This is a genomic window from Mucilaginibacter sp. PPCGB 2223, from assembly GCF_001705515.1.
Taxonomy (GTDB): Bacteria; Bacteroidota; Bacteroidia; order Sphingobacteriales; family Sphingobacteriaceae; genus Mucilaginibacter.
This window is the reverse complement of record NZ_MDJS01000002.1, coordinates 692,059-749,729: the sequence shown is the minus strand read 5'-3', so window position 1 is coordinate 749,729 and position 57,671 is coordinate 692,059. Positions and strand designations below refer to the sequence as shown.

The window sequence follows — 57,671 nt, the reverse complement described above, 5'->3', positions numbered from 1 at the left end:
TCGGCATTATCGCGCCCGGTATAGGTTTTTGATGCGTACAGGTTGGTATGATGGATGGCACTGCCGTTACCAAAATAATCGTAGGTCATCAGGTTGATATAATCCAGATAAACTGATGCTTTATTCATCTCGGTATGGCGTAAAAAATTGGAGAAGCCGCCGGTGGCTGTGGTGAGCAGCATGGGCTTGTGCAGTTGCAAGCCGAGCCCTGTCAGTTGCTTTCTTAACTCGGCGAACATGAGGGTGTAGTTCTGCTTATCTTCCTTACGGTTGATGTTGCCGTTGCCGGTTTGATCGGGGTATTCCCAGTCAATATCGATGCCATCGAGATTGAACCGTTTGACAATTGCGATGGCACTGGCCGCAAACGCCTGGCGCGAGGTATCGCTCAATACCGCATCGGAAAAACCGCCACTCCATGTCCAGCCACCTATCGATATCAATATTTTGAGCCTGGGATTTGCTTTTCTCAGTAAGGTAAGGTTGCGCAGATTAACAGTATCCGTACGCTCACGCGATAAGATGGCCCGGTTAGCGATCACGTTGACAAAGGCGTAATTCAAGTGAGTGATCTTGCTGGCATCCACCATCCCGGGTTTGATGAGGCCGCGATAACCGCCTACGTAGCCGATGATGACCTTTTGTTGCCCAAAAGCTACAAGGCCCGGCAAGGCCATCAGCATAAAGAAAATATAAGTGCGTATCGCTTTCATCAAACTTTCAATCTTAATCGTACACGCTGCATTAATCCTACCAATATGATCACACAGAACGCCATCGCGAACGAGCGGATAATACCTCCCGCGCCTTCGTCAAAAAGGTCGGGATAGTCAAAATCAGTCAGTTTCATGATAAAGAATATCAAATAAGGCAGCAGGTAACAGGTCAATGTACTGGTACCTGCCGGCCGCAATATTTTAAACCAGTTTTGCTTGCCGCGGATATCGACCAGGTAAACCAACAGTGAATAGATGATCAGGCTGATGCCGGTGCAAATAAATACCCATGGCGGTGTGGAACGTATCTTGGATATACCATCGGCATACGGGCGGATGAGCAGGCCGATAGCGATCAGGCCTATGGCGATAATGAGCTGCACCATGAGGAATTTATTAAACACTGCATGGTATTTGCGATATAAAGCGCCGGTTACAGCTCCAGCCATTACCAGCGCTACCGATGAGCAATCGTTCAATATCCAAAGGCGGATGTCCTCATCGTCGATAACGGTATGGAACACCATATTGGCCGCGGCGAATACAATGAGCGTTATCCATAATATTTTGGTGCTCCCCTTGCTGTAGAAGTAGATTAACGCGCATACCAGGTACGACCAGCCGATAATGCCCAATATACCCCACCATTGCGGACGCATGTGCGGATGCTTAACCGAGCCTTTGTAAATAACGGCCAGCACCGCAAGGGTAATATAACCTATCGCAATGAGCGCATATTTGAGCTTTTTGTTGACCTTTCCCGGATAATCGAGCCAGATGAGAAAGAAGCACAGGGTAGCGATGATACCCCAGGCCGCTACCGGGAAAGCTGCCGTGCGCGAATAGGTTTCCATGTTCACCTGGTAAAAACCCATTACGATCAGAGCAAAAGCCCGGTACAGGATATACTTAACCGTACCTGATGAAGTCTCCCATTTCAGCTTGCGGTTTTCGAGCGCGAAAGGGAGCGAAAGCCCTACAATGAACAGAAACGCCGGGAAAATGGTATCCGCAAAGCCCATGGCGTCGGCGTGGCCGTCGGCATGATCGATCCATCGCGGTACGTTTGTAACGCCGCTCAGGTCGTTCACGAAAATCATGAAGAACATGGTAATGGAGCGAAATACATCAATTGATAATAAACGACGGGGTGCTTCCATTGCCATGTCTTTTTTAGCGTTTCGTGCTGCGCAGTAAGGCTTCCAAGTAATAATAATCGGCGTAGTTGATCGGTACGTCGATCTCGCTTTTGGCCGGGCGGTGGCCGGTGCTGTGCAGCAGGATAAAGCCGGCATCCTGGTTTGGCGGCGTGAGGTAGGCACTACTGCTCAGGCTGCTTAATATTTTATCTGCTTTTTCGCGGTAGTCGCTATTTTTTACATAACCCGATAACTCATACAGTGCCGAAGCGGTGATGGCTGCGGCCGAGGCATCGCGCGATATGTTGGGGATCTGCGGGTCGTTGTAATCCCAGAAAGGTACCAGGTCTTTCGGCATAGTCGGGTTGCTGAAGATAAATTTAGCGATATGCTGTGCTTGTTCCAGATATTTTCTATCGTGTGTTTCGCGGTAGCACATGGTGTAGCCGTACAGGCCCCAGGCCTGCCCACGCGCCCAGGCCGACTCATCGCTGTAGCCCTGGTGGGTTTGTTTTTTGATCACGGCGCCGGTTTCGGGGTCGTAATCAACTACGTGGTATGAGCTGTAATCGGCACGGAAATGGTTTTTCAGGGTATGATCGGCATGCGAAACAGCGATCTTGTAAAATGAGGAATCGCCGGTGAGTTTGGTCGCCTTAAATAACAATTCGAGGTTCATCATGTTATCGATGATCACCGGGTTTTTCCATTGGTCGGCATTATGGTCCCATGAGCGGATAACACCTGTTTTGGGGTTAAAGCGCGTACTCAGCGACTTTGCAGCCTGGATCAATACTTTTTTATAGGCTTCGTTATCGGTTAAACGATAAGCATTGCCGAAGCTGCAATTGATCATAAAACCCAGGTCGTGCGTACCTTTGTTATATTGCTCCTTTTGGATCTTCGCCGTGTAGATCTCGGCCTGTTGCTTCCATTTCGGGTCGCGGGTGTAATCGTACAAAAACCATAGCTCGCCCGGGAAGAAACCACTCGTCCAGTCGCTGGATTTTACCAGTTTGAATTTACCGTTCTCAAAAGTTCGTGGCGATACCTTATTGCCGGTGGTATCGGCAGTAGGTATCTGGCTCAACATATAAGTTACTTGATTGGCCGCATTGGCGAATTGCTTTTTTACATCCACCTTTTGGGCAGATGCCGATGCGATGGTTAGCAAAGAAACAGCGGTAGTTAGCAGGTAGTTCCGGGTGCGCATAATTTTATTTTGTTGTTATCTGATTATATTATCTCGCAAAGGCGAGAGGGCGCTAAGCTTTCCTTTGCGGCTTAAGTGCCTTTGCGTGCTTTTCTATTTCGGTCCGGTTGGTTTTGTAATTTTATTCAACAATAGTTCCCAGTTATCATCGGTATTACCTCCTGATATTTGTTTGATCACCGGCACATAAGCATCATCAAAATAGGCGGCCTGCGATAAAACGTAGATAGCTGTTTTGGGAATGAAGTTTTTTACCTGGTATCCTTTTTCGCCGTTCTGGGCGCGCGCCCTGTCGAACTTGGCTTTGCTGTTGGCAAACTCGGCATGGGTAAGCTGACCGGTAACGTAAGGAATCATGAAATCGACCGAGCGTTTGATGGACGATTTGGTATACGATTCTTCGTTAAAATAGTTTTTACCTGTGGCGCGATAGATGGTCCTGATGGTGCTCAGCAAAGGCTCAAGCGTATAAATGTGGTAATGAAAAGCATCGCGTTCAACAAAATCGTAGCTTGAGCCATCAGGATACAGATCCACTCCCAATTGTGCCATCAGCTCTTTCGGGATATCCTTATCATACTTTTTGGTGTGGATGGTATAGGCTATCAGCGTGATGATCTTAATGCGGTGCGAGTTCCAGTTGTTGATGGCCGTACCCTTGCCGGGCCGTGCATGATCGCTGTTCAGTTCGCCATCGGCAATACTATCCAGCCACTTGTCGATCGTCTTACGGACATCGGGCTCAACCTGGTCGCGCACCATATCGTAACCTGCAAATAAGGCTTCGAGTTTAGTTTCGTCGATAGGGTCGCCGGTCGATTTGTTGGTTTTGGCCCAGGCCAGCAGGTACTCCTGTACTTTGGTCAGATATTTTTTATCGCCGCCAACCCGGTAAACCAATGCCAACGCGTAAATTTTATCGGCATCGCGCACCGCTTTTAAGCTGGCTACCTTGTCGGGATCGCCTTCCAGGTGTCCTTCGGATAATATTTTAACGATGGGATTGGGCGCCTCGCCGAGGGCGGCATCGGCCTCCGACTGGAACGAAGCGTAAAGTTTTTGGGCTGAAGCATCGCTTTTGATAGTTTGCTTCAGCAGATCGAATTCGGTGTTCGAAAGGCCCACATACTGAGCCTTAGCTAAACCGAACAAACCGGCGAATGCGATCAATAAAGCTATCTTTCTCATAAATGTGCAGAAGATGTGGTGGCTGTCAGTTCAAAATTGGTTTCGAGCACGATATGATCGGAAGAGTTGCCAATCATCAGTTTAAACTGGCCGGGCTCGGTTGTCCATTTCATCGCCTGATCGTAAAAAGAAAGTTTCTCTTTATCAACAGTAAAAGTCACCTCGCGGCTCTCGCCTGGTTTCAGGTAAACTTTCTGGAAGCCTTTCAGCTCCTTTATCGGGCGGGTTACGCTGGCTACCATATCGCGCAGATATAATTGCACTACTTCGGCACCGGCGTATTTGCCTGTGTTTTTAAGCGTGCAGGTAGCGGTAAGCGTCTCGCCGTTGGTGATCTTTTCCTTACTCAGTTTCAGATCGGTAAGGCTGAAAGTTGTATAGCTTAAACCATATCCAAAGGCATATCTGGGTGTGTTAGGCAGATCGATATAAGCCGATTTGTACAGAACATCCTTAGGATTGACGACCGGACGGCCGGTATTTTTCTGATTATAATACAACGGTAACTGGCCTTCGGCACGCGGGAACGACATCGGCAATTTTCCGGATGGATTGTAATCGCCAAAGATCACATCGGCCATGGCATTACCGGCTTCGCTGCCCAGCCACCAGGTATACAAAATGGAATTAACGTTATTGGCTGTCCAGTTAAATATCAGCGGCCGGCCCGCCATTACCAGCACAATCACCGGTTTACCTGTTGCTTTAACTGCTTTGATCAGCTTTTCCTGCACGCCAGGCAGGTGTATGTTGGTACGGCTCTTAGCTTCACCGCTCATATCATAGGCTTCGCCAACTGCCATGATCACTACATCGGCATTTTTGGCCACGTTCACCGCTTCAGCAAAGCCGCTTTCCTGCTCGTCGTTGATATTGCAGCCTTTGGCATAAATGAGTTTGGTTTGTTTGGATACTTTGTTTTCCAGGCCTTCGTATAGGGAAATTAGATGATCATTATCCCATTTCACCGACCAAAAGCCCATCATATCGATATTGGATTTAGCCAGTGGACCGACAACCGCTATCGAACCTATATTTTTTGAAAGCGGTAGCAAGTCCTTTTCGTTTTTCAGTAATACGATGCTTTTATCGGCTACCTCGCGGGCAGTTTTTTTATTGGCGGGGTCGTTTAACACTTTAGCCTCACGCTCAGGGTTGCTAAAGCGGTAAGGATCATCGAATAAACCCAGTTCAAATTTTTTACGCAGGATACGGCGCACGGCATCGTTCACCAGGTCGACAGATACCTTACCATCGTTCACCAGCTTTACCAGGTTATCAACATAACTGTGGCTCTCCATATCCATATCGCTGCCGGCGGTGATAGCTAAACGACCGGCTTCTGATTTATTTTTGGCGAAGCCATGCGCAACCATCTCGCCTATCGAACCCCAGTCGCTCACTACAAAGCCCTGGAAGTTCCATTTACCTTTTAAAATATCGCGCTGTAAATAAACATTGCCAGTTGCCGGAATACCGTTCAGCTCGTTAAACGAGTTCATGAAAGTAGCTGCGCCTGCATCCAGCGCGGCTTTAAACGGTGGCAGGTAAACTTCCCAAAGCTGACGGTCGCTCATATCAACCGAGTTATACTCGCGGCCGGCAACACCTGCGCCATAAGCGGCAAAGTGCTTGGCGCAAGCCATAATCGCGTCAAGGTTACCCAGACCATCGCCCTGGAAACCTTTTACACGTGCCGTGGCTATAGCCGAACCGAGATACGTATCTTCGCCGGCTCCTTCCATCACGCGGCCCCAGCGGGCATCGCGGGTAATATCAACCATAGGCGCAAACGTCCAGTGCAGGCCGGATGCTGCTGCTTCGGCAGCTGCGGTGCGGGCCGAAAGCTTAACGGCATCCATATCCCAGCTGGCAGCTTCCGCTAATGGTATCGGGAAAGTAGTACGGTAGCCGTGGATCACATCCAGGCCAAAAAGTAAGGGTATTTTTAATCGTGATTGTAAAGCCAAAGCTTGTACATCGCGTGTATCTTTAGCGCCGCGCACATTGAGCATTGAGCCAACGCGGCCGGCTTTAATATCTTCGGTTTTGGTACTGTTAGGCGAAAACGGTCCTGTTGCCAGGCGGTCGCCGGTGTATTGGTTTAACTGGCCAACTTTTTCCTCCAAAGTCATTTTCGCCATCAGGGCATCTATTTTGCTTTCTATATCGGCTGCACTATTTTTATTTTGCTGCTGCGCAAAAGCCACACAACTAATGCCGGCTAAACAAAACAGGGCCAAAAACCTTTTTTTAAACATTTTAAGATTATTTATCTGCCTTTTGCGAATGCTTTGCACATTGTAAAAAGCATAACTGTAATTAAAGGGATTGCTGTCCCCGTATTAAAAATTTAATTTCTGTGTGAATTACAGTCATGTAAAAATATTTTTAAACGATGAGCTATAATTCCACCTTAACAGCTAACTGTTAAGCTTAATTTACATCTGGGTGTTATTTATTAATCAGGGTGGTTTTAATAAAGCGTGCTACTATACAGCAGCACGCTTTATAGATTTGTTATTGTGGAGGGAAAAAGAACGGCGGAGGGTTTGTACTTCCGCTTAATACGTCAATTACTCCATTGGTTGCCAGTAAATCGCTCACGTTAACGTTAATGCTGGTGTTCAGCACAATCGGGTAATCCAATTGCGATGTAACTGTATTGGCGTTGGACACGTGCACCATCATGGTTGAATTTGGATTGGGGTTAAAAGTACCCGGCGCCAAAAACGTAGTTGGATTGGTAGTGTATACCCCGGCAGGCGCCAACGTTTGTATTTCCTGGTCTTTGGTTACCGATAAATTACGGTGTGTATAGGTTCCCAGCAAAATCAGGTATGAAAGGTAGTTCTTCACATCTGTTTTCGAATAGCTTTGCCACTTGGTGCCGACTGCCGAGCCATTTTTGTATTTGGCCCAAAGCTGGCCGGTTACCACCGTATTTTGCAGGAATATATAAGTACGGTTAGGCTTGGTGTATTCGTTGGTATCGATACCTGAATAGATGATCCCGTCGTACATACGGCGGAAGATCGTATCGCTTGGCGATGCGTTTTGATAAGCGCGCGATTTTAGATAGCCCCACGCCGTTTTGTAAACGTGCGCATCGAGCGTATCGTCGAGTGAGCGGTTATAGTCTTTTTGCAGACTTAAACCTGCCAGCGAACATCCGGACATTAACGAACCGATGCCCAGAAATGCAACTGCTATTATTGAAAATATGGTTATTCTTTTCATGGCTGTTTTAATTAATATCCCGGATTTTGTTTCAGTAATTTATTAGCGTTCAGCGCGCTCTGGCTAACCGGCCAGTAGTACCTGTTTGGCGCATCGATAAAGCCCCTCGTATCAGGTGTTGTAACCGTAACACCGCCAACCACTGAGGTAGTAGCGTTACGCTGATTTAAGATAGGGTCCATGATCTGGTGAACGCGACCGGTACGTACTAATACAAACCAGCGTTTGCCTTCGCCCAGCAATTCGTATTTCGATTCGTTGATGATTGCGTCGATCATACTTGCCTGCGTTGGCACTGCACTGGCTGCGATACCGGTTGATGAAGGTGTTGTTGCCTGGTACCTTGCGCGGATGTACACAAAGTTGAGGTACTTAAGTGCGTTGGTGAGATCGCCCAGCTCGGCATAACATTCGGCCATCGAAAGGTAAATGTCGGCCAAACGGTACATCGGCAGGTACACGTTGTAATTGGCATTGGCAGTTGCCGGTGTGATACCACCCGAGGTTGGCGTTAAGTTGTAGTATTTATACAACATGTTGATATGGTTAAGCGTATTTACAGTATCGATACTTTTTGATACGCGTACATCTGTTTTATAGAAACGTTTAAAATCGATCTGGAAAGCAGGGTCTAACTGTACCGGGTTGTTGCTTGTACCTACGAAAACAGGTATACAGGCACAACCGTTTGCGGTATAATCCCAATAGATGCTCCAGATCGGCTCGACCGAGTTTGCCGGTGTAAGGAAGTTGTTCTTCCAGTTGGTACCGGTTTCGAGCGCACCGATCGGGTTTCCAGCCGGAAGGGCATAAGTTGTCCCGGTTGCATTTTTAGCCTTTTGCAGGTTAGTGAACCAGGTTAGTGCGTTGTTCCAATCAGCCGCGCCGCCGCCACCGCCGGTTGGGATGCTTGCACGCCACATGTAAACATCGGCCATAACAGCACAAATAGCCGCCTCGTTCATGTACCAAACAGTTGGCGTCTGGTTTTTTTGGATCAGGTTGTAAGCCTTGTTCAGGTCAGGAATAATCAGCGAGTCGATAATAGTTAAAGCTTTGGTACGCGGTTTACTGCCCGAGGTAAGGATATCTGTATAAGGCTCGGTCCAAACCGGCGCATCGCCCCATAACCTTACAATGTAAAAATAACTTTCGGCACGCATGGCATAAGCCTGGGCCAGCGAGTTGTTTACTGTAGCTTGGGTAAGGTTGATATCGTATTGCAGAACATTCTGATAATTTGCTATACCCAGGTTACAGCGGGTAATTACGCGGTATAAACCTGCCCAGTCGGTAGCCTGGTTACCAAACTCGATGGTGTTGTTGGCCATCTCGTTCACGCTGTAAGTAGCATAGGTAGACCCTTTAAAGGTTTCGGTACGAACATCGCCCCAATAGTGGTAACGGCCACCGGTACCCTCGTCCGAACCCGACCCCGTACCTTCCATCTCTTCCTGGAAAGCTGAGTAGATACCGGCCAGACTTGCTGTAATATCTTTACCGTTTTTGAAATAGTTGTCGACCTCAACACCGCTCGGCGGATCGAGAGTTATACTTTTTTTACAGCTGCCCACCAATGCCAACAAGCCTAAAAGCGATGCAACAATTAATATATTTTTTGTTTTCATGATCTTGATCTTTGTTGTTTTAGAAACCGATGTTTACACCTATACCCAGTTCACGGCGACGAGGGTACTTACCATTGTCAAATCCTGGTTGTAAAAAGTTGCTTGTTGTAAACTCCGGATCGTACCAGCTGTAATTTGTCCAGGTAGCCAGGTTGTTGCCATATACATACACATTGAAAGTTTGTATTTTGGCTTTGCTCAACAGGCTTTTCGGCAGGTTGTAAGTCAGCTTAGCGCTTGTTAACCTGATGAATGCGCCGTTTTCGAGATACAGGCTGTTTTCGCCGTTTGCGATAGAACCGTAAGTATCTTTAACCGAGCCGTTCATGTTTGGATAGATAGCAACATCGCCGGGATGTATCCATGAGTTGTAGATAGCGGCTACAGTCGGCGGTGTATAGTTCGACGATTCGAGGTTCAAACCGTTGGCAATAGAGTTGTATATTTTATTACCGAACGATGCATTGAAGGTAACGTTCAGGGTAAAGCCTTTATAGGTAAAGAAGTTGGTGATGCCCCAGAATACTTTTGGAATACCGTTGCCCAGCACCTGGCGGTCGTTCTCATCTATCACACCATCGTTATTGATATCCTGCCAAATGGTAGCGCCACCGTTCAGCACTTTCCCATTACGGGTCATCTGCCTGATGGTACCGGTATAAGGGGTTCCATCGGGCTCTGTATAACCGGTTGCAGTAGTACCGGCTGCGTTTACGCCAATGGGAGTTAACATGTTGCCGGCGGCATCGTATGCGTTAGATACATCCCAGCGATAAACGCCTAAGTTTTTCAACAGGTAAAAATCGCCGATATGGCCACCCTGCGTAACCAGGTATGAACCTTGTATCGCAGTAGCGGTAGAGGCCAGCGATGTGATCACCGCGGCATTCTGGAAAGTGATGTTTCCGTTGATATTCCACGAAAAATCTTTCTTGGCAATCGGCGTACCGGTCAGTGTTACCTCAAAACCATGGTTCTGGATATTACCTAAGTTGATAGCTCCAGATTTTAAACCGGTTTCTTCAGGCAATATCTGCGATGATAATAACCCGTTTGTTTTTTTGATATAGTACTCCGGCGTAACGGTTAAACGGCCGTTGAACATGGTCAGGTCCAAACCAAAGTTTTGGGTTTGGGTTTGCTCCCAGTGTAAGGTTGGGTTACCCAGGTTGGCACTTACATAAGCGCCATTGTTACCAAAGTACGAACCGCTGTTGTTGGCAACCGTGCCTGCACCAAAGTTAAGCAGGGTAAGATATAAAAAGTCGTTACGCAGGTTATCATTACCCAAAGTACCTATGCTGTAACGCAATTTGGCATCATCGAGCCATTTTTTCGACCAGGCCATGAAAGGCTCGGCCGAGAAGCGCCATGCTGCACCGAACGCGCCAAAATTACCATACTGGTTAGCCGGGCCGAACCTTGAAGAGCCGTCGCGGCGGAAGGTGCCGTTAACAATGTATTTGTCTTTATACCCATACTGTGCGCGTGCAAACACCGACTGGGTTGCATAATATGATGATACGTAAGTATTGGTAGCTGATGACTGGGTTAAAAGGTCGGCGGCGGTTGATACACGCACATTTTCGCTCAGGTAGTTCTGCAGGCCGATATTAAAGCCATTATCCTTGTGGTGATCATAGCTGGTACCTAATACGGCAGTAATGTTGTGGTCTTTGCCTATGCGTTTGTTATAGTTAAAAAAAGCTTGTATCTCGTACGACAGCTTGGTGTCGCTGCTGCTCGAACCGCTGTTTGGCCCCAAAGCTCCCGATGTTATCGATAGCGGGATAAAGGTTTCAGTGCCGTTCAAATCTAAACGTCCGTTGAACGAAGTAGTGAACTTAAGATCTTTTGTTAGCTGGTAACTGCCGGTAATATTATCCTGAATAATATAATTAGTAGGATAATTCTGGGCGTATAATGCATAAGCCACCGGGTTACGTTTGGATTCTACGTAGCCGGCCATCGAGCCGTCGGGCCGGTACAGCGATACCCATGGGTTACGCTGGAATACCGTACTGGCCGTGTTGCCAACATCAATTCTGTTACCGGTAACGTATCCTAAAGAGATGTGGTTGGTGATCTTGAACTTATCCGAAGCCTGGAAGTCGGTATTGAAAATGGTTGTAAAGTTTTGTGCGTAGCTATTGATAATGATCGAACGGTCGTTAAAATAGTTGAAGCCCAGGTAATACAACACTGCTTTCGAGCCACCGCTAACGGTAAGGTTAATGTTGTCTTTATTACCGGTGCGGTAAAGCAGGTCCTGGTACTCGTTATCCTGGTTATCAAAAACCGAAACCGAGTCGGGGTTAACCGCTGCTCCGGTACCCGCACCACCGTTTTCAACACGGCGGTAGTAAGTGATATCGCGTGGCGAAGTAGTTTGCAGTTTATGGGCCAGTTTACCAAACAAGTGGTAGTAGTTGGCCGTAACTTTCATTTTGCCTTCTTTACCGCCTTTGGTGGTGATAATGATTACACCGTTAGCGCCGCGCACGCCATAAATGGCGGCCGATGCAGCATCTTTCAGCACTTCGATAGATAAGATATCCTGAGGGTTCAGGAAGGTAGCGTCGTCATTCAGGACACCGTCGATAACATACAATGGACCATTACCACCGCTTAACGTTGAAGCCCCGCGCACCTGCACGGTGCCTTGCGAAAGCGGGTCGCCGCCATCGGTAGTTACCTGCGCGCCTGCTATCTGGCCCTCCAAGGCATCGGCAAGACTAACAGGCTGGCGCTCTTGTATCTGTTTAGCGCTTACACTGCTGATAGAGCCCGCCAAATCGCTTTTGGTCACGGCCTGGCCGTAACCGGTTACGATAACCTCGTTAAGGTTGGTCGAATTGTCTTCTAATTTAACGTTGATAACAGTACGGGTACCAACTACTTCTTCTTTGGGCAATAAGCCGATATAGCTGATCACCAATACAGATTGTGCATTGGGCACGGTGATGGTATACTTTCCGTTAACATCGGTAACGGTACCCAGTGTGGTGCCTTTTACTTTAACGGTGGCCCCGATTACGGTTTCGCCTTTACCATCGGTAATGGTACCGCTAATTTTAATGGAGCTTTGAGCATATAAGGATGCCGAAAATATCAACAGCAAAACCGGGAGTATCAATAACAGCCGCATTGCCGCTGCTATAAACCGTTTGCCGGACATTAAGTTTTGAGTACAAATTTTTTCCATATCAGTAATTTTAATTAGGATGGGTTAGTATTTAACTGGTTAAAACGGACGCGTGCAAACCGGAGGTATTATTTTTTAATACCATCGGAAATAATTATTATATCCGTTATAATTTAGTTGGTCGAGGCGCTTAACTGTGGCGCGTTAGGTTGGGGAGGGGTACTGTTCTCTTCATAAAATTTAGTTTAAAACTTGGTTAATTTATTAGTTGGTTTAAGCACTCGGGTATTAAAAAATCACAATTGGTTTATGCGGCCAGGCAGGCCTTCCGGGTAGCTCATTCAACCGGATTTACACCCGGCATTAGCCTAACCGATGTGTAAATGTAAAGTACAATTTGTGGCAAATGCAAGTAAAAAAAAGCCATTTCGGGGCGCTTTTTAAGCGTATCATTTTTTTTGATACGCTTAAAATTTATTGCGTTCACAGTGTAATTTGGCACAAAAAATTCGTTAAACGTATCAAGGCAGGTGAGGCATGAAAAAATTACGATACGCAAAAAACACAATGCATTTTTTTTGTAACATTTTTAATTTTTTTCTGAAAAAATCCGGATAGCAAAGGATCGTCGGTTACAAAAATGGCACCTGCCCGATGACCATATCTGCTGCGTATTTTATCGGCAACGCCGCCGACCGGTGTTAACCCTTAGTTTAACGCCCCCGGCCTTGAATATTTTGAAGGCAAAATAATGAAGTAAAATATCCGCTGGCACTAATTAATATGACCGGATAATATTAAATGTCAAATTTACGATTAATTGATTTTTCACGTGTCGGTTGCAACAGGTATCAAAACTTATATCATCGCATCTATTCGTTAATAAATAATAAACAAAGACTCATTGCGGCTGTGCTAACCGGCTCAATGTTCGGATTTTTCGTGATGATCGAGCACCAATTTGCTCCAGCCCTGTTCGCCTGCGTTCTTAAGCTCCTTTTTGCGTTCTTCCATCACCTTTTTAATCTTGCCACCGTACGACCAGCAGGTGCTTTGCCTTATCGACAGAATCTCGGATAATTTATGCGATGATATGTTCCCTTTGGATGAATAGATCAGGAACAGCATGTAAAAGCTTTTATTAATGGGTATCTTCGAGTTCTGGAACAACGTATTGGCTATAACCGATTCATCATACCGGCATTTGGTGCACCTGCGACTGTAAGGTAAAAAACCTGCCAGGTAATTGGTATTTCCGCATTTTTTGCAGGCATAACCGTTGGCCCATTTCAATTCGGACAAGAACTTAAAACAGGCTTCCCTGTCGGGATAGATCTTGCTGAATTCGCTGAAATCAACATCCTGCGACATGACGCGTGCCCTGGTCACCTTTTCAATATTGACGTGCAACTCCTGGTTATCGGCCTCTAAGAGCACGTTCATGCGCGAAATATTCTCGGCCTGCTCCTTCAGCAGCTGGTTCATGGCCGAAAGCTCCTGGTTTTGTTTTTCGATCACATGCGCCTTTTCAACCACCTCTTCGGTGCGCTGGGCTACCAGCGAGCTTAGCTCCTTGTTCAGCGTGTCTTTCAGTTCATCGTTGATCTGCAGCTGCTTGATCATGCGTTTATTCATGGCCGAAAGCTCCTGGTTTTGTTTTTCGATCACATGCGCCTTTTCAACCACCTCTTCGGTGCGCTGGGCTACCAGCGAGCTTAGCTCCTTGTTCAGCGTGTCTTTCAGTTCATCGTTGATCTGCAGCTGCTTGATCATGCGTTTATGTACATAATCCTTACGTTTACGCATTTGGCGTATACTATCGCCTATCGCAAAAGACACCAGGATCATTTCGATAACAAAACAAAAGCTCAGGCTATAGTGCGTAACAGGTCCGTAAGGCAGCCAGGGCACATTTAAAAACAATAGTATCTTGATGGTAAAGCCGATCAGCAAAAAGGTATAACCAATTACATAAAACCTTGCCAGGCCATAACCGCGTTTCAATACGTAAAAACCGCAGTAATACGCAAATAATAACGGTATAGCTTCTAATATTTTGTAGCTGAATAATTGTGTGTTAAACAAACAAACCACAAAAAAGCCGCATCCGGCAATAATGAGCCCAATAATGGTTTTGTAAAGCATTGGCGCTTTGGAACGCAGGTACAGGAAGTTAATAGTAAACAACAGCCCGAAAATGGTGCTTAAAAACAGCGATATACCTACCGCATATTCGTTGAGCCAGGGCTGGTTGGGCCAGATGTACTGAAACGCTATGCCATCGCTGCACATCTCGTAAAAACCTACGCCCAGGTTATATAGTACATAATACAGGTACTGGCTTTTGCGGATGGCGAAATACATCAGCAGGTTGTACAGGCTGAAAATGATGATCATGCCGTAGAACAAGCCAAAAATCAGGTACTCATCGAGCGCGTATTCGATAAAGCGATGAATATCGCGCAGTACGATGATCACATTAGCAGCCTGGGTCGACGAAAGCTTGACGTAATAGGTAGCTACCGAATCGGAATTGTTAACCAGGTCGACCGTAAAGTTTTTATGTTTGTATTCGCGTTTTACAAAGTGATACTTGTTGCCGAAGTTATACACCTGGAAATTGTTTTCGCCCACAGGCGCATACAGGGTAATATCGGTTATGGTTTGATCAAAAAACTCCAGTATCCAGTGCCTGCGCGAGGCTTTGGTTTGTTTGATGCGGATCTTGTACCAGTAAACAGATTTATCGTTATAGTATTTGGGCGTATAAGTCTGGCTCTTTTGAAAGCGGGCGCTCATTTCGGGCTTCCGTATCTCATCAAAAGTAAAAACACGTTCGGGGTCTTCAAGATACTCGATCTCGCCATACGAAAAAATGTGCTGAGGAACGTTATCGTCGATCTTAACTACATTTTGAGCCTTTGAGAGGTTGGCGAACATCATGAACAAAAACAATGCAAAGAGGCTTTTCACAAGCATTACTTTTTCATGATTCCTGTTAAAAAAATTCATCATACACATTTACGAAAAAGCCTGGTTACAGCAGGCAATAATTGGTCAGTTGTTGGTTTATCAGGTTTACGGGCCGGTCGCAACGGCCTGTAATTAGTTCGCAATAGTAATAAATATACCAAATTAAAGTGTGTTTTGCTAATTATCAGGAGGAGATTTTCACTTTTGCTCTGCCTGTAATGAACTAAAAAACTCTAATTCCCGTCGTGCTCCGCCATAGCCGTAACAGCCTGTAAAAACCAGGCCGCATGTGGTATCCACTGCTCAGTCCAGCGCCACTCGTTACCTTGCGCGCTGGTTTTAAAGTCGATGCCTCTCCCTTCGCCGTTACCCTCTTTGCCGGTTATGCCGTTGGATATACCGCCACGCTGCGAGCCATGTCCGAAATTACTGCTCATGTATGGCACATTGTTAACGCCGAAACCATACATAAAACACATATTGTATGGGTTGCACCCCAGTATCCAGTTCAGTTGATTGTACGCAAAGGCCGAAAGCGCCCCTCGCTTAACATCGTTCGCAACCTTCCGGCCGGTAAGGGCTGCCGTTGCCAGCGAACCTAACCGGGCATTCTCGCCCTGCCACCACCAGCCTGTTTCGTTATCATGCGGGATAAAAAACCCGTCTTTGACTGTGCCTTTATAACTGAACGTTTGCCGGGCATAACCAAACGGGTTGATCACGCGGCCCGTTATAGCTAAATTATCGTTGAGCGCCTGCTCTATCATGTTTACTGCCCGTTGATGCAGCGTACCGTCACTTTCCTTTTCGGCATATCCCAAAAGCGCCACAATGGGTAAGCCGGCGTCGCTGGCATGCCAATAAGGCCGCCCTGCATCATTAGCCGAAAAATAGCCAAATGGCGTGAGGCGCTGCTCCAGCTTACCCGCACGTTTACGTGCCTCGGCAGCATAAAGTTCATTGCCGGTGGCTTTCCATAGTTCGGTAGCTGCCATCAGGGCACAATAATCGTCGATGATATTCTCCTTTCCATCATCATCGTACCTGGTATTGTTAACCAGCAGGTGTGCAAATGCCCTTTTTGCAGCGTCGAGGTATTGCGCCTGGGTATATTCGCCATGTGTTTTCCATTGGGATATGCGGGCAAGCGCAGCAATGGCCATGCCGCCACCTTCGCGAAAAGCGCATTGGTATTCGTTGGTAGTTACGCTGTTGGCGTGCAAACCTACCACCCGGCGCGCGTTGGGATCTTTATTAAAGTAACTGAAAACGATCATGTAAAAATAATCTTCCTTGCTCAGGCAACGCATCATATAATCGGCTCCCCAAAAGGCTTCATCGCGTATCGAATCCGTCACTCCCAATTTACTGAGTAGTTTAGGCAACTTTTCGGCGGTATTAATCAACGACCAGGTGACGAGCGGCGTTTGCTGCGGCGACATGTAGTTGGCATAAGCCAGGTGCGAAAAATACTTGCTCACATCTCCCGATGCATCGCACCAGCCGCCATGCAGGTCAACACGTTGATCGCTGCCATACAACAGCAAATGGCTATCAGCTTCGAGCTCAGCCGGGGTATTTGCCCTTTGGTTGCGATAATAATGCAAAATAGCCGGGATGGTAAGTTTAGCCAGCAGGTTATCACCGATTTGGAAAGGCGCCGACCAGTAGTTTTTACCTGCAGCAGTTACCTGCAATTTGTATTGCCCGGGTGTGTCGAAAGCAGAGAGATCGGCACGGCAGAACAGTTTGCCGGGTATCCACTCTTCTATCTTTTGGGATTTTCCTAATTTACCACCGAAAACTATTTTACTGTTTATTGTATTAACAACATGAAATTGCGATACTTTATCGCCTGCATCCAGAGCCACAACCGCAATTTTGGGGCTGTGCGTATCAAAACCAACCTGATTGACGTAGATAACAGGCTGTGCAAGGCACTGTATTGACAGCACGGCCATTATCCCTATCAAACCGGTTTTAAATACTTTCATTTTGATGCCGCCCAGAATATGGCATTTTTAAATATCAGTTTATAGTTTTCGTCGGTAAACAGATCGGGCGAGTGGCCCATAAAAATATACACGTTGCGCGCCTTTACATCCGGGTTGCTCCAGATTACCGGGTGATCGCCCATCTTCACATCCGAATCGGGCATGTAGGTCGATTCATCCACGCTGGCGATGACATGCACATCGGGCCGAGGGCTTTTATCGTAACTGTACCACTCCTCTTTTTTAATGGTGAACGATGCCGGCACGCCGCGCATTGCCGGATGTTGTTTATCTTCCACCTTCACCCTGCCATCTGCAAAGCCGGGAATATAGTTTTTAAACCTGATACCGCCCATAAAACCCGAAAACCATTGCCACATGGGGTAACCGTCGAACTCGCCCAGCAATGTTGCATGATGAAAACCTATCCAACCGCCACGTCCTTCGGTGATGTATTTTTCGAAAGCTTTCACCGCTTTGTCTTTCCAGGCATAAGGCGGGTAATCCAGCTGGATGAAAAGCTGATATCTGCCTAAATAGGCATCGTCGATGCTGTCGGTTTGGGTAATATAATCGATCCTGAAATTGTTATCGGCGGCCAGTTTATCCAGCCATACTTTAGCTACTTTCGAGTAAGCCAGGTGGTGTCCGCCGTTCTCGTACAAAGCCAGCACCCTGAACCTGGGCGCAGCAAATACCGGTGCGCAAAAGGCAAGTAAAAAGACACAGATCAGGGTAGCTTTCTTCATTTATCCTGTAAAAATTGAATGCTTTTTAGGTTAAACCCTCCTGTTTCGGCTGTAATTTTCAAGGCATTTGTTCCAGCTTTTAAATGAATATCTTTCAGTTCGGCAGTTTGCCAACTTTGATCGCCGCCGGTATTTGGTAACGCTATGACCTTTCCAGCCGAAGTTCCGTTTTTCGCCAGCGATAGTTTGCCGGCATCAGAACCCGATGCTATCGAAAACTTCAGTGTGTAAGTCCCTGCCTTTTTTACATTAACAGTGTACTGTAACCACTCACCATCCTCAATGCTGAAAATGTGGTAACCATCGGCATCGCGTTCAATATCAACGCCATCATTACGGTAGGCATGGCCCCGGTTGCCCTGGGTCTTTACATCGGGCGTGTACTGGTAGCTGCTGGTATCCTTATCGTAATAAGCTACGCGCTGCGGGCCAAGATCGTAGTCGACCGCGTTGATCGTGGTATTTGCGGTAATGATATTGGCCTTAAAAGGTTTGGCTTTCGCCGAATGCACCTGGCGGAACATCGCATCGGTCACGTCCTTGTGGTACACGTTGTTTTCGAGCCGGATGTTGTGCAGCAATTCGTCCAGAATAGCGTTGGCCTCGGCCTGTGTTGGTTTTTCGCCTTTGCCGCCCATATAGTCTAAAAACTTTTGGTAGTTGGCGGGTTGTTTGATCTCGAGCGGATTATTGATCCCCATCTTTTTCAATTGCCACCAACTCCAGCCGATGTTGCGACTTTCGACTAAACCGATTGCTTCGGTAAACCAGGTATTGGAGTTTTCGCCCGATTCGCCCATCCACAGCGGCACATTGTATTGTTCGCTCAGATCGAGAAAATGCTGTATGGCACCCTGCGTATTAAAGTTGCCGTATTTGTGGAAGCTCAGCACCATATTGTTATCCCAGGTTGGTAACAGGCCGTTGTAATTGTTGCCAAAGCCGTTACCTTCAATAATGATAATATGTTTTTTATCCACCTCGCGGATAGCCTTGGTGATATCCATCATCAGCTTTTTCAACGGCGCGTTGGTTTTCTCGTTCGTGCCGCGGATATCTTTCGGATCGTCAAAACCCCAGTTGGGTTCGTTGATGATATCATAACCGCCAATATAGGGCTGATCGGCATAACGTTCGGCCAGTTTGCGCCAAAGCGCGATCATCTTTTGCTGATTAGCCTCGCTTTGCCATAGCGAAGGTTTTGAAGGGTCGCGATCGGAGATCGGCAGGTCGTTACCTTCGCCGCCCGGGCAGGCGTGCAGATCGAGTATCAGGTACATTTTGTTGGCGGCGCACCATTTGAGCAGGCTATCCGTTAAAGCAAAACCTTTCTCGAGCCAGGTGTTTTGCCCTGTAACAGGCTCCTGGTCGACCGGCAACGTATACAGGGCATAATGCATCGGCAGGCGGATGGAGTTAAAGCCCCATCGGGCCATCGAATCGATATCCACCTTGCGGGTTTCGGTCGCCAGCCACTGATTGTAAAACGCGGCGGTTTTTTCCGGACCGATCAAACTTTGTATCCCGGCTTTGATCTTATATTGCTGACCAACGTTCGATAGCCGGAACATATAACCTTCCTGCAGCATCCATCCGCCCAAACCCATCCCGCGAAGGATAAATGTATTGCCTTTTTCATCAGCTATCACTTTACCTTTCGCCTTTAAAAAGCCTTGTGCGTTGGCCTGCAGACAAGCCAATATGATTGCCGCTGTTATTTTAAAATGGTTTAGTTTTTTAACCGCCATTGTTTTTAGTTTTTTATTGCCAGATGTAAGTTGCCACCGCGCCTGCGTTCAGGGTGGCAGTAGCATAATTGAGCCCGTAGCCGATGTTAAATGTTTGCGCCGTTTGGCCGGTATTCGCTACAATAAGCACTTTTTTATTATCGGGTGTTTTAAATACTACGTTGGGTAAACCCGCAGGGATATCAGATGCCACCCGCACCGAGCCGGGCCGCACAAACTTTGAAGCATGTGCCATAGCATAATAGGCCACGTTACGGGTCACCTTATTTTTATCGATAGTTATCGCGCCCTGGCACATCGGGCAGCCGCCGCGGTCTGTATGGGGTTGGTTCTGCGGATCAGCAGCCAGGTTCCACTCCAGGACGTTTCTGCACCAGTTGCGTGTAGCGCCGATGAACAAACGCTCAACCGGCGAAGCCACTTTCAGTTTTGACGAATCGCGCCCGTCGATCACCATCTGCTCGGTAAAGTACAGCCCTTTATCGGGATGAGCAGCGTGCACCTTGCTTAATGCCTCGATTTCGCCGCGATATAAGTGAAAGGCCGAACCATCTATGTATTTAGCCGCGCCGGGATCGTTCAATATGGTGATAGGATAGTCGGGGCGGTCGGCATTATGGTCGTAAATAATGATTTTAGTTTTAACTCCCGCTGCCTCGAAAGCCGGACCAAGGTTATTCTTCACAAAAGCCAGCTCTTCTTCGGGCTGCAAAACCATGCTTGGGTTATTGCCGGGGTGCAAAGGTTCGTTCTGCACAGTGATCGCATCGATGGCGATGCCATTGGCTTTCATGCCTTTGATGTATTTTACCAGGTAATCGGCGTAAGCTTTATAAGCTTCAGGTTTTAAACTGCCCCCACGGGTATCGCCATTGGTTTTCATCCACACCGGCGCCGACCATGGCGAACCGAGTATCTTTATTTTGGGATTGATGGCCAGTATTTCCTTTAAAACTGGTATCACATCGGTTTTATCGGGGCCAAGGTCAAAATGCTTTAGTTCAGGATCGGTTTCTCCGGCAGGCAGGTCATCGTATGAAAATACATGATCATTGAGGTCCGACGCGCCGATGCTTACCCTCAGATAGCTCAGGCCGATATTGTTATCTTTCGTGCTAAATAACTCTTTAAGCAGTGTAGCACGCGCCACGGCATCCATCCTGATGATGTGCATGGCGCTGCCGCCGGTTAACGCAAACCCAAAACCATCGATGGCCTGGAAGGTGCTGTCCATCTTAACGTTGATGGTTGGCAGCGTAGTTTTACCCATTTTAAACACCAGGGCATCCTTTTGCTGCGTAAATAAAGCCGAGCGGTCGGGATTCGTCAGCCATACATCTGCCTTGATTGGCTTTTGTGCATACCCCTGTCGGGCTATTAGTATACAAAATATAGCAAGTATCCTTTGTATAGCAACTATCTTTTTAATATCGCTCATTTAATCGATGATTAACGTACTGATCGAATGCGGAAGGCTGTTGACTACCGTGCCCTTGTTTTTAATAATCAGGTTGTAAGCAATCTTGTCGTCGCTGCTATTCATCACCACCACAGTTAGCTTGCCCAGGGCGTTTTTAAACGCCGTGGTTAACAGCTTATCGCGGTTTGATGAACTTACGATGCGTTTATCGCCCGGGCGGATAAATTTGGAGAACTGCCCCAGGTAGTAGTAAATATTGGTGTAGATCAGTTTGCCGGTTTGCGTATCGGCGTGTACCGGCGCGAAGCAGTAGTTGCCGACGTGGTTGGGGCCGCCCTGCTCATCGAGCAAAATGTTCCAATCCGTCCAGCCAACGGTGCCGTTATTAAAGTCGTGAATGATGGACTGCCCGTATTTTTCGCCCAGCGCCCAATCGTTAACGCGCGCCATATCAAATCTCTCGATGCAGCCCTCGGTAAACAGCAAATGCTTGTCTGGGAAAGCATCCGCAACGCGGCGAACGTTATCAAACTGCATAGCGCTGCCTGTCCAGGTTTCGTACCAGTGGTAGCCTATCCCCCAGATGTATCCGGCGGCATCTTTATCCTCGAGCATGGTGCTGGCCTGCTGGTAAACCAGGTCGCGGTTATGATCCCAGGCAATGAGTTTGGTGGCTGCTACATTTGATTTTGATAGTGTCGGGCCTAAATATTTTTTTATAAAATCGCGCTCGTCTTCGGCTGTAAATACGCACGATTCCCATTTTTGCTTTGCCATCGGTTCGTTCTGCACGGTTACACCCCAAACCGGGATCCCCTGTTTTTGATAGGCATTGATAAACTTCACAAAAAAATTGGCCCAGCTTTGCATGTACTCAGGTTTTAATTTACCGCCGTGTAGCACATCATTATTATCTTTCATCCAGGCGGGCGGGCTCCAGGGCGAGGCAAAGAGCGTAAGCTTACCACCGGCGGCGGCAATCGCTTCTTTTATAAAGGGCACACGATATTTCATGTCGTGGCTGATACTAAAACTTTTTAAAGCTGCGTCCTGAGCAGCTACATAGCTGTACGAATCGCTCGAAAAATCGCAGCTCTGGATATTAGTCCGCGCAAGCGTATAGCCTATCCCTTTTTCGCGATCGTAAAAGGCGGTTAAAAATTCTTTCTGGACAGCCTTGGGCAATTTGTAGAAGGTTTCGGCAGAGGCATCGGTCAAAGCGCTGCCAATGCCCAGTATCGTCTGGAAGGTTTTGGCCGGGTCGACAAACACACAGATCTCCGTTTCGAGCGGCTGGGGCTTATCGGTAAATTTTAAGGTTTCGGTTTGCGTGAGGCGATAGTCAGTCCCCTTAGCTGTTGTATAAACCTTAACAGTTTTATTCGCTGCCGAATAAGCCGGGACTTGCGGCTTTGCAACAGTTGCACACAACACTAAACATGAAAGCGCGAAAACACCAGTGTAAAATTTTGACATATGAAGTTTATTGGCACCGTTTATCGGGTTCGAAGTAATTGGCAACTCAAAACTATCGAATTTAATTGTTAAATAACAATACAATCACACACAAAAAATTGAATATTAGGCACTTATACAACAAATCGATACGCTTTAAACACAATAAACGCAATTTGAAATTAATTGATTGACAAGCCTTTATGGTGTAATTTATACACTTTGTAAACAAACATACAATACGGGTAAACAGCCATCACGAAAATTTGAACTAATTGCCGGCATAAGTTGCATAGTTTTTTAATGCCGTATTAAATTATGTAACGCCGATTTGCTGTAAGACAGCGGGCCGCATTGACGACTATCCATAAGCGGCATAAAATATATTCTAATATTAATCAGGTTTCTTTTAATGAAAGCTGGCAGCACTTTTGCTGTGCAATTCATACAACTACAGCTACATTATGGAAATCAATAACTACTACACGAAATACAAATCATGTATCAGTACCGCATGTGGTTTGTTTAAACGATATGAAAAATATCAGAATTGCTTTGGCATCAGCACGATAGACAGACAGATGAACAGCACTTTTTACAAAATTGTTGTTTCCTACTCCAAAATGACGCAGTCTATTATCAATATCGTAATGCCGCCCCGCGAAAGGGCTGCAGATACCGCTAATGCCGGGCAGCAAACCAGTCCGGTTGATGGCAAAGGGCTATTTTTGGAATATACTCTGGCATTTATTGAAAAAAACGAAGGTAAACTACTCGAATCGTTTCTTGAGAATCAAGATCAGGTCAACGCGCAATTAAGCGACCTGGAGGATAACGTCAACAATGCAGGTCTGTTGGTTAACCGAATGGAGGGGATCCTGAAAAGCGGGCAGCATCTGTATTGTCCCACCGGCTTTGATCTTATTGGCTGACACTTAAACGCTTAAGCTATTATAGCCATTTGGCGTTGCCCTCAACCACGCGTTTAATAATAAACGCGTATTTAAATAATAATTAAATGGGTATATTTTAAAAATTATCTCGGCTCAAAATATTTCGCATAAAAAAATTAAAAATTTCATTTTTCGTTTAATGATAATTAAATTTACTTAGCATACCGATTTAAAACCAAGTACAAACTTTATTAACTAATATGCTATTCCCCTGATAGCGTGTCCCGGTAAATAATACTGCTTTCTGCACGATATTATTTACCCGCTTGTATTTTTTGCTCATGGCAGGTAACTATACTCCGCTCAGTCAAACTGTTGACGAACAACTTTTTCGCCTGCTGGTAGCAAGTGTCAATGACTGTGCTATATTCATGATAGACCCGAACGGTTACATCATGAGCTGGAACAAGGGTGCCGAAAACATTAAAGGATACAAAGAAGAAGAGATTATCGGCGAGCACATTTCCCTATTTTATCCCCCCGCCGATATTAAGAACAATGTTCCGCGCAATAATCTCAACGAAGCTTTAAAAAAAGGCACCCATTACGATGAAGGCTATCGCGTTAAGAAAGATGGCAGTATGTTTTGGGCCAGCGTTAGCTTTACCACTATTTATAACGAAAACGGCCACCTGGTAGGTTTTGCCAAAGTTACACGCGATATTACCAAGGATAAGGCTATCGAGGATAAAAAAACAAAAAACAATATTGAGCTCGAAAGGCGCTTACATGTTAACAGCACCCGCATCATTGCCAACGAACTGCGTTTCAGGAAACTGATCGAAAACAGTTACGACGGTATCACCTTGCTCGACGAGGAGTTCAGAATATCATTTCGCAGCCTTTCGTCGGAGCGTATAAACGGCTGGAATGCCATTGAAAGAGCCCATTTTACACACCTTGCCCTCACCCACCCCGACGACCGGCAACAGGTTAAAGACCTTATTGCCGAAGTGTTGAGCAAACCTTATGTACCCATACTGGCAACCTACCGTACCCGGCATAAACTCGGCCACTATATCTGGATAGAATGCGTTTACACCAATATGCTTAATGACATAAACATTAACGCCATTGTATGCAACTTTAGAGATATTACCGAGAAGAAACTGGCCGATGAAGAGATAAGAAGGAAAAGCGAACAGATAGAAAGCATATTTGAGCGGATTACCGATGGCTTTATTGCCCTGGATAATAATTTCTGCTATACCTATGCCAACAAGCAGATCGGCAAAATGTTAGGCGTGCAGCCCGAGAGCCTCATCGGCAAGTATATCTGGGATCTGTACCCAGATGCCATCGGATCTGAAACTTACAAAGCTTATAACAAAGCACTAAACGAACAGGTGTATGTTTGCCAAGAAGATTATTATGCTCCTTTGAATTTTTGGCTCGAAAATCATGCTTACCCTTCATCAACCGGGTTATCGGTGTTTGTCCGCGATATATCCGAACGTAAAAAATCTGAACTTAAGCTGGCGCAAAGCGAACAGCGCTTCCGCGAACTGCTTGAGCACAGCAGTGATATTGTGGTAGTTACCGCATTTGATGGCACTATTACCTACATCAGCCCCAATGCCGAAAAAACTTTAGGTTACGACATCCAGAAGTTAAGCCTGGAACAACGCGCCGATATGCTGCACCCGGATGATAAGGAACCTTACCGCAGGTTATTTGTAGAAGCGCGGGATAACCCGGGCAAGATATACGACTTTACTTATCGCATTAAAAATGCCGCAGGCCAATACCTGTGGATAGAGGGAACCGTGATCAACCTGCTCAACGTACCTGCGGTAAATGGCCTGGTCACTAATTCGCGGGATGTTACCGATCGTAAAAATAAGGAACGCCAGATAGAAGCCAGCCACATCCAGATACGCCAGGCCGCCGAAACCCAGGAATCTATCCTGAACGCCCTGCCATCTGATATCGTACTCATCAACGAGAAGTACAAGATTGTAGCCGTTAACCGGTCGTGGAAGAGCATGCTGCTCGCCAATAATTTAGGAGTGCCGAATTTTGGTATAGGCTATAGTTATCTGGCTATAGCCGAAAAAGCCGCCGGCATTGATAAGGCGTCGGCGAATGAACTTACAAAAGGCATCAGGGATGTTATAGACGGGCAGAAGAAGCAGTTTTTGATAGAATACCGGTCCGTCAACCCTGGCGAGCGCCGGTGGTACCTGATCATCGTGGCTCCGCTTGACGATAATGACGAAAAAGGCGCAGTCATATCACATAGCGACATCACCGCACGGAAACTGGCAGAGGAATTGCAAACCAAATCCGAAGATAACCTCCGTTCGGTATTCGAAAACACCGATCTGTCTATTGTCCTGTTTGATAGTGATCTTAAGATCATTTCGTTTAACAACAATGCAAAACACCTGTCTTTACGCAACTATCGCAAAAAATTAAAGGCAGGCAATACCGCGTTCAACTATTTTCCCAAAAGGAGCAAAACCGATATCAAACATATCCTGGAACGCGTGCGCCAAAATGACATCGTGAGCTACGAAACCACGTTTGATGTCGACGGTAACACCGAATGGTACGATGTAAAATGGGTAAGCGTTACCAACCAGCAGATGGAAAACGTAGGTTATATTTTAACCTTAAAGGATATTACAGCAAAAAAACGGGCCGAAATAGAACGGGAGCAGATTACCGCCGACTTGCTTAAACGCAACAACGACCTGGAGCAATATGCCTATATCGTATCGCACAACCTGCGGGCCCCCGTTGCCAATATTATGGGGCTGTCGGGCCTGCTTAACGCATTAAGTGGCACCGAACTTGCAGACCGGGAAACGCTCGACGCACTTTCAACATCTATCAATAATCTCGACAAAGTAATCGGCGATTTAAACCAGATACTACAGGTGGGCAGCCAGGTAAATAATCCAACCGAAGTAGTTTCGCTGTCAGAGCTCGTTGACGACGTTAAGGCCGGGAACAGGCTCATCGTAGTAACCAATAATGCATCTATCAACTGTAATTTTGATGCAATAAGCAAAATTACAACGGTTAAGAGTTACCTGTACGGTATTTTTCAGAGCCTTATCACCAACAGCATCAAATATCGGCGGCCCGATGCCGACCCGGTGATCAACATCAGCAGCGAAGTTAACGGCCCTGCTGTTTTGATACGGTTTGAAGATAACGGCAAGGGTATCGATCTAAACAAACACCACGCCCACCTGTTTGGCCTGTACCGCCGGTTCGATGATCAGGTGGATGGGCGTGGCATAGGCCTGTTTATGGTAAAAATGCAGGTCGAAAACCTGGGCGGCAGGGTGAACGTACAAAGCAAACCCGGTGTGGGTACAACTTTCACGGTTGAGCTGCCGCTGAACTAACTATTTGCCAGGCTTGCCCCAGCCCGCTTTTGCCATCAGGTCGTCGGTAAGCAGGCCTTCTATCACACTACCCATCTTCGGCGCCGTTTGCATCAGTAACTGCAGCGGCTCGGTAAGCTTATCATTAATGTTGCTATAATCGCTGCCGATAGTTCCGTTGCTTACCAGGTTATTTACAATAGCCTGCGTTAAAGGGTGCAATTGTGCCGTACCCATCAGATCGGTATAAACGGTGACATGCTGGTAAACAAGCTGCAATAAAAATATCATTACATTTTCAAGCTCGAGCAGCATCGCATACAAAATACCGATAAACTTATCCAGCTCAGGCCCGTACCCGGGTATCTTTTTGATCCTTTCCTCCAAATTGGCAACTAAAGTATCCAGGCTTTCTTCGTTGCCGAATTTATTTAGCAACCAATTGAGAGCATCAATAATAAGTGTTGCCGCCACGCCCCCGATCCCTAATTTTTTCAGCAATTTGCCGGCTTCCATATCCACAAAGTACTGTAGTACCTGCGCACCGCTCAGGTTGCGCGTAAGCGTAATGTATACCTGCCCCGGCAAAGGTGTAACCTGTGGTTGCAAAGGGGTATAAAAGCCACCTTCGGGATATGGCGCCGTGCCCTGCAGGCTTTGCTCAAGCACCAGGCCGGCTATAGCCTTAAACAGGATGCCTGTTTTAAAATACGGGTAATATAAAAATGGCACCAGTTCAACCGTAACGGGCTGCCAGCCATGCGGCACAGGGTCGAGACTGTTCCAGAAACGGATTGTGCGCGAGCCCATTTTGGCGTTTTGATAATCGGAAAAGGCTTTGTTCCCCGGTGATGCCCCGGCAGTAGGCATGGTCGAAACCTCTACCGTTTTTGCCGGGTTCCATTCAGCCTGGGCCTCGTCGATATGCAGTGCCAGTACCGGCGATAAAGCCCCGCCCAGGCTATGCCCGCTTACTACAAGTTGCGTATGCTCGGCCGAGGCCCCGAATGTGCTGTTTAAAAACTGCATCAGCGTCGAAGCGGCTTGCGGGCCGCTTGTATAAGTCAGTTGCAGCAAATGTTGTAAACCAAGATGGGTACCGTTGGCTATCCGGGGCGCATCCGGTTTCGGGGTTGGCGAACCATCCCAGGCTACCATGGTACGCACATCAAAATCTTCGGTAAACCAACCGTATAACGAACTGGGGTTGGTTGCTGAAACAGCCACCACGTATTGTCCTTCGGGATTTTTGGCTACATACATCGCGTTCGAAGCGACCTGGTTCTTGACATCTTCGCCGTACGAGCCAACCACCGGCCCCCAAACTACTTCCCATTTTCCCATCATCTGCTGCACATTGGTATCCGATAAGATAGCCTGTAATATCAGAGTCAGATCTTTCTGCAATTGCGCCGGGCTTCCTTTACGCGGCGCGCTTGCAAAATTCGAAAACATGTTCAGCGCAAATACCTGCTGAATAAAATTGAACTTAGGGTTACTCATAATGGTAAGGTTTAGGCTTAGTTATTATTTTTTATTTACGGATAAGTTGTTTAACATTTAAATAAAAGTGAAAAAATCATCCGAATCGTCAATCAGCACAGCAATTTATAACAAATAATACACATAATAAACCTTATAATTAAAAAATACTTTCGCACAAAAGTCTGTAATTCTTACCTGTGTAAAAATACTGCTATTGTTACGTCACAACTCGGTTTTTTCGCGGCTTTGTTTATCTTGCAGAGTTTTTCAAACCAATAAATCACAACCCTGACAATACACTGATCATCTATGAAAAAAGTTATCCTGGTAACAGGCGCCTCATCGGGTTTGGGCCTGGCTACAGCAACTGCCCTTACGGCACAAGGCCATAGCGTTTACGGCGCGGCCCGCAGCATCGATAAAGTAAAAAACGCAACATTTAATACGATCAAACTGGATGTGACCGACGATGCATCAGTAAACGCCGCCGTAGATAAAATAATCGCTGCCGAAGGTAAAATTGATGTGCTCATCAATAACGCCGGCAACGGTATCACAGGCCCGTTGTACGCTATGCCTGTCGATCTGGCAAAAAAACAATTCGAGGTTAACTTTTTTGGCGTAGTACGCGTGTGCAGCGCTGTGCTGCCGAACATGATCGAGAAAGGCTCGGGCCTTGTAATCAATATCGGCTCGCTGGCAGGTCTGTTCGGCTTGCCTTATCAGGGTTTATACGCTGCTTCTAAATTCGCTATCGAGGGTTATTCGGAAAGCCTGCGCATGGAGCTTCGCAGTACAGGTGTTAAAGTGACCGTGGTAAACCCGGGCGACTTTAAGACCGACTTTACCGGTAACCGCGAAAAGGCTCCGTTCCTGCTGAAGAACGATAAATTGAAAGGCGAATTTGAAGCTGCCGTTGCTGCCATGGAAAAGGACGAAAGCATTGGCGCCGATCCGTCTAAACTGGCCGCACAGATATGCAAGATCGTTAATACATCGAGCCCGAAACATAATTACCTGGTAGGCGCTATCGGCCAAACTATCGCCGTTACACTAAAATCGATATTACCCGGTGGCCTTTTTGTGAAGTTGATGAACGACCATTACGGCATTAAATAATGAAAGCCGTAAAAAACGACAAAAAAACCATTTGGGCCTGGTGTATGTTCGATTGGGCCAACCAGGCCTATAACATGGTAATCACCTCGACTATCTTCCCGGCGTATTTTGTAGGTATCACATCCGACCATAACCCCAAACAAACGGTAACGTTTTTTGGGCACCGGTACATCAATACCGTGTTATCTAATTATGTTCTGGGTTTATCGTATCTTATTATTGTTGTTTTGCTACCCATTTTAACGTCAATTGCCGATTACAAGGGTCATAAAAAACTATACCTGCAAATGTTTACCTGGCTGGGTAGTTTGGCTTGCGCCGGATTATATTTTATGTATGAGGATGCCGGCTTTCACCTGCATAACTTTGAATGGGGTATGGTTTGTTTCGGGCTGGCCTCGGTAGGTTATTGCGGCGGTTTCGTGTTTTATAATTCGTACTTGCCGCAAATAGCAACAGAAGATCAGGTGGATGCAGTATCGGCCAAAGGCTTCATTTATGGCTTCGCAGGTAGTATTGTGGTGCAGTTACTTTGCCTAATCCCGGTGATGGGCCACGATTTTTTCCATATCACCGAAGATTATGCGGCACGCATCTCGTTCCTCATCGTAGGCATCTGGTGGATAGGCTTTTCATTCATTGCGTTTTATATCCTGCCAAAGGGCATGCCCAATGCGGGCTCGCATAACTACAATGTATTTACCGGCGGTTTTAAAGAATTGGCTAAAGTTTGGAAAAAGGTAAAAGAACTGCCTTTGCTGAAACGCTTTCTGCCAGCATTCTTTTTCTACTCGGTAGGTGTACAAACTATTATGCTGGTAGCGGCCAATTTTGGTGCCAAAGAGCTGAAGATACCCGAAGATAACCTGATCACCGTGATCCTGACCATTCAAGTGGTTGCTATTATCGGCGCCGCGTTTACAGCCAAATTATCCGAAAAGTTTGGCAATGTAAAAACCCTTACAGGCATTGTGCTTTTCTGGTGTTTGATATGCGCCTCGGTTTATTTTGTGACCACTGCCATTGAGTTTTACATCGCAGCGGCATTTGTAGGTGTTGTAATGGGCGGCGTGCAATCATTATCGCGCTCCACTTACTCTAAGTTTATACCACAAAACATTCCTGATACGGCATCCTACTTTAGTTTTTATGATGTGACCGAGAAGCTATCCATCGTGGTGGGCCTTTTTACCTTTGGTTATGTAGAAAGCCGCAGCGATACGATGCGCAACTCGGCCCTGGTATTGGATGGTTATTTTGTAGTCGGTGTAACCCTGTTGTTTTTGCTGGTAGCTTTTCAGCGCAACTCAAAATCAATAGCAGCAGAAATTGGGGTAGTACGATAATCCACTCACTCATTCACCAAAAAATATACAATACGGCAGGCCGTCCCTTTAGATTTTTCGTTTTTATCAGCGCTTATCTCCAGCCTGAGCAGGTGCTTGCCCGGTTGCAAACCATCGCCTAACAATAAATACCAGGGCAGGTGCAGGCTTTTGCTCCATTGGGTATAGAGCTCCAGTTCGGGGTAACTTTTCCCATCGATAGTGTATTTCACCATACCTGCGTCCGGACCGGATACAACAGCAACGCCGATTGTTTGCCCGGTAAAAGATAATTCGAACGAAGCGCCCGGCTTCTCGCCAACCAGAGCCGGCACATTCACAAAACCGGGGCGCGTATGTACGCTGTCGGCAGGTTTCCAATTCGTGTCAAGCGTAAAACCGTTCAGTTTTGTTGCTTTGCCGACCGCGAGGTAATTACCATCGGCGTAAGCCAGGGCATCGGCTTGTGCGGGCAGATATGACGGCATTAGTTTAACAGGTGCAGGTTTAGCCAGTTCTACCGACAGCAACTGTTTCATCGTCCGGAAATAGATCTCCTGCCCGAAGGGCGACGGGTGAAGGTTTTTAAAATCTTTTTCCCAGGTAAATTCGCCGGCGTTAACACGGTCGGTAACCTCTTTGGCCAGGTTGATCAATGGCAGATGATACATCTTAGCCATATCTTCATGTATTTGTACTTCGGGCGGTATTTTGCCGGCGCTATAGTCCTTCATTTTGTCCGGGTCGACAAAAGCCATCATCACGATATTGGCATAGGGGTTTGTTTTTAACACATGCCTGATGATACCCTCCAACGCCCGGCGTTGCGTTTGCTCATTGGTACCGTTACCACGGTCATTCACCGCCGTTTCGAGGAACATGAGGTCGACCTTGCCTTTCGATAACACATCCTGCTTTATCCTGAAGGCATGCGGTAAACTGCCCAGCGAGGGTATACCCGCGTTGAGCAGATTGAATTTTGTATCCGGAAAGCTTTGCTGCAGGTATGCACCTACTTTATCGCGCCAGCCGGGGTTATGGGTAATCGATCCGCCGAAGAAAACCACGCTGGCCGTTTTTTCGGTTTTAATGAGGTAAAGCGTATTACTTAAATCGCCGAAACGCTTAATATAAGCTTCGCTTTTGAGCAGGGTTTTACCCGAATCGGGGGCGATGGTTTGGGCAAAAGTTTGGGTTTGCGCGGTGAACAGCAAAACCCATATCACATAACTTATTCTTCTCATAATTAAACACACTAAATAAGAATTTTTAGCCTGTTTAAAAGTATTGGTTATTGCCGCGATAGTAACTTAGATTAACATATTAGCTGTAGCCAGCGCCAATTGGAGTATTTAAGATACGCTACAACTTAAATATCTCGTTTTTAATAGCATACAACACCAGCCCCGACCGTGTTTTAAGGTTGAGTTTTTGAAAAAGCGATTCGCGGTAATTATCAACCGTACGCGGGCTCACAAACATCTGGTCGGCAATTTCCTTATAACTCATTTCGGAGCAGCAAAGTTTTAAAAATTCCAGCTCGCGCGCCGATAGCTTTAGCTCGTCGGGGTTTGATGATATCGAGCGTATGAGTTTGCCGGATACGATCTCATTAATAAAGACGCCTTTTTGCACAACAGATTGGATAGCTTCGAGCAGTTCGCGCGGTTTCGATTGTTTTAACACGTAACCGCACGCACCACTTTTAATCATTTTGATAACGGCCTTATCATCCTCGTACATGCTTAAAGCCAGCACCATAATCTTTGGATGATGTATTTTTAGCCAGGCCGTGGCTTCATACCCGTCCATCACCGGCATATTAATATCCATTAATACAACCTGTGGCAGTTCACTTTTAAGCAATAGTTGCTGCATTTGTTGACCGTTCGATGCCTCAAACACAACCTTCAATTCGTCAAACTCACTCATTAGGGCCGTAACGCCGCTTCTGAAAAGCGTATGATCGTCAACTATGGCGATTTTTATCCTTTCTGCTTCTGTCATGGGTATGGGATATAAATGGTAATACTTGCCCCTTCGCCTTGTGCCGACTCGATATTGACCCGTCCGCCAACTATCTCGGCGCGTTTTCGCATATTATACAGGCCCATGCCGCTTTGGGCAGGCATTTGCCCGTTCAGGTTAAAGCCGGAGCCGTTATCGTTAATATGTAAGGTCAACTGACCACCGGTATACATTAACTTGATATTTATTTGAGTAGCCCCTGCATGTTTAATAATATTGTTAAGGGCTTCCTGCAATATCCTGAAAATGATGAGGTCCTTGTCCGGGTTGTTTTGTGCGGGCAGCTCTTCATCTATCAGGCATGTCACCTGATACTGCCCTGATTTTTCGGCCCATTTAACTTCCTGACGGATGGCATCAGGCAAGCCCATACCAATCAGTTGCTCCCCTTGTAACAACCTTCCGAGCAAACGCATCTCTTTGATCGACCGGCTGGTCAGGTCGATAGCTGCATTTATTTTTCCTCTGGCTTTCTCCGGGTCGTCCAGTTCAATCGAGCCTAACGTAAATGATGTCAGACTCAGCAATTGCCCGATATTATCATGCAGGTCGGCGCCGATCGTCTGCATGGTTTGTTCCTGTACTTCCATCTGTGTTTTAACGACCTCGGCTTCAAAATTCTCCCTCATCTGTTCTTTCTCCTCAATATGCCGCTTTTTGCGGCGGTTATAAATAAAAATATATAGCAATAAAAAGGCCGGCGCTATTAGAAAAATGAGCGTAGTGGTTAAAACCAGTTCGTTAATATCTAAGTCTTTAAACCCGGCGATAACCATTTTCGACAAATAAAAGCATAGCTCCAACAGCCATACAGCATAATAATAAGTATTCTGTATATAGGATAAGTCGTCCTGGCATGAAGGCTTATGGTTGCTAACATCTGGAAATATAATACACTCGCAATGCTGCCAAAATAAAAAAGCAATATACCCGCAACCCACCAGAACGAAGCATCATGCCAAAGACTTAAGTATCGGTCATCCCGAAGCACATGATAAAAGTAATACAAACTATAAACAACAAACAGCACCGACATTGTGGTTGTGGTTAGGTTGTGCTTTACAAAAACCCCATGATCAAATACTTCGTAAACATATAACACCCCAAGCAGAGCAAGCCCACAAATTATAATGAGTTTGCTGTCAATGTACCTGCTTAATAAGTGTTGAAACATCACGCTAATGAATGCAGCCTGAAAAATCAATAAAATGTTGTATATCCATATATTGGGATGAACATGCGCCATATCGGCAAGGTAAAGTTTTTTAATGTGCAAGCCTATGAGTTCGGTAAGGCAGGTTATAAATAAGTACAGAACCATCCCCCGCCAAAACCAATTTTTATCGCGGATAAGGCATACCAGGGCAATGATAAAACCAACTGTTTCGATATTGGTATTTACAGAGGTATTTTTTTCTAAGAATTCAAACATAAGTTAAAATAAGTTTACTTTATTGTCCCGGGTCGCTCCAGGTTACACCTATACAATTTGTCGGGCATTCTTCGCCGTTGTCTGTCGCACCAAAGCCAGTATCGTCTGCCAATGATAAAGCATCTGATAGCAACTTCTTGTCGCTGATTTTCGAGGTCAGGAGGTCCTTGATTTTATTTATAAAGTCTTTGCGATCTATTTTAGGTAAACAAACAAATTTATCGCGCTGAATTTTTTTGTCATAGTCCGGCTGAGTTACCATTAACACAAAACCATGGCGCCCTTTTGGAAACAAACGTCCGTGTTTAATTATGCTGCCACCGCTCTTTGCATAATAAAGTCTTATTCCTCCATCTTTGGGAACCAACTTCGCCAATTGTTGTAGAAAGCTAATTTCAAACCATTCACTCGTTGCATTAAATTTACCATTTTTGGCCCCTTTACCACAATTTTTATAAACCATGCGATAAGCTTTTGATGATGAAATATAATGAGTGGACTTCGACGTACAATCTGAATCTGAAGGTGCAGTTATTTTGGGCTTCAATGTATCATATAACCTCGCGCCTCTTTGTGGAGTATTGTCGGTTGGGAAAGCAAATATCTTTGTACACTTGGTATTAACCGAAAGAAATTTTGGCAGAAAGTAATCATTATGATGGTATTTGTTACCCGAATAAATACTTCCAACTTTAGTTGCAACAGGTATTGCCGAGTACTGCTTGCCTTTTTTAGCAAAATAAAACCTTATACCATCACCATCAGGCAGGCTATCTACTTTATTACACATAGCTTTAAAAAAATCCGCACTAAACCAAACACAAGTATGTAAACTATCGTCATATGATCGCTCATTACTTACATTTATAAATGCTCTGACCATAGAATCAGCTCTAATAAAAGGGATACTATCCAAAGTACATCTATCACACATCGATGACGCATGCAATGATTTAATAATATTAGCTTTTCGCTGGTCGTTGTCCTTGTCGCGAAAGGCGCAAACAGTTGCAATTAAAATAATTGCACTTCCAATCAATAGTTTTTTCATGATCTAAGGGATTAGGTTGAAACACGAGTTAATTGAATTGAAAAATACAAATAATATATGTTTATAACTCAAAATTCTTAAAAATAAGCATAACTTATCAGCGCGTTTACACCTTATTTAATACCGTATAAACACCCTACTAAAAAGGTAGTTCATACGGTAATCCCCTTCATAGTTCTTATCGAATTTTGGGATATCATTTCACTTAAATCCCAAATCATGAACTTAACAACAAACCTTATCGGCCAGATATTATTGGGAGGCTTATTAGGCGTTATCGGGCAAGGCGTCAGGGTAATCGTCGGCCTTATCAAGCTGCGTACCGACAATCAGGCAAAGACGCTTGCCAATCAACCCACCGACGATTTTAGCTGGAACCGGTTTTTACTGAGCCTTTTTATTGGTTTTATAGCGGGGGCACTAACGGCCATTATTAAAGGCGCTCCAGAGCCCGGACAAACATCCAACCAGTATCTTATTACCGTGCTGGCAGCAGGTTATGCAGGGGTTGATGCTATAGAAGGCATTTTTAAGCCCTATCTGTCGAAAATCTGATAAGCCGATTCCATTTGACAATACACCGGGAACGCCGAAAACGGATTGAGAGTAGGCATAAAAACCACACTAAAATGAGCACTATAACACTTAAAGGCAGTTTTGATACGCCTGGTACTAACGGGGTTTTAATCGAGGTTTATCATCCCAACCCCAATGGTTACGATTATAAAAAGGATTTTGACGATGATTTTAACGTAACCCTTACCGACCTAAAGGCAGGCGAAACCTATTACGTTGACCTTTCGGGCTCTACTACGAGTAAATTTACACTTGTTATTGATGGCGATATTGATGGCTCCATATCATTACCATACACCGGTTTTTTTATTGATGGTTTCACCTTTAGCACCTTGTAACATGAAAAAGCAGTTATTTATATTATTGATACCTCTACTGGTGGCCGGCCATGTTAATGCGCAAACAGAAACCGGTAACGCCCCGACAACATTACCATTTATCAAAACCAGTAATGATGTTGAAAAAACATCGTCTATCTTAAAAACCGGCATAGCCAATGATGTTTTAACCAACGCCTACAAGATTGCCATCAAAAACATTTTCGGCGATAAAAAAGAGGCTTCGTACAGCTCAACTATCTACGGAACCATACGCATATTCAACCCCAATTTTGGCAGTGGTGCAGCATATCGGGGCACACGCTGGGCACGGAATGTGGAATGGACAGTTTCGGGTAAGGTAGACAGCAACAGTAACATAGCAGGATTTGGCGGCACCTTAAAGGTGACATTGCTTAATAAACGTGACCTTACTGTAAGAAGTGATGAGTTGACGGCCACGATGAATAACTATTCAAATATATTTATACGTGATGTCGCCAGGGCCCGGAGTATGTTGATATCAAATGTAGAAGGATCAAATCTGTCCCGGTCCAAAAAGGACTCGACTATCCGGATAAAATTAAATTTGCTTTATTCTTCGATCAGGAAATATGGTAAAAGTTCTGATATTACCGATTTAGATCCCGATTTGCTTAGTGCACTTATCACAATGAACAGCCCGATTGTTAACGATGGAGGTTTAGCCGCCAAAGCAAACGCCGATTTTAAAAACGCCGTAAACGAAATTAAAAACAAACCCTTGTGGACCTTAAGCGGCACTTATTTCCATGTACCTTACGGCAAAAACGATACAACAACCATACAAAGCGATTTGGTTTTCGGCTTGAGCAAGGATAGCGGAAGCGGTTTCTGGGAGTTTAACGCATCAGGCTACGCCCGGTTCTTTAACAACGGGTTGTTGGGGTCGGCACAAAAATATCATTTTGAAAGTGGCTGCAACCGCGTTCTGCGCGAAGATGCCAACGGCAAATCGAATATGGAGATCAAAGGCTTTTTTAGTTACGACAGGGGTAACAATGCGCCAGGTTTTCCAACCGCAACCACGGCCAATATCACTTATCGCTACCTGGTTGATAAATTTGGCGGCTTCTGGATACCTGTAACCTTAAGTTATAATCCCAATAATGGCAGGTTTTTAGGCTTAATCGATCTAACGATCAACATAGACCCTAAAAATTGATATTTACTCAATTGATATTTACTCACCAGGATTTCAAAAAAATCCTGGTGAGTTTTTTAAAAATTCATGTCACTAAACGGGCAATTCGATGTAGAAGATGGTACCCTTGCCGGCTTCACTCTCAAACCAGATGCGCCCGTTGTGTTTCTCGATTATTTTTTTGGAGATAGAAAGGCCCAGGCCAAAGGGTTGCTCGCCATTGGTGCCATTCTTTTTAGCGGCCGTAAACATTTCGAATATACTGTCTTTGTCCTTATCGGGGATGCCCATGCCATTATCAGCAACCCAAACCAGGATATGCCTGTCATTGGTATTGCGTTTGATGCCCACTTTGATGACACCATTTTCATAACTGAATTTAATGGCATTGACGATAAGGTTATTAAACACGCGCCATATCTTTTCGTGGTTCACTTCGGTCATGACCGGCTGGTCATCAGCTTCAAAAATAATCTGCTGATTTTTCTCATTCGCTTTAAACTGCAGCAGTTCAACCGAATCGTGCAGTAAAGCTTTCAGATCAAGGTTTTGCTTAGCAATGGCCTCATTTTCATCCGCCAAACCCGATTTTAATAATTCGTTGATCATCTCGATCGAGTGCACCCCTGTTGTTTCGATCAATTGCAGCATGTGCTTACTGTCTTCACTAAACTCATCCTCATCAAGCAATACCGTGGCGAGCCCTATCATACCCGATAGCGGGTTACGCAGATCGTGCGCCATTACCCGCATGATGCGGATATAGTTTTTATTGGCCCGCTCCAGCTCGGCAAGCGTAGTTTGCAATTGTTCGTTCTGCAGGGTAATGATATGGTAATTCTTCCTGCTCTGTTTTAAGTTGCGGTTAATAAGGACGATAATGACCAACAACAACATACCGGCAATACTTATTCCGATGAGATAAATCATCTTTACGCTATCCTGCCGTTTAATTTCGGCAAGCATCTGTTGTTGCTTGATAGCCCGCAGCTCATGATCGACGTCGAACCGGTAGATCTGTGCGACCGAGCTTTCAACCGAATCTTTTAAATGTACATAAACAGACTCATACTGGTAAGCTTTGTCGGGCTGATGCTGTTTGAACAGGTATAGGGCATAAAGCCTGTTCCAGTTGATCTCCGAATCGGGGTTATCCTTTTTATATTTATCAAGCAGGGCCCTGCTCTTTGCAAACATTTCTATCGCTTTTTTATACCGATTGGTATTTAAATAAATTTCAGCCAGTTTCAGATAAGGCGGTATATGCACCCCGTCAACATCCTTATTGGGAATGGCAATACATTTAAGCAGATAATCCTCGGCCTTAACCAGGTCGCCGGTTTTTAGATAAAGCCCGCCCAGGTTATCGTACACAACAATACGTGCAGATCGCGTGTAAAACTCGCCAAGATTAGGATTTTCTTCAGCCTTATCTATACATCTTACATCCTCGTTATAGTAATACAACGCGCTATCGGGCATACCGGCCCTCTGATACGCTATAGCAATGTTATTCAACTGGCCCTGCCTGATAAAAAAGGTTTTCTGCTGGGTAAATTGGGCGCAATATTGCAAATGCCTGTAACTCTCAATCAGGCACTGGGCAGCCAGGCGATAGTTTTTTTGCTGATAATAAATGTTGGCTATCTTGCCCGCAAGCGTACCATCCTCGCAGCCGGCGGCCGATATAAGCCTTTTACTTTTATAATAATAATCGAGCGCGGTATCAAATTTCTTTTTTTTCATACTGATATCACCCTCTACAAGCAGGGCATTGATATAAGCATCCGGATATTGCTTTGCTTTATCGGTGTCTGCAAAAAAAGTTATAGAGCTGTCGGCATATATCTGCATTAACTGCAGGTTATCCTGGTTATGCTGTGCCTGAAAGTTATAATAGGTGCATATCAAAGGGTCGGTATTTTTAATCTTTGGGCGTAATTTATTCAGCAATAAAATTGCGCTGTCGCTCTTTCCGGCGATGATCAGGCTATCTATTTCCGCGAAACGCTTCTTTAAAACTTTACTGTTATCATTTTGCTGGTTAAAGCAGGCGGTTAGCAGGATACTGATGATGAGATATACAGGTAAATATTTGCTTATCAGGAGACGGAACATTAACGGGGAGGGCTATTGAATTGATTTGTGTGAACGGGGGAACTGGAACATGTAGCCAAAAATACTCAATAATGCCGCAAATGCAATTAAACACCTGTTTGTTAGGATATTTAATTATAAACGTGTGTTTAAAATGACATAAAAACAGTAAAGCCTCCTGATGGGCAGGAGGCCTTTACTAACCAATTATAAACCTAAATTATGAGAAGAGTTGCGAAGGAAGGACTCGAACCTTAAATCTTTGCTGCCGAACCAGCGCCTTGCATTAATTACATTACAAATGTACGAACAGTATTTTTAATTGCAATACTTTCAACAATTAATTTTAATTTTTACTAAATTTTTAACAAAATTAATTTTTTAATGATTTTTTGTAAAAATACCTAAACGTTTTGCCGTTTAAATTTCGGAGTTTATAATAAAAATATACTCATCGGTATATTTTTAAGACATTACGAAGGTTTTACAGAATAGACAGAATGCGATATTGCTTGTTGTTTAAACTAAAATGCTCACTGGCCTTTTTCCCTTTGAGTTGCATGCCGATTGGCGAGGTAATAGATACGGCAAAACAGGTTTCCCCATGGCAGGTTAAAGTGCCTGCACTTATGGCAATATAAAAGTTGCCGCTATCGGTAATCACCAAACTCCCGGGCTGCACAATTCCAGCCGGTGGTGCATCAACCGGTATCTGATTCAGAGCTATTTTTAGTTTATTGGCTTCTGCCAACTGGGTCATATTGCGGTTAGTTTCCTGTTGCATCATTTCGCGGCCGGTCTCGTATTTATCGCCGGCGCTGCTTTTGGTTTCTTCGCCGGCAGCCTGCTGCGCCGATCTTATAGCCTCAGCAGCTGTTGCAATACGGCTTTCAACATATTGCCAACATAAGGCATACAGGGCTTGTTTTAAATTATCCACGGCGGCAAATATCTCAAAAATCGTTGGTTTTATTGAGCTGACTTATCATACTGACACGATAAATGAACGGGTGTGTGCTTCATTTGTGATTGCTGACCGTTTAGCAGCAGGCGCATTAAACGTCAAACACACATTTTTAATTTACTACGAAGAAATAACAGAAAAGCAATTTTTACTATGCTGTCGTATCAAAATTTATAAAAACCGGCATTGATTATTAAACGATATATAAATTTCTCATCCTCAGGGCATTTTTCCGTCTGCTTTTCAACCCTTCAAATTAACTGTAAGCATGACACTACAGGATGGCCTTTTAAATATAATACATTACGTTCGTAGCTACAATTATTAACCTCTGTAACAACAGACACATAACCATCGAGCACAGTGTAGCCTTAATTTATTCTTTAACCAGCAAGAATTTATTACCGATACGTGTGGACTATTTATAACATGCAAACTAACTGTATACACATAAAAGCAACTAACCAAAAGCTTTATTGCCAAATTAAACTAAATAAACCCGTATGAAAAAAATTTACTTATTCATTTTCCTGATTGTAATAGGTTTATCGCAGCATCAATCGGTAAAGGCTAACATTAGCAAACCGGTGGCGAGGGTGGTTTTAGCGCCACCTGCCGCACAAACCATTACCTTTAATGCGTTCACAACTACCCAAACTTTTGGTGCTGCCGATTTTGCCATAACAGCAACAGCAACATCCGGTTTAACGGTAAATTTTAGCAGCAGCAATACTGCAGTCGCTACTATCGTAAACAACAAGATACACCTTGTTGGGGTGGGTACAGCGGTTATCACAGCCTCGCAGCCCGGCGACGGTGTTAATTACAGCGCTGCACCGGTAAAAACGCAAACCCTGACAGTTAACGCGGGTGCACAGGCAGTGATCAGTGCATTTCCGGCAGCAAGTGTAGCCTTGCAATCGGCAGATATCACACCTCCGGCTGTAAGTACTTATGCCGCTGCAAGTTTCCCAAACTATCCAATCACTTATACAAGCAATAACCCTGCGGTTGCAACTATTATCAACAACCGTATACACCTGGTAGCAACCGGTACGGTAACCATTACGGCCAACCAGGCCGGTAACGGCAATTTCCCTAATGCTGCCGCGGTATCTGCAGTATATACCATAACTGCCCCACCGGCGCCAACTTTTACGGCATCGCAAGGCAGCAAAGCAGTAGGCTCGCCCGATTTTGATCCCGGAGCTACACTAAGCGGTACCAATCCTTATTATACGACCATTGTATACAGCAATAGCAGCGCGCCGGCCAGTTCAGGAGCTACGGCATTCTCTATTGTTAACAATAAAGTGCACCTGCTAAATGCCTCGGCATCTCCAAATAACTCTATAACAGCAACCATAACTTACCCGGTAGGTACCGGCGGTACGGCAACTGTAACGGCAACTAACACCACTTTAGTTGTTACGGCGGCCACCACTACCCCACCGGCTACACCTACTATTACCTTCGCGGCTTTAGGCAGCAAGGCGTTCAGCAATATCGATCTGCCATTGGGGGCATCGAGCAACAGTTTATCCAACATTCCAATCACTTACACCAGCAGCAATACCGCTGTGGCTACTATAGTGAACGGCAACGTACACTACGTTGGCCTGGGTAGCGCTACTATCACCGCATCGCAGGGCGGAGGTACCGATCCGAATCTCCCGGTTAATGCGACCAGCGCTTTAACCGTAACAGCGCCTACTATTTCGTTCACCGCTTTAGGTACGAAAACTTTCACCCCGGTTGATTTTACGCCAACTGTCACCTCGACCTTAGTTAATATACCGATTACGCTGACCAGCAGTAACCCTGCTGTAGCAACTATAGTTAATGGTAACATTCATTATGTGGGTATTGGTACATCAACCATCACCGCTTCGCAGGCAGCAGCAGCTACGGCTGCTGGTTACCCGGCGCCTACCGATCAAACTTCGGTATTAACGGTGAGTGCTGCAGCAGCCCCAACATCGCCGGCTATCACCTTCGCTGCTTTGGGCAGTAAAGTATTTACCAATACCGAACTTGCGCTGGCAGCTACAAGTACGGCTACAAACGCGCCCGCTATATCTTATACCAGCAGCAATCCTTCGGTAGCCATTATTACCAATACGCTTACTTTGGGTGCACCTAACGGCGGTAGCGGCTATGTTAACGGGACCTATTTAAACGTGCCTTTAACAGGCGGCAGTGGCAGCGGCGAACTGGCGACCATTGTCGTAACCAACGGTATAGTTTCAACAGTTACGCCAACAACCAATGGTTCGGGCTATCAGGCTAACGATGTTTTGTCGTGCGCGGCATCAAGCATAGGCGGTTCAGGCTCGGGCTTCAGCGTTATTGTATTGTCGCTAACCAATAATATCCGTTATATATCGGCACTTGCGGCCCCCAATAACTCAACTGTTATTACCGCCAGCCAGGGAGGCGGCGTTTTGGGAAACGCTACGCTTCCGCCGGATGTAACAAATACCCTTGTTGTTACCCCGCCTACGCTTACCCTGCCAACATTAGGCACCAAGCCTTATTCGGCACAGGATATAGCTGTGGGCGGCTCAAGCACAGTCACCAATAAAATTATTACTTATACCAGCAGTAACCCGGCTGTAGCAACCATCAACAATATTATTACCGGGAGTATCACTACCGGCGGTTCGTCTTACGTGGCCGGCACTTATTACAAAGTTCCGGTCCTGGGTGGAACGGGCAGCGGCGCTACTGCGACCATTACCACTTCGGGCGGCGCGGTAACTGCTGTAACTATTACCGCAAACGGCGCTACCTACGCCATTGGTGATGTTTTGACCTGTGCTTCTTCATCAATTGGCGGAGCAGGCTCCGGCTTTACCTATACCGTTACAGGTTATACCAGCAATATTCACTTTAACAATGCGGTACCAGCGGCCCCTAACAATACTACGGTTATCACAGCCAGCCAGGGTGGGGGTACAACAGGTATAACTTATGGCAATATTCTGAGTACTTACGCTTTGGCGGGTGGCTCGGGATACGTTAATGGCACCTACACTAATGTAGCACTTACCGGCGGTACAGGTACAGGGGCCATCGCAAACATTGTGGTTGCCAACGGCAGTGTTACTACTGTATATATTACCAATGGCGGCAGCGGTTATGCCTTCGGCAATACTTTAAGCGCTGTATCAGCAAGCATTGGAGGCGGCTCCGGCTTCGCAATAAATGTGCTTAATACAGCAGCTATCCCACCTGATGTATCACAAACTTTAACTGTTACGCAACCGGTTATCAACTTCCCGCCGCTGGGCACCAAACAGTTTACTAGTGCCGACTTAAACCCCGGCGCTACGGGCTCAAACTTTACAACCAGCAGTATCTCGACATTTAATGCACCTTCGGCAGGTTCGGGCTATACTAACGGCACTTATTATGCCATACCCTTAACCGGTGGTTCGGGCACAGGGGCTACTGCAACTATTACCGTTATCGGCGGTGTTGTAACATCAGTAGTGCCTGTATCAACAGGTATTAACTATGCCGTTGGCGATATTTTGACCTGCCCTGCGGCAAGCATTGGTGGCACAGGCAGCGGTTTCCAGGTGGTGGTTGGAGCGGTAAGTACCGGTTTTCCGATAACTTATACCAGCAGCAACCCCGCGGTAGCTACCATCGTTAACGATTATATCCACTTTGTAGGCACCGGTACAACCACGATCACAGCATCGCAAACCGGCCCTGCCGGAGCTGCCACCGGCAACATCAGCTTACCGGCAAGTGTATCACAGAATTTAACTGTAACCCCTCCTACAATTACTTTCCCGGCAGTTGGCACACGTACTTTCTCAAGTACCGATGTTAACCCCGGCGCTACAAGTACAATTACCACCGTACCTATTACTTACAGCAGCAGCAATACCGCAGTGGCTACCATTACCAATAATGCGATCACATCAACCAACACCCTTGTAAGGGGAGCAGGCTATGTAAATGGCATTTATCCCAACGTGGCCCTTACCGGCGGCACCGGCACGGGCGCTACAGCAACCATTACCGTTGCAACCTTATCGCAGATAGTGGTTGGCGGCACCGTAGTTTCGACCACCAATGGCGTTATCGGCTATACCATTACTTCGGCCGGCTCTGGCTATACCGCAGGCGATGTTTTATCGTGCCCGGTAACCAGCCTGGGTGGTACAACAACCAATTCGCCGTTCAGCATTACCGTATCCGGAGTTGGAAGTACTGTGCATTTTGTAACACCAGGTACTACGACCATCACGGCATCGCAGGGTGGCGGCGCTACAGGTACCAGTAACCTGCCGGCCGACGTTACACAAGCTTTAACCGTAACTCCGCCAACATTGAACATGGCAGCCTTAGGAAAGGTTACTTTAAACGCTACCGACATCAACCCGGCTGCGACGACAAGCTTACCAACTGTACCGATCACTTATACCAGCAGCAATACTGCTGTGGCTACCATCCTGCCAAACAGCATAACCGGGCTTAATAACCCTGTCGGCGGCGGCAATTACATTATCGGAACTTATTCGCCTGTACCCCTGATCTATGCCAATGGCGTAACCGGTACAGGTACCGGCGCAACCGCACAGATCCTGGTAGTCGGCGGATCAGTTACCGGTGTAACTATTTTATCGGGCGGCAGCGGTTATAAAGTGAATGATCAGTTAACCTGCGCGGCATCGCAAATTGGTGGCGCCGGTACCGGCTTTACTGTTACGGTAGCAAGCGCCGGCGGCGTTATCCACTTAATTGGATCGCCATCAACCAACAACACTACAACTATCACCGCATCGCAAGGTGGCGGCGCCACGGGTACCGCAACGCTTCCTCCGGATGTTTCACAGGTATTGACAGTGGCCCAGAATACCATCGTCATGCCGGCTTTCGGTACACAGACGATGACAGCTTCCGACCTGAACCCGGGCGCGGCAAGCTCGCTCACTACAGTGCCTATCACCTATACCAGCAGCAATACTGCAGTAGCAACCATTGTTAACGGCTTCATTCATTTTGTTGGTACAGGTACAACAACCATTACCGCATCACAAGGCGGCGGTGTTACGGGTACTGCTACTTTACCTGCCGATGTGAGCCAGCCATTGGTAGTAAGCGCTCCGCTAATCTACTTCCCGCCATTGGCAAATGCGATATCGACAAACACGGTTGATATTGCGCCAGGCGCTACAAGCACTGTTACTGCAGCAATAACCTATACCAGCAGCAACACAGCCGTTGCAACCATCGTTAATGGTCAAATCCACGTTGTTGCACCCGGTACCACAACTATTAAAGCATCACAAGGCGGCGGCGCCACGGGTACTACAACTTTGCCTGCCGACGTTTCGCAACCGTTCACAGTAATACAAGCTGCGATAACTTTACCGGTGTATGGTACAAAACAATACACGGATATCGACTTTAGTCCGGGTGCAAGCAGCCCTGTTCCGGGTATTCCGTTTACGTATACCAGCAGCAACCCTGCAGTAGCAACTATCGTAACCTATCCTACGTTTAATGTACCGGTAACAGGCGGTTCGGGCTATACCAATGGTACCTATACTGCGGTACCGCTCACCATTAACGGCAACATCAGTACAACAACTGCAACTGTTGTTGTTTCGGGCGGTAGTGTTATTGCCATTAAGGCGTTAAGTGCGCTGCCGGTAAACGGCGCTGTAATTACCTTAACAGGAGCGGCTTTAACTACTGTTGGCAACGGATCAGGATTTAGCGCTACCGTTACCGGCAGCGCCAGCATGATTCACTTAACAACCCCGGTACCTGCATCGCCGAACAATACCACAACCATTACGGCATCGCAGACACAAAGCGGCGCCACATCGGCATCACAGGTATTAACAGTAGTGGCCCCGGCAATTACCTTCCCTGCATTGGGTACTGTAACCTATAATAATAATGATATCACCCCCGGCGCAAGCAGTACTGTTGCCGGTATCCCGATCACCTATACCAGCAGCAATACAGCGGTAGCAACTATTGTTAACGGGCAGATCCATATCATCAACGCAGGCACGAGCACGATTACCGCCAGCCAGGGTGGTGGCGCAACCGGTACAAGCACTGTACCTGCCGATGCGACACAGGTATTAACCATTACCGGAACACCGGCCATTACCTTTGCAGCCCTTGGTTCGAAAGCGTTAAACAGCACCGACCTTGCCCCCGGTGCAACAAGTACTTATACCCTTGCGCCGATTACTTATACCAGCAGCAATACTGCAGTTGCGACTATCGTTAACGGCAATATCCATTACGTAGGTACCGGTACAACCACTATTACAGCATCTCAGGGCGGCGGCACGGTAAGCAATGGTATTTTACCTGTCGATGTTACCTCATCGTTAACGGTAACAGCGCCAACCATCACTTTTGCATCGTTGGGCAGCAAGGCGTTAACGGATATTGACCTTGCTCCGGGCGCTACAAGTACAGTTTCGACGACGCCGATTACTTATACCAGCAGCAATACTGCTGTAGCAACTATTGTTAACGGCAATATTCATTTTGTGGCCCCTGGCACTGCTACTATTAAAGCCTCGCAAGGCGGTGGCGCGACGGGTACAGCTACTCTCCCTGCTGATGTAACTTCGGCATTAACCGTAACAAACCCGGTTATCACTTTTGGTGCGTTAACCAGCAAACCATATCAAATTAATGATATCGGCCTGGGCGCTACCAGCACATTAACTACCATACCGATCACGTATACCAGCAGCGATCCTAACGTGGCCACTATCGTAAATAATGCAATCCATATTACAGGTATTGGTACCACAACGATCACTGCATCACAAAATACCGATGCCATCAATGCGGGTTATATTGCTCCGGCCGATGTGGCGCAATCATTTGTGGTAACAACGCCTACATTAACCTTGGTTGCCTTAGGCACCAAGGTATTTACATCGACCGATCTTGCCTTAACCACAACCGGTTCGATCAATGCTGCTGCCCCGGTAGTTTATACCAGCAGCGATCCTTCAGTAGCGACCATTGTTAACGGTAATAACTTACATTATACCGGTATCGGCACCTGTTATATCACAGCCTCTCAGGGCTCGTATCAGGGTTCTCCGGCCCCGTTAAGCTCCATTCAAAATCTAACCGTTACCCCGGCTACGATCACTTTTGCAGCCCTCGGAACCAAACTGGTCAACTCGGGCGACGTGACCCTTGGCGCTACAAGTACATTAAGCGGCCCGTCGATAGTTTACTCAACCAGCGACCCTACCGTTGCAACCATTATTAACGGCAATACACTTCACCTGGTTGGTGTAGGTACCTGTACTATCACAGCCAGTCAGCCTACTTCGGCCAACTATCAGCCAATCCCGGTTAGCTCGAGCCTGGTATTGCTGCCTGCCATTACGTCGGTGTCGACGCCAACTATTACCTTCCAGCCGCTGGGCAGCAAGCCGTTCAGCAACACCGGCGATTACACGCCAAGTGCTACCGCAAGCAATGGCGCTACGCTTACTTTTACCAGCAGCAACCCCGCTGTAGCTACAATTGTTAACGGCAATATCCACCCGACACCGCCATCTATCATCAATGGCGTGGTAACATACCCAAGTCCGAATACAACCATCATTACAGCTTCGGCAGGTGGTGGCCCTAACGGCATACCAGGTACAACCCCGGCCGACGTATCGCAGCCACTCACTATAACTCCGGCTTCGATAACCTTCCCGCCATTAGGCCAGCAGATATTCCCGACAACTCCGGTGAACCCCAACCTGAACCAGGTAAGGTTCAACACCAACGATCTGGCTCCTGCGGCAACCAGCAACTATCAATTGGTAACTGCAAACAATACCGCAGTGCCTATTACATACACCAGCAGTAACCCTGCAGTAGCCACTATCGTTAATGGCAATATTCATTTTGTTGGTTTGGGCATTACCACCATCACGGCATCGTTAGGTAATGTTGTTGTGCCCGATGTAAGCCAGAATTTAGAGGTGATTGCGCCGTTAATTACTTTCGCGGCAACCCGCAGTGTAACTTATGGAACAGTTGACGTGGCTCCGGGAGCTACAAGCACCTTGAGCTCGGTACCAATTACCTATACCAGCAGCAACCCGGCAGTGGCCACTATCGTTAATGGCAACATCCACATGGTATCGGCAGGTATAACTACCATTACTGCTACCCAGGTGGCTATAGGCAACTCTACTATTCCGGCAGCTACAACCCAGGTGTTAACGGTATCGCCTGCGGCAACGCTTACCTTTGCAGCTACCCGTACCCAGGCATTCAGCTTAACCGACCTGGATCCGGGCGCTACAAGTACGATTACCAGCGTACCGATTACCTATACCAGCAACAACCCCGGCCTGGTAAGCATAGTGAACAATAAATTGCACTTTAATGTACCGCCAACTGCCTCATTAGGCAATACAGCTATCATTACGGCTACCCAGGCCGGCAGCGGCGGCGTGCCAACCCAGGTATTAAGCCAAACCCTGACGGTGACCCCGATCGTGATAGCGCAAACGCCGCTAAACAAATACTATGGCGACCCCGACTTTAGCCCGGCATCATCATCACTGGGTGCAGCCAGCCCTGTTTTATATGCCAGCGGTACTACTACAGTGGCCACTGCTGTTACCAACGGTGTTACGGTTACTACCGGCCAGCTGATACATATTGTGGGCACAGGCTCAAGTACGATCACGGCATCGTCGCCTGCTGATAATACAAATGCAGCGGCTGCAAACGCAAGTATTGCCTTAACTGTGGTACAAGCACCGATGTCTATTACGCCTAAAAATGTAACCTACACTTATGGCTCCCAGCTCATTTCATTCCCACTGATTTACGATGGGTTTAAGAGCGCTACCGGTAACGTTCCGCTTGATGATAGTACAAAATTCAGCGCGCAGCCTGTAGTAAGCATCAACGGGCGCTCGCCAAACGGGTTCTTCGGCAATATACCGGTAGGCACTTACCAGTTAACAGCGAGCGGAGCCGTATCAACCCTTTATACGTTTACTTACGGCAAAGGCACCCTGACCATTGTACCTGCGGTACAAACATTAACATGGGATAACTTTACCAGCAACCACAGCTACGGAGAAGCCGACTTCGACCCACTGGCACGCAGCACCGGCGACCCGATTGTGTATACCAGCAGTAACCCTGCGGTAGCTACCATTGTTAACGGAAAGATCCATATTGTGGGTATTGGCACGGCTACCATTACCGCGAGTATATCGCCAACATCGGGTAACTACACCGGTACGGCAAGTATCTCTAAAACCTTAACGGTTGGCCCGGGTACGCAAACCATCACCGTTGCTACTATTCCATACCAAACCAGGGGTGCAGCGGCCTATTCGCCGAACGCTACTGCTTCGTCGGGCCTGCCTGTAACGATGGTATCATCAGACCCAACGATTGTTAAGGTTGTAGGTTCGACCATCGTACCGGTGCATGTGGGCAATGTCATCATCACATTCTCGCAAGCCGGTAACGCCAATTACCAGGCAGCGCCTAATGTTACGCAATATGTCCAGGTGGTTGATCCGTCGGGCCAGGTGGTGAAAGTTGATCAGGCTGTATCGCCGAACGGCGACGGTATCAACGACTTCCTGTACATCGAAGGATTGCAGAACTTCCCTGATAACCACGTGAAGATCATTAACCGCAATGGCGATAAGGTTTTTGCATTAACGGGATATAACAACAAAGACCTGGTGTTTAGCGGCAAGGATAACAGCGGCCATTATCTGCCGGCAGGTACTTATTTCTACCTGATCGACTGGACAGCAGGCGGAGAACAAAATCATATAACCGGTTACTTTGTTTTAAAATATTAATCAGTATAAAGACAGTATAAAACTAAAAATGATATCCATGCAGTTATTTTGCATAGCTGCATGGGTTGGTTAAAATCACTAAAAAAACCTTCGACATGAAAAAATATCTATCCATATTGATACTGCTTGTACTGGGACAGGTATCCGACAAGGCATGGGCACAGCAGCCTTTTACCTTCACACAGTATATGAACAATATTACACCGGTTAATACGGCCTACTCCACCCTCGACGACGCCGGTAGCCTTAACGTGGTTGGCCGCAAACAGTTCATCGGTATAAACGGTGCGCCAAGTACCTTTTTGTTTAACGGGGCCATGCCTATACCAGGCATTGCCAGCAGTGCAGGTTTGGTTGTTTTAAACGATAAATATGGCGCCGAAAACCTAACCGAGATCAATGCCTTTTTTGCCAAAAAGATCCAGTTATCCGGCGGCAGCTTCTTATCGGCCGGTATCAACGCAGGTTTCCGCAATCACACGGTACATACTTCGGCTTTAGACCCGTCCGATCCGCGCTTCGCCAACAGCGATATCGACGAAACCGAAACCAATGTGGGCCTAAGCGCAATGCTATCGGGCAGCAATTATTACGTGGGCATTTCATTGCCGCGTTTAACCCTAAACAGCATCGGTAAATCGGCACAGGAGAATAACTACATCATGAATACCTACTACTTAACCGCCGCTTACATTAAACCTTTAAATGATGATTTTAAAGTTAAACCCGCGGCTTTGATAGCTTACGGTGGCAGCAACTTACCAATCATGGTTGATGTATCTACAACCCTGTACATTAAAGACGTATTAGGCTTAGGTATAAATTACCATACCCAGGATGCCCTGGCCGGGATAGTTTCGGTTAACCTGAATAAGAACATCATGTTTGGCTACAGCTACCAGTTTAGCGTAGGTAAATATGCGTTGGGCGGCATTAACAATACCACACAGGAGATAACCCTGAGCTACCGCTTTGGTAAGGATGTTAAAACGAAACTTTTATAAGTGTAATAATTAATGGTCAGTAAAAAGTCCCGGTTAATTAACCGGGACTTTTTCTTTTTAATGCTATTTGTTATCCGGATACTTCACCGTTTGACTTGCGGATGGTGCGATGGTATAAGCATGACCAAATACGCTGATGGTGACCGGAACTGCCGAAAAATTGGAAAACGCCCCTCCACCTCTGTCTACCTTAATTTTAATCATGCTTTCGCGGAAACGGATATTAAAGGAGTAAGATATCCATTGTTCCGGCAAAAACGGGCGGAAGCTTAAAGTATCATTTTGAACATGCATACCGGCAAAGCCTTCAACAACGCTCATCCAGGTGCCGGCCATCGAGGTGATATGGCAGCCGTCTTCGGTATCGTTGTTGTAATCGTCCAGGTCGAGCCTTGAGGTGCGCAGGTAAAAATTATAGGCATCCTGCTCCAAACCCAGTCTCGAAGCTAATATGGCGTGTATGCAGGGCGACAGCGAGCTCTCGTGCACGGTTAACGGCTCGTAGAAATTATAATTGCGGCGCAGGGTTTCCTCATCGTACTTATCGCTAAAAAAATACAGTCCCTGCAAAACATCGGCCTGCTTGATAAAGCACGAGCGCAGTATCCTGTCCCAGCTCCATTTCTGGTTAAGCGGCCGGTCGGCGGCGGGCAGGTCTTTTACCCGGATGATCTCTTTATCCAAAAAGTTGTCCTGCTGTAAAAAAATGCCCAGCTCTTTATCCTCGCCCAGGTACATGTTAGTAATGATGTGCTGCCATTGTCTGGTTTCTTCAGCCTCGTTAAAACTGAGCTGTTTGATCAGGGCATTAAACCTGGCGGCATCAGTTTGTTTAACGTGTTCGATTGCTTCCATGGTATATTCCATACACCAGGTGGCCAGCATGCTGGTGTACCAGTTATTGTTGATGTTGTTTTCGTACTCGTTCGGCCCGGTTACGCCCAGCATTACATATTGTTTTTTTTGATTGCTCCAGTTAACCCGTTGTTTCCAGAAACGGGCTATGCCGATGAGCACTTCCAGGCCGTACTCGTTGAGGTAGTTTTGATCCCCGGTGTAGCGGATGTAGTTAAAGATCGCGTAAGCGATGGCTCCGTTACGGTGTATCTCCTCAAACGTGATCTCCCACTCGTTATGGCATTCTTCGCCATTCATGGTCACCATAGGGTACAGGGCCGCGCCATCTTTAAAACCAAGCTTGGCGGCATTCTCGATGGCTTTACCCAATTGCTTATGGCGATAGATAAGCAGGTTGCGGGTAACTTCGGGCGCCGCGGTACCCAGGTAAAACGGTACGCAGTAAGCTTCGGTATCCCAATAGGTAGAGCCGCCGTATTTTTCGCCGGTAAAACCTTTCGGGCCGATGTTCAACCGGTCGTCTTTGCCGGTATAAGTCTGCGATAGTTGAAAGATGTTGAACCTGATGCCCTGCTGCGCCTTTACATCGCCCTCGATCACGATATCGCTTTCTTCCCATTTGGCATGCCAGGCTGCGGCCTGTTCGGCAAGCATGGTATCAAAACCTTTAGCCGATACCATCGCAATCACATTCTTGCAAGCTGCTACAAGTTCTTCGGGCTTATGATTTTGTGACGAAACGTTGGCTGCGTATTTATAAATGGTTGTTGTTTCACCTTTTAACAATGGAGCTTTGGTAACTAAAGCCACATATTTTTCTTTCGATATGTTCTGTGCATTTCCATAGTAGTACGTCGGCACTTTGGCTCCCTCAGTCGTCCGCGAAATAGTGAACAGGCTTCCGGTACAAACCTCAAAGCCGGTCTTTTTTGTACGGAGCGTTAAATAGCTCTCATTTCCTTCAGCCTCCTGAGCTACTTCGTCCCAAAACTTCTCGTCATAGTTCGAATCAGCATTGCTTACGTCGCCATCAATAAAAGGAGTAAAGGTTACTTCGCCATCAAAATTAATCGGAGCTATACTATAGCTGATAGCACCTGCTTCTTCATCAACGATACTGCAAAAACGTTTAGCGGTTACCTGTACTTGTTTGCCGCTTTTCAATTCAGCAGTAAAGCTGCGTTCCAGGTAACCATCGTGCATGTTAAGCACACGTTTAAAATCGGTTACCTTGCAAGTATTCAAGTCGAGTTCTTCATCACCAATGATAACCCCTATACCTATCCAGTTAGCCGCATTGAGCACCTTGGCAAAATACTCCGGGTAACCATTTTTCCACCAGCCTACGCGGGTTTTATCCGGATAGTAAACCCCGGCCACATAGTTACCTGGCAATGTTTCGCCGGTGTAGGTTTCCTCAAAATTGGCGCGCTGCCCCATGCGCCCGTTACCCAGGCTGAATATGCTTTCGGATACTTTATTCAAATGCGGGTCGAACCCCTCTTCGATAATGTTCCATTCGTCTGCGATGATGTAGTTCTTCATGTTATTTTATAATACCGTAAAGCTGGAATTTTAAATTGAACTATACAATGACAGGCAAGTGCCCGGCCAGCAAAATTTACAACAAATTTGCCTTTTCAACCAAATTTAAGCATATTTTCGCCTGCTTTTTTTAAGGCCTTGGCAGAGGGTTATCCAGCGGGTCTGTCACTATAAAATTACCAAAGCAAATATTTCGCCTGTTTCAAATCCAAATTTGCTCCAGATTCGCTGCCTACTTTTGCAGCAAGCATTCTATTTTAAATGAAATATCTTTTTACCCTGTTTATATTATTTACTTCTTTCTGCATCAGCGTTAGCGCCCAAACTCCAACCGGCAAAGGCAAAATCACCGGCAAGGTAACTGATGCTACCACTAAACTACCTGTCGACTATGCTACCATCGGCATTTACAAACAAGGCAGCACATCGCCTGTTAACGGAACTACCACCGACCCTAAAGGCAATTTCAGCATCAACGGCCTGCCTTTCGGCGAATACCATATCGCTGTTGACTTCATAGGTTACCAGCGCTTTACCGCCGATCATATTATCGTCAACGCCGCACATCCTGCAGTTGTCATTCCCAACATCGCGTTGAGCTCGTCGCAAAAAATGCTGAAAGACGTGAACATCACCGCACAGGCCAGTACCGTTGAAAACAAGATAGATAAGCTGGTATACAACGTTGGTAACGACCTTACGGCACAAGGCGGCGTAGCTACCGACATCCTGAAAAAGGTACCCATGGTAACCGTCGATATCGACGGAAATGTAGAACTGTTAGGCAACCCGAGCATTAAGTTCCTCATCAACGGCAAACCATCCAGCATATTCGGCGCAAGCCTGGCCGACGCCCTGCAATCTATCCCCGCCAGCCAGATCAAAAGCATCGAAGTAGTAACCAGCCCGGGCGCCAAGTACGATGCCAGCGGCACCGGCGGTATTATCAACATTATTTTAAAGGACAATAAGGTACAGGGCTATAACGGCAGCATTAATGCATCTATAGGCACGCGCCTGGAGAACGCCTCGGTGAACCTTAACGCCCGTAAAAGCAATTTTGGCGTAAACGCCTTTTTTAGCGGTAACAAAACCCTGCGCTCTGAAGCCTTCAGTACCAAAGACAGGCTAAGTACCTTTAACGACACCACACGCCGCCAGCTACAAAACGCCGTTGGCTATATCGAACGAGGCGGCTTTCAAACAGGTTTAGGGCTCGACTGGAACCTCAGCAAACACGATAACCTAACGGCCGGTATAAGCTATCACCATTTCAGCAACCATACCGATGGCAGTACCAGCCAGGAAGACCAAAGCGTTAAAGCTGGCATCAGCCCGTTTTCTGACCTGTTTTCGTTGCGCAATGCCAATAACCAGTTTGGCGAAGACGCTGTGGACCTGAACCTGGGATATAAAAAGAGCTTTGCGAAAGATGGCCAGGAGCTTGACATACAATACACCGGCAGCTTCAATAAAAACAACGGCAACTTTTATCAAAAGTCCGATTATATTAATTCTACGACCCCGTCAACCGGATCGATGGGCAATAACCCGGGCAAGGACCACGAAACGGAAATTGCTGTCGACTATGCACACCCGGTAACCGAAGACTTCATTATAGAAACCGGCGGTAAGCTCTATTTCGAGAATATCAACAGCACATCAAACGTAAACACTTATAACGCCGCCAAAAACGATTTTATTTACGATGCCCTGCAATCCAATAGTTTTACTTACGGGCGCAATGTGTATTCGTACTATGCATCGGCATCGTTTAAGGCTTTTGATTTTTTTGATGTAAAAACCGGCTTACGCGACGAGTATACCATCACAACTGTAGATGGCAAAGGCGGTGTCATCCCCGATTATAACTTCCTGTCGCCATCGTTCGTGTTATCGCACAAGATCGCCAAAACGCAAACCGTTAAACTGAGCTACAGCAAACGGATAGAACGCCCCGATTTTGGTGATATGAACCCATTCGTCAACAGCGCCGACCCTTACAACGTAAGCTTTGGCAACCCCAACCTGCACCCCGAAATAGGCAATAACTTTGAGTTAGGGTACAACCGGTCCTTTGATAAGGGCGGCAACATCAACATCACCACATTTTACCGCCATAACGGTTTTGATGTAAAGCAATACACCACACCTTATAAAAGCTTTCGCGAGGGCGACAGCACTTACAACAACGTTTATGTAACCACACGCGCCAATGTAGGCTCCGAAGTACGTGTTGGCGTCAACTTTTCGGCATCGCTGCCTATCACCAAAGATTTTACTGTGCGCCCGAACTTTCTGGTTGCAACGCGCCGCATTATGGATAACCTGCCCAATACGCCCAGCTTTGTGGCGGGTTACGAGTACCGCTTAAACCTAAATGCCGCTTACCAGTTCGGCAACGATTTCGGCGCCGAGGCCTTTGCCAACTACAACTCGCCGAATGTCGGCCTGCAGGGCAAAAACTCATCCTTCGTATCATACAGTTTTGCCGCCCGCAAACAATTTTTGGATAAAAAAGCAAGCATCGGTTTTGTTACCAACGTGCCCTTTAACGATTATATCAACCAAAGCTCAACCATTGTACAGCCGGGCAACAGCCAGTATAGCTTAAAGCGTGTGCCGTACCGTTCGTTCGGCATCAGCTTCAGCTACAGGTTCGGTAAACTCGAGTTTAAAAAGGACCAGGAAAAAGACAATAACCCCGGTGCACCGCAGCCGATTGAGCCGTAACTTTTTGATTTCGAATTTCGGATGTTCGATTTCGGATTTTTCTAATTGAATATTTCAGATAACTTTTAGCTTCCAGCTCCGGATAGGTGGGTATTTGTCGATATTTTCAGTATATCAGATTTGACAACTCCCCGCACTCGCTCGCGTCTCGCGAGTGAGCAATATCAAGCTGCCAGAGGCAGCCGTCGTCCGCTGCAACACATGGGTATTTATGGGTATTTTAAGTCTTGATTTCTGACTCTTTTCTTCCACGGGGGAAATTGTCAGAAATTTTCGCGACTTGTCTGTTCGTCTTTTTCAGCTTCGCGCTTTCAGGTTGCCCAATAAATATACAAAATTTATCGCTTTTAACCAAAGCATAATATCAACGCAAAGCCCGCATTAGGGATAGCGGCGCCTGCCTGCCGGCAGGCAGGGATACCGGCCCCGTGGTTAAGGCCTGTGCAGTATAAGCGCCCGCCTGCCGGACGGGCAGGGATAGCCCGGCCCGCAGGGAATGCCCAAAAACCAATAAATTAAGATACACCTCCTCTATCCGCAAAACATTAAAGCTTCAGCATCTACCCAATTTTTTCTATTCATTAATCACACTATTCCTCCCCTCGTAACCTGCTTATAGCCATTCAAATCTTTTCCAATTTTAACACCACATTTACTTTAATATAACCTATTAAAAACATACTTTTGCGGCACATTCAATTTTCCCGATGAGCAATTCCGTTCAAATCAAAAACGCCCTGATTTCTGTTTATTATAAAGACAACCTCGAGCCGATCATCCTGCAGTTAAAGCGCCTCGGTGTAACCATTTACTCGACCGGCGGCACCGAAACTTTTATCCGCAATTTAGGCGTTGATGTTGTACCTGTTGAAGACCTGACCTCGTACCCGTCTATCCTGGGCGGCCGTGTAAAAACCCTCCATCCCAAAGTGTTTGGCGGTATTTTAGGTCGCCGCGGTTTAGCCAGCGATGAGCAGCAGTTACAGCAATACGGGATACCGGAGATTGACCTGGTGATCGTCGACCTGTACCCTTTCGAGGAAACGGTAAAATCGGGCGCGGGCGATGAGGATGTGATCGAAAAGATTGACATTGGCGGGATATCGCTCATTCGTGCAGCCGCAAAAAATCATAAAGATGTGGTTATCGTAGCCTCAAAAGATGATTATCCCGAACTGAATACTATTTTAGAAACACAAAACGG

The 57,671-nt window shown here is 46.4% G+C and carries 33 protein-coding genes (2 of these 33 only partly in view); 11 read left to right on the top strand and 22 right to left on the bottom strand.

Translation table 11 applies throughout. From position 1 onward, the window contains the following. The 14 genes from BEL04_RS13700 to BEL04_RS13630 form a co-directional block, all read right to left on the bottom strand. Positions 1–713, bottom strand: the 5' portion of a protein-coding gene (locus tag BEL04_RS13700) for a glycoside hydrolase family 18 protein (protein WP_083227922.1). The gene continues 409 nt to the left of window position 1, outside the view; the window shows 713 of its 1,122 coding nt (coding positions 1–713); its start codon is at positions 711–713; the stop codon falls past the left edge of the window. Next, entirely contained in the window at positions 713–1,876 is a 1,164-nt protein-coding gene (locus BEL04_RS13695; RefSeq protein WP_083227921.1) for a DUF5009 domain-containing protein, read from the bottom strand. The genes BEL04_RS13700 and BEL04_RS13695 overlap by 1 nt, the downstream gene beginning before the upstream one ends. Before the next feature lie 13 nt (positions 1,877–1,889). After that, on the bottom strand, positions 1,890–3,068 hold the full coding sequence (locus tag BEL04_RS13690) for a glycoside hydrolase family 88 protein (protein ID WP_066004794.1): 1,179 nt from the start codon (positions 3,066–3,068) through the stop codon (positions 1,890–1,892). A 93-nt stretch (positions 3,069–3,161) separates the two neighbouring features. Beyond that, the gene (locus tag BEL04_RS13685; protein WP_066004793.1) at positions 3,162–4,256 is read right to left on the bottom strand and encodes an alginate lyase family protein; all 1,095 of its coding nucleotides are present in this window, start codon (positions 4,254–4,256) and stop codon (positions 3,162–3,164) included. Further along, a complete protein-coding gene (locus BEL04_RS13680; protein WP_066005285.1) occupies positions 4,253–6,517 on the bottom strand; it encodes a glycoside hydrolase family 3 N-terminal domain-containing protein in 2,265 nt (754 codons plus the stop codon). Before BEL04_RS13680 ends, BEL04_RS13685 begins: the two co-directional genes overlap by 4 nt. Positions 6,518–6,776: 259 nt before the next feature. Beyond that, positions 6,777–7,496 carry a hypothetical protein gene (locus BEL04_RS13675; protein WP_066004791.1) on the bottom strand — a complete coding sequence of 240 codons (720 nt, stop codon included), beginning with the start codon at positions 7,494–7,496 and terminating at the stop codon, positions 6,777–6,779. An 11-nt stretch (positions 7,497–7,507) separates the two neighbouring features. Then, a complete protein-coding gene (locus BEL04_RS13670) occupies positions 7,508–9,124 on the bottom strand; it encodes a RagB/SusD family nutrient uptake outer membrane protein (protein WP_066004790.1) in 1,617 nt (538 codons plus the stop codon). 19 nt (positions 9,125–9,143) lie between these two features. Continuing rightward, a complete protein-coding gene (locus BEL04_RS13665; RefSeq protein ID WP_066004788.1) occupies positions 9,144–12,329 on the bottom strand; it encodes a TonB-dependent receptor in 3,186 nt (1,061 codons plus the stop codon). Positions 12,330–13,193: 864 nt separating this feature from the next. Further along, positions 13,194–15,242 (bottom strand): 7TM diverse intracellular signaling domain-containing protein, encoded by a 2,049-nt coding sequence (locus BEL04_RS13655; RefSeq protein WP_175404078.1) that lies wholly within the window; start codon positions 15,240–15,242, stop codon positions 13,194–13,196. A gap of 233 nt (positions 15,243–15,475) precedes the next feature. Further along, positions 15,476–17,236 (bottom strand): glycoside hydrolase family 9 protein, encoded by a 1,761-nt coding sequence (locus BEL04_RS13650; RefSeq protein ID WP_083227919.1) that lies wholly within the window; start codon positions 17,234–17,236, stop codon positions 15,476–15,478. Beyond that, positions 17,233–17,985 (bottom strand): ThuA domain-containing protein, encoded by a 753-nt coding sequence (locus BEL04_RS13645; RefSeq protein ID WP_066004783.1) that lies wholly within the window; start codon positions 17,983–17,985, stop codon positions 17,233–17,235. The genes BEL04_RS13650 and BEL04_RS13645 overlap by 4 nt, the downstream gene beginning before the upstream one ends. After that, complete coding sequence (locus tag BEL04_RS13640; protein ID WP_066004782.1) at positions 17,982–19,733, bottom strand: cellulase family glycosylhydrolase; 1,752 nt, start codon at positions 19,731–19,733, stop codon at positions 17,982–17,984. Before BEL04_RS13640 ends, BEL04_RS13645 begins: the two co-directional genes overlap by 4 nt. A gap of 13 nt (positions 19,734–19,746) precedes the next feature. After that, the gene (locus BEL04_RS13635; protein ID WP_066004781.1) at positions 19,747–21,171 is read right to left on the bottom strand and encodes a glycoside hydrolase family 30 beta sandwich domain-containing protein; all 1,425 of its coding nucleotides are present in this window, start codon (positions 21,169–21,171) and stop codon (positions 19,747–19,749) included. After that, positions 21,172–22,629, bottom strand: a complete 1,458-nt coding sequence (locus BEL04_RS13630; protein WP_066005282.1) for a glycoside hydrolase family 30 beta sandwich domain-containing protein — start codon at positions 22,627–22,629, stop codon at positions 21,172–21,174. It lies immediately after the preceding gene. 443 nt (positions 22,630–23,072) lie between these two features. Here BEL04_RS13630 and BEL04_RS13625 point away from each other — a divergent pair, with 443 nt between their 5' ends. Next, positions 23,073–23,540, top strand: coding sequence for a hypothetical protein (locus tag BEL04_RS13625; RefSeq protein WP_066004777.1), 468 nt, complete (start codon positions 23,073–23,075; stop codon positions 23,538–23,540). A gap of 302 nt (positions 23,541–23,842) precedes the next feature. Continuing rightward, positions 23,843–26,920 carry a PAS domain-containing sensor histidine kinase gene (locus BEL04_RS13620; RefSeq protein ID WP_066004772.1) on the top strand — a complete coding sequence of 1,026 codons (3,078 nt, stop codon included), beginning with the start codon at positions 23,843–23,845 and terminating at the stop codon, positions 26,918–26,920. On the opposite strand, the gene BEL04_RS13615 is transcribed toward BEL04_RS13620, so the two are convergent. Next, positions 26,921–28,402 (bottom strand): hypothetical protein, encoded by a 1,482-nt coding sequence (locus BEL04_RS13615; protein WP_066004771.1) that lies wholly within the window; start codon positions 28,400–28,402, stop codon positions 26,921–26,923. It abuts the gene before it with no gap. A gap of 291 nt (positions 28,403–28,693) precedes the next feature. Between BEL04_RS13615 and BEL04_RS13610 the strand changes: the two genes are divergently transcribed. Further along, positions 28,694–29,503: an SDR family oxidoreductase gene (locus BEL04_RS13610; RefSeq protein ID WP_066004770.1), complete on the top strand. Its 810-nt coding sequence runs from the start codon at positions 28,694–28,696 to the stop codon at positions 29,501–29,503. Further along, on the top strand, positions 29,503–30,849 hold the full coding sequence (locus BEL04_RS13605; RefSeq protein ID WP_175404077.1) for an MFS transporter: 1,347 nt from the start codon (positions 29,503–29,505) through the stop codon (positions 30,847–30,849). The genes BEL04_RS13610 and BEL04_RS13605 overlap by 1 nt, the downstream gene beginning before the upstream one ends. 5 nt (positions 30,850–30,854) lie before the next feature. Here the strand turns inward: BEL04_RS13605 and BEL04_RS13600 are convergent, their stop codons facing one another. The 4 genes from BEL04_RS13600 to BEL04_RS13580 all read right to left on the bottom strand — a co-directional run bounded on the left by BEL04_RS13600 (position 30,855) and on the right by BEL04_RS13580 (position 35,339). After that, positions 30,855–32,072 carry an SGNH/GDSL hydrolase family protein gene (locus BEL04_RS13600; protein WP_066004766.1) on the bottom strand — a complete coding sequence of 406 codons (1,218 nt, stop codon included), beginning with the start codon at positions 32,070–32,072 and terminating at the stop codon, positions 30,855–30,857. Between the two features lie 118 nt (positions 32,073–32,190). Continuing rightward, positions 32,191–32,835, bottom strand: coding sequence for a response regulator transcription factor (locus BEL04_RS13595; protein WP_066004764.1), 645 nt, complete (start codon positions 32,833–32,835; stop codon positions 32,191–32,193). Then, positions 32,832–33,632, bottom strand: a complete 801-nt coding sequence (locus BEL04_RS13590; RefSeq protein WP_083227918.1) for a sensor histidine kinase — start codon at positions 33,630–33,632, stop codon at positions 32,832–32,834. The genes BEL04_RS13595 and BEL04_RS13590 overlap by 4 nt, the downstream gene beginning before the upstream one ends. A gap of 675 nt (positions 33,633–34,307) precedes the next feature. Beyond that, positions 34,308–35,339, bottom strand: a complete 1,032-nt coding sequence (locus tag BEL04_RS13580) for a hypothetical protein (RefSeq protein WP_066004760.1) — start codon at positions 35,337–35,339, stop codon at positions 34,308–34,310. A 219-nt stretch (positions 35,340–35,558) separates the two neighbouring features. Here BEL04_RS13580 and BEL04_RS13575 point away from each other — a divergent pair, with 219 nt between their 5' ends. The 3 genes from BEL04_RS13575 (at position 35,559) to BEL04_RS13565 (ending at position 37,436) form a co-directional block, all read left to right on the top strand. After that, complete coding sequence (locus BEL04_RS13575) at positions 35,559–35,894, top strand: hypothetical protein (protein ID WP_066004758.1); 336 nt, start codon at positions 35,559–35,561, stop codon at positions 35,892–35,894. A 74-nt stretch (positions 35,895–35,968) separates the two neighbouring features. Further along, positions 35,969–36,253, top strand: a complete 285-nt coding sequence (locus tag BEL04_RS13570; protein WP_066004756.1) for a hypothetical protein — start codon at positions 35,969–35,971, stop codon at positions 36,251–36,253. A gap of 1 nt (position 36,254) precedes the next feature. After that, a complete protein-coding gene (locus tag BEL04_RS13565; protein WP_066004754.1) occupies positions 36,255–37,436 on the top strand; it encodes a hypothetical protein in 1,182 nt (393 codons plus the stop codon). Between the two features lie 72 nt (positions 37,437–37,508). Here the strand turns inward: BEL04_RS13565 and BEL04_RS13560 are convergent, their stop codons facing one another. Continuing rightward, positions 37,509–39,533 (bottom strand): tetratricopeptide repeat-containing sensor histidine kinase, encoded by a 2,025-nt coding sequence (locus BEL04_RS13560; RefSeq protein ID WP_066004752.1) that lies wholly within the window; start codon positions 39,531–39,533, stop codon positions 37,509–37,511. A gap of 463 nt (positions 39,534–39,996) precedes the next feature. After that, entirely contained in the window at positions 39,997–40,452 is a 456-nt protein-coding gene (locus BEL04_RS13555) for a 3-oxoacyl-ACP synthase (RefSeq protein WP_066004749.1), read from the bottom strand. 527 nt (positions 40,453–40,979) lie between these two features. On the opposite strand from BEL04_RS13555, the gene BEL04_RS13550 reads away from it, so the two are divergent. Next, positions 40,980–50,327, top strand: coding sequence for a gliding motility-associated C-terminal domain-containing protein (locus BEL04_RS13550; protein WP_066004747.1), 9,348 nt, complete (start codon positions 40,980–40,982; stop codon positions 50,325–50,327). A 95-nt stretch (positions 50,328–50,422) separates the two neighbouring features. Beyond that, positions 50,423–51,331, top strand: coding sequence for a PorP/SprF family type IX secretion system membrane protein (locus tag BEL04_RS13545; protein ID WP_139113042.1), 909 nt, complete (start codon positions 50,423–50,425; stop codon positions 51,329–51,331). A 63-nt stretch (positions 51,332–51,394) separates the two neighbouring features. Here BEL04_RS13545 and BEL04_RS13540 read toward each other — a convergent pair whose 3' ends face one another. Continuing rightward, positions 51,395–53,734, bottom strand: a complete 2,340-nt coding sequence (locus tag BEL04_RS13540) for a glycoside hydrolase family 65 protein (protein ID WP_066004742.1) — start codon at positions 53,732–53,734, stop codon at positions 51,395–51,397. Between the two features lie 261 nt (positions 53,735–53,995). Here BEL04_RS13540 and BEL04_RS13535 point away from each other — a divergent pair, with 261 nt between their 5' ends. Together BEL04_RS13535 and purH are read left to right on the top strand one after the other, a co-directional pair. Continuing rightward, positions 53,996–56,467 carry a TonB-dependent receptor domain-containing protein gene (locus BEL04_RS13535; RefSeq protein WP_066004741.1) on the top strand — a complete coding sequence of 824 codons (2,472 nt, stop codon included), beginning with the start codon at positions 53,996–53,998 and terminating at the stop codon, positions 56,465–56,467. A 707-nt stretch (positions 56,468–57,174) separates the two neighbouring features. Continuing rightward, a protein-coding gene (gene purH, locus BEL04_RS13530) for a bifunctional phosphoribosylaminoimidazolecarboxamide formyltransferase/IMP cyclohydrolase (RefSeq protein WP_066004738.1) crosses the window boundary here: on the top strand, positions 57,175–57,671 show its 5' portion. Its footprint extends 1,030 nt past the window's final position; the window shows 497 of its 1,527 coding nt (coding positions 1–497); the start codon lies at positions 57,175–57,177; its stop codon lies beyond the right edge, outside the window.

Bases quoted from the DNA above. Each gene is read 5' to 3' on its own strand.
- BEL04_RS13695 (WP_083227921.1), bottom strand. From the start codon at position 1,876: ATGGAAGCACCCCGTCGTTTATTATCAATTGATGTATTTCGCTCCATT.
- BEL04_RS13690 (WP_066004794.1), bottom strand. From the start codon at position 3,068: ATGCGCACCCGGAACTACCTGCTAACTACCGCTGTTTCTTTGCTAACC.
- BEL04_RS13685 (WP_066004793.1), bottom strand. From the start codon at position 4,256: ATGAGAAAGATAGCTTTATTGATCGCATTCGCCGGTTTGTTCGGTTTA.
- BEL04_RS13680 (WP_066005285.1), bottom strand. From the start codon at position 6,517: ATGTTTAAAAAAAGGTTTTTGGCCCTGTTTTGTTTAGCCGGCATTAGT.
- BEL04_RS13675 (WP_066004791.1), bottom strand. From the start codon at position 7,496: ATGAAAAGAATAACCATATTTTCAATAATAGCAGTTGCATTTCTGGGC.
- BEL04_RS13670 (WP_066004790.1), bottom strand. From the start codon at position 9,124: ATGAAAACAAAAAATATATTAATTGTTGCATCGCTTTTAGGCTTGTTG.
- BEL04_RS13665 (WP_066004788.1), bottom strand. From the start codon at position 12,329: ATGGAAAAAATTTGTACTCAAAACTTAATGTCCGGCAAACGGTTTATA.
- BEL04_RS13650 (WP_083227919.1), bottom strand. From the start codon at position 17,236: ATGAAAGTATTTAAAACCGGTTTGATAGGGATAATGGCCGTGCTGTCA.
- BEL04_RS13645 (WP_066004783.1), bottom strand. From the start codon at position 17,985: ATGAAGAAAGCTACCCTGATCTGTGTCTTTTTACTTGCCTTTTGCGCA.
- BEL04_RS13640 (WP_066004782.1), bottom strand. From the start codon at position 19,733: ATGGCGGTTAAAAAACTAAACCATTTTAAAATAACAGCGGCAATCATA.
- BEL04_RS13635 (WP_066004781.1), bottom strand. From the start codon at position 21,171: ATGAGCGATATTAAAAAGATAGTTGCTATACAAAGGATACTTGCTATA.
- BEL04_RS13630 (WP_066005282.1), bottom strand. From the start codon at position 22,629: ATGTCAAAATTTTACACTGGTGTTTTCGCGCTTTCATGTTTAGTGTTG.
- BEL04_RS13625 (WP_066004777.1), top strand. From the start codon at position 23,073: ATGGAAATCAATAACTACTACACGAAATACAAATCATGTATCAGTACC.
- BEL04_RS13620 (WP_066004772.1), top strand. From the start codon at position 23,843: ATGGCAGGTAACTATACTCCGCTCAGTCAAACTGTTGACGAACAACTT.
- BEL04_RS13615 (WP_066004771.1), bottom strand. From the start codon at position 28,402: ATGAGTAACCCTAAGTTCAATTTTATTCAGCAGGTATTTGCGCTGAAC.
- BEL04_RS13610 (WP_066004770.1), top strand. From the start codon at position 28,694: ATGAAAAAAGTTATCCTGGTAACAGGCGCCTCATCGGGTTTGGGCCTG.
- BEL04_RS13605 (WP_175404077.1), top strand. From the start codon at position 29,503: ATGAAAGCCGTAAAAAACGACAAAAAAACCATTTGGGCCTGGTGTATG.
- BEL04_RS13600 (WP_066004766.1), bottom strand. From the start codon at position 32,072: ATGAGAAGAATAAGTTATGTGATATGGGTTTTGCTGTTCACCGCGCAA.
- BEL04_RS13595 (WP_066004764.1), bottom strand. From the start codon at position 32,835: ATGACAGAAGCAGAAAGGATAAAAATCGCCATAGTTGACGATCATACG.
- BEL04_RS13590 (WP_083227918.1), bottom strand. From the start codon at position 33,632: ATGGTTATCGCCGGGTTTAAAGACTTAGATATTAACGAACTGGTTTTA.
- BEL04_RS13580 (WP_066004760.1), bottom strand. From the start codon at position 35,339: ATGAAAAAACTATTGATTGGAAGTGCAATTATTTTAATTGCAACTGTT.
- BEL04_RS13575 (WP_066004758.1), top strand. From the start codon at position 35,559: ATGAACTTAACAACAAACCTTATCGGCCAGATATTATTGGGAGGCTTA.
- BEL04_RS13570 (WP_066004756.1), top strand. From the start codon at position 35,969: ATGAGCACTATAACACTTAAAGGCAGTTTTGATACGCCTGGTACTAAC.
- BEL04_RS13565 (WP_066004754.1), top strand. From the start codon at position 36,255: ATGAAAAAGCAGTTATTTATATTATTGATACCTCTACTGGTGGCCGGC.
- BEL04_RS13560 (WP_066004752.1), bottom strand. From the start codon at position 39,533: ATGTTCCGTCTCCTGATAAGCAAATATTTACCTGTATATCTCATCATC.
- BEL04_RS13550 (WP_066004747.1), top strand. From the start codon at position 40,980: ATGAAAAAAATTTACTTATTCATTTTCCTGATTGTAATAGGTTTATCG.
- BEL04_RS13545 (WP_139113042.1), top strand. From the start codon at position 50,423: ATGAAAAAATATCTATCCATATTGATACTGCTTGTACTGGGACAGGTA.
- BEL04_RS13540 (WP_066004742.1), bottom strand. From the start codon at position 53,734: ATGAAGAACTACATCATCGCAGACGAATGGAACATTATCGAAGAGGGG.
- BEL04_RS13535 (WP_066004741.1), top strand. From the start codon at position 53,996: ATGAAATATCTTTTTACCCTGTTTATATTATTTACTTCTTTCTGCATC.